Genomic DNA, 57671 nt, shown 5'->3' on the forward strand with positions numbered 1-57671 from the left:
GCCATTGGTCCACGGATGATAGTGTCTGGTCAGGCGATGTTCGATGCCACGCTCGGCGCAGCTCCTGCTGAAGGCGTGGCTTACGAGGCCCTCTGCAGCTCTCCTGTCGTACTGGAAGAACTGCACGCCGTTATCAGTCAACATCATGTGGACCCGATAGGGGGCGGGGCGTCGACGAGGGCCTTGAGGAAGCCCGCAGCCACGAGCTTGGGCGCTTAGCGATAAATCCTGGCGAAGACAAGCTTCGAGGTCTGTTCTACCGCGACGAAGGGGGAGGTCTTCCCGCCCTCATAATGCAGCTCGACGATGTCGATATGGAAGTAGCCGATCTCATCCCCCTTGAACCGCTTTGGCTTTTCGCGATCCACTTTCGACAGGCGGGAGATGCCGATCAGCGCCTCGCGGTCCGCCCCCGGGGCCGCCCGCCCTTCGGGTGCGGCGCAGCGGCAGGAAGCAACGGAGCAATCTCGGCCCAAAGGGCGTCAGACAACAACTTCTTACCCATGCCCAACGCTCGTTCAAATTTGGTTAACAATATGGTTTTGGTAGGTGCTCTAAACACACCATGTTCGATCAAATCAGAGCCGTAGCACTACCACCTCCGCCAGCGCCAAGGCGGCGGTGAGGCTAGGAGATTCGATGCCATACAGATTCCATAGCCCAGCCACACCATGCTCAGTCGGTCCTTGGATCATGAAGTCCGCCGCGGCTTCCCCCTGACCCGTTAGCTTCGGCCGTATGCCCGAATAGGTGGGCAGGAGGGCTCCGTCGGGCAAACCCGGCCAATAGGTGCGGATGGGGTCGTAATCCTCGGCGAAGGCGTCGCGGGTCACGTACTGGCAGGCGGATAGCGCGAAGCAGCGCCCCTCCAGCGCGATGAGGCGTATGAAGATCTGCCAAGTGTCGCTGTCGTCGGCGGTGGGCGTGCAGTCCAATTCAATGTTCTTCGAATACATGACCATGCGCAGCAACGGCATGTAGTCTTCCCAGCAGATCACCGAGCCGAGCCGGCCGATGGGGGGGTCGTAGACCGGCAGGGTGGAGCCGTCGCCATAGCCCCACACCAGGCGCTCCATGGCGGTGGGCTTGAGCTTCCTCTACTTGCCGAGATAGCCCCTGGGGGAGAAGAACAGTACGGTGCAATAGAGCGTTCCGCCGTCGCGCTCGATAATGCCGAGTACTACGTGGACGCCGGCCTCCTTCACCGCTGCCCCGATGAGGTCGAGCTCGGGGCCACGCACGTCCATGGCGCTCGCGTGGTGAGGCTGAGGGCCGAGGCCGGCACCAGGATGTTTTCCAGCACGGAGAACTTGCCCACCAGCCGCCGGTCTTCCGGCGCGTAGCCGATGCCGCGGCCCACGCGCAGATGGGCCGGCAGCGCGGAGAGCGTCTCCCCGGCGAAGGCCACCTCGCCGGAATCGAGGGCGAGCAGCCCCATCACCGCACGCAGCAGCGAGGCCTTGCCAGCGCCGTTGCGGCCGATGAGGGCCACCGTCTCGCCAGCGTCGAGCCCCATGCTGACGGAGCGCAGCACGGTCACGCCGTCGATGGAGGCGCAGCTGTTCTTCACGTCGAGCAGCATCACAAGCCCCCGTGAGCTTCTCGAGCGCCTCTTGGCTCTTCAGCCCCACGGTCGGCGGCCCGTCGGCGGCGACCCGGCCAGAATTCCAGACGATGATGCGGTCGATGTAGCTCTCTACCAGCTCCATGTCGTGCTCCACCAGCAGGGCGCAGATGCCCTGTTGGCGCTGGATCGGCGCAACGTGTCCATGATGGCGAACTTCTCCTGTGAGGAGACGCCGGAGGCGGGCTCGTCGAGCAGGAGCAGGAGGACAGCAGGCTCGCCCTAGCTTCGCGCATGTGGCGGCTCTCGCGCACGCAGCTCCTCAGCCGCCACGTTCTGGAGATCGACGGGCGGGCGGTGGGTTCCGTCACGCTCTTCTCCTGCTTCGTGCTGCGGGATGGGCATTCCAACCGGCGCGTGTCCCGGGTGAACGTGCCGGGGCTGGATGGTCTCGAAGCCTGGTCCGGGACCCGGCCCGAGCCCTTCACCCCCATCATCGACCGCGGAGAAGCCGCTCGGTTCATATTCACGCCCTGTGTAGGGGAGGACTTCAACGGAGCCGGGTTCCGTTATTTTTCGAGCTATGTGTCCATCGCCGAGCGGGCCGCCTTCGCCCTCGATCCAGCGCGCACCGCGGCGACCCACACTTTAGAGCGGACCGTGACCTATCATGGCAATATGGACGTGGGAGACACGGCCGAGGTCGTGACACAGGTCCGCCCCAATGCTCCGGGCGTCTGGCGGCTCGACGCGCAATTGCGCAGGGCCATGGACGGTGCGGTCCTGGCCGAGATCACCACGGTGAAGCTACTCGCCACGCATTGAGCCACGCGGCACGCGTAACACACCGTCTTTACTCCGCCGTATTGTATGGGTAAATACCATACTTATATGGATGTGCATGGCCCATGCGGCAGGCGGGGCGCAGGACAATGGCTCCAAGCCCGCCGGTACAGCCGCTCGATCGAGGACCCCATCATGACCGACGCCAGATCCTGGCCAACCTTATCCCCCATGCAGGTGGGCATTCGTGGCCGTTGCCCCCGCTGTGGCCAGGGGCATCTGTTCAGCGGCTTTCTCACGCTGCGCGAGGAGTGCGAGATATGTGGCCTCGATTATTCTTTCGCCGATCCGGCGGACGGCCCGGCCTTCTTCGTGATCTGCTTCGCATGCGTTCCCTCGGTGGTATTCGGTATCTGGCTGGAAATGGCCTATCAGGCACCTTACTGGGTGCACCTCGTCACGACGCTGCCCTTCATGTTGCTCACCTGCATTCCGCCCCTGCGGCCGCTGAAGGGATGGCTGGTCGCCAGTCAATATTACTACAAGGCTGAGGAAGGCCGCCGCGTGTTGAAGGGCGAAGCATAGGCCCGATCTCGCCACCGAAGTTAGCATCCGCGCAACAATGCCGGAAAATGCAAGTGCCGCCGCTTCCTGAGGAGTGGAAAAGCCGGATCGACCAATTGAGACCGGAAAATCAGAGCGAGTGGTGTCCGCGCGAGGGTTTCCGCCAGGAAGTTGAAGGCGTTGATGCGCAGAAAAATGTCCGTCATCTCAAAATGTGCGGGCGGGTCATACCCATCACATTCCATTTCGCGACCAGAGCAGCTTCACAAGGATTCTGAAAGCTCTGCGAGGCCTCATGCTATACGAAGCCATCCGCAACTCGTGGGCCGCCGAACTAGAACGTTTCGGACGCGATGCCGTCCCCATGATCCTGGGACTAAACCAAATCGCCAGATGCGTTCTCTACGTTTCTTCTTGAGCCATACATGATGCAGACATGCATGCCATATAGCCATACATAAGGCCGAGTGCATGGAAGCACCGCTCCGCCGTGGCGCTGGGAAGACTCGTCGTTGATGTCGCTCTGTGTTTCACGTTCGTGTCGGAACGTTAGGCAAGGATCGTCGGGTGATAGGCAAGCACCTCGCGAACCCGGCTGTGGTGCCCGCCTCATGTTCTGGTCCTCTCAGTGGGCCAGAACGAATTTCAAACTAGATAAGCGATGAGGGGCAACGTCAGTTGGCTTGCTGCGGAGATGCCTGAAATTGGCCGAGTCATCACGGTGGATGGCTTGATTGGCCAAGATGCCGGGCACAAGACGGCGCGAAGTGGGAAGCCGTCATTTCGCGCTCCGAGACGATCTCGGAGACAGATGCCGACACCTTGAAATGGCAGGAAGCAAAGGAGGGAACGCCGTCCGGCGGCCTTCTGCCTGCGCGCAAGGAACATACGCTGGGACGGTCCATTGATTCCAATCTGGAAGCAATAAGCTCCGGATCACCCGCTTAATCATGGGTCCGTCCCGGGAGCATATGAGGGCCATCGGACCCCTGCCAAGCGAGCCCCGTCATGATCGACACCCGTACTGCTCCCTACGCCACCTTCATCCTGCGCATCGCGCTGGGCATCCTTTTCCTCGCCCATGCCGGCCTGAAGATCTTCGTCTTCACCCCCGCCGGCACCGCTGCCTTCTTCACGAAGCTCGGGCTGCCGGGCGCGCTTGCCTACGTGACCATCGCCTGGGAGGTGATCGGCGCCATTGCCCTCATCGTCGGCTTCTGGCCGCGGGCCGTCGCCGTCGCGCTGATCCCGATCCTGCTCGGCGCCATCTTCACCGTGCACGGCGCCGCCGGCTTCTTCTTCACCAGCCCGAACGGCGGCTGGGAATTCCCCGCGCTGTGGATCGTCGGCCTTCTCGTGATCGCCCTGAGCGGCGACGGCGCCTTTGCCATCAAGCGCACCCCCATCGGCGCCACCCGCGTCTGAGCCTGAGCGGCTCGGCATGGCCGAGGAAGGCAGAACACCATGTCAGACACCTTCTCCCTCGCCCCCTCCCATGCCGCTCCGACCGGGAGCGCCACGCCGACCCTCGCCACGGGCAGGGTGGCGCTGACGGTCCACGATATCGACCGCGTCGCCGCCTTCTACGAGCAGGCCATCGGCCTCCGCCTGCTGCGGCGGGACGGAGAGACGGCCGAGCTCGGTGCCGCTGGCGACGTGCTGCTGGAACTGCGCCATGATCCTGCGGCGCGACGCCGCTCGCCCCGGGAGGCGGGACTGTTCCACACCGCCTTCCTGCTGCCGGACCGGACGGACCTCGCCCGCTTCGTGCAGCATCTGGCGGAAACCCGCACGCCCGTGGTCGGCGCCTCCGACCACGAGGTGAGCGAGGCGATCTACCTCTCCGATCCGGAGGGCAACGGGGTGGAGGTCTATGCCGACCGCCCCGCCTCCGCATGGGAATGGAGCAACGGCCTGGTGCGTATGTCGACTGATGCGCTCGACATCCCCGGCCTCGTGGCCAGCGCCGGCGACATCCTCTGGGGCGGCTTTCCCGCGGGTTCCAAGGTTGGCCACGTGCACCTGCAGGTGGGCGCCATCACCCCGGCGGAAGCCTTCTATGCCGGTACCCTCGGGCTCGCCGTCACCTGCCGCTATCCCGGCGCCACCTTCTTCGCCGCGGATGGCTATCACCACCACATCGCGACCAACATCTGGAACAGCCGCGGCGCGGAACCGCGCAGCTACCCTTCGACCGGACTGACCGAGGTCGAGATCCGGATTTCGCCCGAACGCCTCGCCGCCGTGCGCGAGCGGGCGGCGGCGTCAGGCGCCCGCGGGGAAGGGGAGCTCGTCCTTCAGGACCCCTGGAACACCGCGATCTCTCTTGTCCCCGTTCCCGCGATCTGACCTTTGAAGGAGTCGTCGCAATGACCGACATCCGTCCGGCCGACATCGTCAGCCCCATCACCGACAGCGCGCTCCCCAACCGCGCTACGGCGGCCGAAGCCCGCGCCGCCGGCCGCTATGGCCATGACAAGCCCACCGCGAAGAACAGCATCGTGCTGCTGGTCGATCACCAGATCGGCCTCTTGGCCGGCATGCGCGACACCACCTCGCTCGCCGAGCTCAAGAGCAATGTCGTGGGCCTCGCCCGCGTCGCCAAGGCGCTGGGCCTGCCGGTGCTCATCACCTCGTCCAACGCGCAATGGCAGAACGGCGACAACCTGCCGGAGATCAAGGAGATCTTCGCCGATCAGCCGATCTACCGCCGCACCGGCATCATCAACTGCTATGAGGATCCCAGCTTCCGCAAGGCGCTGGAGGATCTGGTCAAGAAAACCGGCCGCCGCCACATCATCATCGCCGGCGTCACCATCGGCACATGCTGCGCCCTGCCAACGCTGGCGATGCTGAACGACGGTTATCAGGTCTATCCGGTGGTTGACGCCTGCGGCGCCTGGAACCGCTACGAGGTGGACGCGGCCATGTCGCGCATGGCGAGCGCCGGTGCCGAGCTGGTGACGACCTTCGCGCTCGCCTGCGAGCTGCAGGCCGACTGGAAACGGCCCAGAGCGAGCGCGATGCTTGAGCCGTTCAGCCAGAACCTTTCCGAGTACGGCTTCGTGCTCCAGAGTTTCTGGAACAACGCCAACGGCCATGTGGTGCCCGACCCCTTCGGGATGGTGAAGTAACGAACGAGATGCGCGCGCCCTGCCTTCCTCCGGGAAAGCGGGGGCGGCGGAAAGGGACTGGACGATGCTCGTCGATGGACAGTGGACGCAGGATTGGCACCCCGTCCAGGCAACCGACGCCAAGGGCGGCTTCGTGCGCCAGATCTCCGGCTTCCGCAGCTGGGTGACGGCCGACGGCTCGGCCGGCCCGAGCGGCGAAGGCGGCTTCAAGGCGGAGAAGGGGCGTTATCACCTCTACGTCGCGTACATCTGCCCCTGGGCCTCGCGCACGCTGATGGCGCGCAAGCTGAAGGGGCTGGAGGAGGTGGTCTCGCTGTCGGTCGTTGAGCCGGCGCTCACCGACGAGGGCTGGCGCTTCGGCGACTATCCGGGCGCGGACCGCGACACGCTGAACGGCGCCACCTACCTGCACGAGATCTACACCCGCGCCGACCCCCATTATACCGGCCGCGCCACGGTTCCCGTCCTGTGGGACAAGGAACACGGGACGATCGTGAACAATGAATCGGCCGAGATCGTGCGGATGTTCAATTCCGGCTTCGGGGACCTCGCCCGCAACGACATCGACCTTTATCCGCCGGACCTGCGGGCCGACATTGATGCCCTCAACGAGCGCATCTATCCGCGGCTCAACAATGGCGTCTACCGCGCCGGCTTCGCCACCACCCAGATCGCCTACGAGGAGGCCTTCCGGGAGGTCTTCGGCATGCTCGGCGAGCTGGAGGCGCGGCTGGCGCAGGGCGGCCCGTTCCTGCTCGGCGACCGCTTCACCGAGGCGGATATCCGTCTGTTCGTCACGCTGGTGCGGTTCGATGCCGCCTATCATGGCCTGTTCAAGTGCAACCTGCGCCGGATTGCCGACTATCCGGCGCTGCAGGCCTACGTGCTGCGCATCCATGCCCTTCCGGGCATCCGCGACACGGTGAATTTCGACCACATCAAGCGCGGCTACTATTCCATCAAGGCGCTCAACCCCACCGGCATCGTGCCGGTGGGGCCGGACCTGCCGGGGCTCTATCCGGTCGCGGTCTGAGGGCTCACATCGGGAAGGCGTTGGGGCTACGCTTCCGGAAGCAACACGGACCCGGAACGTCCCCATGGATCGCCTCGACTGCAACCGCATGTTCGTCGCCGTGCTCGATGCCGGCAGCTTTTCCGGCGCGGCGGAGCGGCTCGGCACCAGCAGCGGGCAGGCCTCCAAGCTGGTCTCGAAGCTGGAGGCGGACCTCGGCGTGCAGCTGCTGAAGCGCACCACGCGGGCGCTCTCCCCCACCGAGGTCGGCCAGGCCTATTACGAGCGCATGAAGCCGCTGCTCGATGAGTTCGACGCGCTCGACGCCTCGGTGCGCAACGCCTCCGGCGCCCCGGCCGGACGCCTGCGGCTCACCGCGCCGATGTCGTTCGGGACGCTGCAACTGGTGCCGGTGCTCCTCGATTTCGCCCGAGCCTTTCCGGAGATACAGCTCGACGTCAGCTTCTCCGATCGCGTGGTGAACCTCGTTGACGAGGGCTTCGACCTGACGGTGCGCATCGGCAAGCCCGCCGACAGCAGCCTTATCGCCCGCAAGCTGTGCGAAGGACGGATCGTGGTCGTCGCCGCGCCGGCCTATCTCGCGCGCCACGGCACGCCGGAGCGGCCGGAGGATCTGGCGGCGCACGACTGCATCATCGACAGCAATTTCCGCGATCCGCTGAACTGGTCGTTCGCCAGTGAACAGGGCGGTGAGCCCACCACGGTGGCGGTTTCCGGAAGGCTGCGCTTTTCCAACGGCGAGGCCTGCCTCCTCGCGGCGGAGGCGGGCCTCGGCATCGCGCGGCTCCCGACCTTCATCGTCGGCTCCGGCATTCGCGCGGGCCGCGTCGTGCGCTTGCTCGCAGAGCATGAGGACGCGCCCCACGTGGTCCATGCCCTCTATCCACCCGCGCGCCACCTCGCGCTGCGGGTACGCGTCCTCGTCGATTTCCTCGCCACCTGCTTCCAGGGACAGCCGGAATGGGACCGAGGCTGGTGAGCGTGCCCCGACGCGGATTACGTCCACGCTAGGTGATCAGTCCCGTCATTTGGTGGATTGAGGCGGTGAGGAATCTTTCAGGCTCGATTGGAGCCCACGCCACGAGGGGGGCGGCACGGGCGTAAATGGGCAGCCTGATGCGCGCCGTTCGAAGTCAGTCGCCTTCGAACGCGATCGTGTCCTTGAGGTCGAAGCTGCACAGCTCGTAGCCGCGGCGGAAATCGACCATATGGCGACGCATCCAGAGCTCGGCCTCGCCGGCGTCATGGACCTTGAGCGCGTCGATGATGTGCCGGTGCGCCTGCGCGAGGCGGCGTGGCCCGATCTCGCAATTGAGCGGGTGGGCGAACAGCTTGGCGAGCGCCGGATAGAACAGCTGGGAGATGGGCTCGCGGGCGAGCAGGAGCGCCTTGTTGGCGGCGATCTCGGCAACGAGGGTGTGGAACTCCACGTCGAGGGCGATGATGGAGCGGCCGGCCGCCCGCTCCTCTTCCATGCGGCGATAGTTTTCTTCGAGCTGCTCGATCTGCGCGTCGTCGATCCGTGTGGCTGCCCGCGCTGCGGCGCTGGGCTCCAGCGACATGGAGACCTCCCACAGCTCCTCGAAGGTCACGCGTTGCATGACCAGGGCGCGCGAGGCTCTCGGCGCGAGATCGGAATAGTGCGGAGCCTTCACGAACAGCCGTCGGCCAGCCTCGCGACCGACGAGGCCGCTTTCCTCCAGGATCCGCAGGCCCTCGCGCACGGTGTGGCGGGCGAGGCCGAACTGCTCGGCGAGTTCCGTTTCCGTCGGGAGAGGATCTCCGGCCTCCAGGCGGCCGGACATGATCCGCTTCTCGATGGCATCACACACGGTGCGATAGGCCGGAACAGGCTCAATACGTTGAAACATGGCGGAATCTCATTTGGAGCCTACGGGACCTAGCACTCTCGGCATTATTGTGCAAATGTTCCATTGTCCAACAAACTAACATGACGTAAGACGGTTCCAAAATGAGGTGCGCCGGACCGTGAGGACGAACCTCGCGCCACAGGGTGGAGCGGCGACCGGCGGGATCAGGGAGGACGGAAATGACACGTGACATCGTGATCGTCGGCGCGGCGCGCACGGCCATCGGCACCTTCGGCGGGACCCTCAAGGACGTGCCCCTGTCGCAGCTCGCGACCACCGCCGTGAAGGCTGCGCTGGAGCGCAGCGGGGTCGCCCCCGACGCGGTTGGCCATGTCGCCCTCGGCAACGTCATCCCAACCGAGCCCAAGGACGCCTATCTGAGCCGCGTCGCGGCGCTGAACGCGGGCCTGCCCCAGGAGGTGCCGGCCTTCAATGTGAACCGCCTGTGCGGCTCCGGCCTGCAGGCCATCGTTTCTGCGGCTCAGTCGATCGCGCTGGGCGATGCCGACGTCGCCATCGGCGGCGGCGCCGAATCCATGAGCCGGGGGCCGTACATCTCAACCGGGATGCGCTGGGGGACCCGCATGGGCGACGGGCGGATGGTGGACTACACGCTCGCCGTCCTGCATGACCCCTTCCAGGACATCCACATGGGCGTCACCGCGGAGAACGTGGCCGCTCGCCGTCAGGTGAGCCGGGAGGACCAGGACGCGCTTGCGGCCGAAAGCCACCGCCGCGCCGCCGTCGCCATCGCCGAGGGGCGCTTCCGCGAGCAGATCGTGCCGGTGGAGATCGTCTCCCGAAAAGGCACGAAGATCTTCGACACGGACGAGCACGTGCGCGCCGAAACCACGGTCGATGTCCTTTCCAAGATGAAACCGGTGTTCAAGGCGGACGGCACCGTGACCGCCGGCAATGCATCGGGCATCAACGACGCCGCCGCCGCGGTGGTGCTGGCCGAGGCCGGGCTTGCCGAGAGGAAGGGGCTGAAGCCCCTCGCGCGCCTCGTGGGCTACGCCCATGCCGGTGTCGCGCCCGACGAGATGGGCATCGGCCCCATCCCGGCGACGCGCAAGGTGCTGGAACGCACGGGGCTTTCCGTCGCGGACCTCGACGTGATCGAATCCAACGAGGCCTTCGCGGCCCAGGCCTGCGCCGTGGCGCGGGAGCTTGGGTTCGATCCCGCGAAGGTCAATCCCAACGGCTCGGGCATCTCCCTCGGCCATCCCGTGGGGGCGACGGGGGCCATCATCACCGTGAAGGCCATCTACGAGCTGCACCGCACCGGCGGGCGCTACGCGCTTGTGACCATGTGCATCGGTGGCGGCCAGGGCATCGCCGCCATCTTCGAGCGGGTGTGAGGATGGCCGGGCTGTAGCCCGGCCTGACAGGGAGCCGCTCCGCAAGAGGGCGGCCTGTTCGACGAAGAACAATAAGGGTGCGAGGGAGGAACAATCATGAAAGGCCTGATGCAGAGCCGTGACCTGAACGTGTCGGACATCATCCGCTTCGCGTCCAGGTACCATACCCATGCCACCGTCACGACGCGCCGAGCGGACGGCAGCCGGGTCGTCCACTCCTACCCCGAGATCGAGAGCCGGGCGGCGCAGCTCGCCCATGCGTTGAAGCGGCGCGGCATCGGCCCGGGGACGCGCATCGGGACGCTGGCCTGGAACGACCACCGGCACCTCGAGCTCTATTACGGAGTCGCCGGAATCGGCGCCATCTGCCACACCATCAATCCGCGCCTGTTCAGGGAGCAGATCGCCTATATCATTGCCGACGCCGCCGATGCGATGCTCTTCGTCGACCCGCTCGAATTGTCTGTCCTGGAAGGGCTGGGGCCGCAGCTGAAGATCGCGGGGGTGGCCACGCTCGTGGTGCTGGGCGGCGATGGGGACGTGCCCGAAAGCGCCTTGAAGGCGCATCTCGAAGTGATCTCCTACGAAACGCTCATCGCCGGCGAGCCCGCGACGATCGACTGGCCGCGCTTCGATGAAAACGAGGCGGTCAGCCTCTGCTACACGTCGGGGACCACAGGCAGCCCCAAGGGTGTGCTCTACTCGCACCGCGCCGTAGTGCTGCATGGCTATTCCACCAACCTTCCGGACTTCTTCGGCCTGCGCTCGGTGGATGTGGCCATGCCGGTGGTGCCCATGTTCCACGTCAACGGCTGGGGGGTGCCCTACAGCGCACCCATGGTGGGGGCGAGCCTTGTCCTGCCCGGCCCGCGGCCGCAGGCGGCCGACCTCTGTGCCCTGATCTCGACGGCGGGGGTGACATGGTCGGCTGCGGTGCCCACCGTCTGGCTCGGTGTGCTGGAACGTCTGCGCGCGACACGCCCGGCGATCCCCCAGCCGCTCAGGATCACGGTGGGCGGCGCGGCCTGCCCGCCGCACATCGCTTCCGCTTTCCATGAGGAGTTCGGAATCACCGTCAACCACGCCTGGGGCATGACGGAGACGACCCCGTGCGGCCTGTTCAACCAGCGCAAGGTCGAGAACAAGGACATGCCGCTGCCGGAGTGGCTCGCCTCCCAGCGCCGCCAGGGGCGCCCCACTTTCGGCGTCGAGATGAAGGTGGTGGACGATGCCGGTGCGGAGGTGTCCGCCGATGGGGCTGCGACGGGCGAAATGCTGATCCGCGGCCCCTGGATCGCGGCGTCCTACTTCAAGCGCCAGAGCCAGGACGCCGCATTCACGTCGGACGGCTGGTTCCGGACCGGCGACGTGGTCACGCAAGATGCCTCAGGCTATTTCGAGATCGTCGACCGCACCAAGGACCTGATCAAGTCGGGCGGCGAGTGGATCAGTTCCATCGCGCTCGAGAACATCGCCGTGGCGCATCCGGCGGTCGAGGAAGCTGTCGTCATCGCCGCGCGCCACGAGAAATGGGATGAGCGGCCCCTCCTGCTGGTGGTGCTGAAGCCGGGACGGACAGTGGAGAAGCAAGAGCTGCTCGACTGGTACGGTGGCAAGGTTGCCAAGTGGTGGGTCCCGGATGACGTAGTATTTGTGGCGGAGCTGCCGCACACTGCCACCGGGAAGCTCCTAAAATCGGAAGTACGTAACAGGTTTTCTGGTTACATGATCGGCAGAAAGTCAGCGCATTCTGCATAGATTGATCCAAATTCAAGCATTCAGCCGAAGTCATTCTCGGGCGAGGTCCGCGCATGTTGTGGGACACGCCGGAGGGGCCAGCGGAGGGGAGCATCGTGCCTGTAGAAACGCATATCGAGGACGGGATCGGGGTCGTCGTCTTCTCCAACCCGCCTCTCAACCCCATCTCGGCGAGCGCGGGTATTCCTCAGGCGATCGAGGCGGCATTGCGCGCGCTTGATGCCGATCCGCAGGTCAAGGCCATTGTGCTCGCGGCCGAAGGGCGAATGTTCAGCGCAGGCGCCGACATCGCGGAGTTCGACAAGGACCCGGCTGCCATCGCGGCCCCGGCGCGGCGCCTCGACGACGTGCTCGATGGGCTGGCGAAGCCGGTCGTCGCCGCCATCCAGGGCGGCGCCCTCGGCGGTGGGCTGGAGCTGGCGCTGGCCACCGACTATCGCATCGCTACCGCTGATGCGAAGGTGGGCTTGCCGGAGGTCACGCTCGGTATCATTCCCGGCGCAGGCGGCACCCAGCGGCTGCCGCGCCTGGCGGGCGCCGCGCAGGCGGCGCGGATGATCTCGAGCGGCAAGGTGATCGGCGCCCACGAGGCCCTTCGCATCGGGCTTCTGGACGCCCTCGCCGGAGATGACGTGCGAGCCGAAGCTATCGCCTTCGCCCGTTCTGTGGCGGGGGAAGGCCGACGCCGGAGCCGTGACCGGGAGATTTCGAACGAGGGCGGGCCGGAGGCCATCGCCGAAGCGCGGGGTAAGGCACCTCGGGGCGCGCCGGGGGATGCGGTCCGTGGTGCCCTTGATGCCATCGAGGCGGGCATCTCCCAAGGCTTCGACGGTGGCCTGAAGAGCGAATACGACATTTTCGACCGCCTGCTGGTGAGCGAGCCGGCGCGGGGTCTGCGGCACGTCTTCCTTGCCGAGCGCGCGGTGGCGCGGCTGCCGGGGCTCGATCCGGCGCTGAAGTCGGCGTCGACCCAAGCGGTGGCCATCATCGGCTCGGGGACCATGGGCACGGGCATCGCGCTGGCGGTGGCCCAGGCCGGACTTCCCGTCACCGTCATCGACGCCAATTCGGCAGCGCTGGAGCGCTCCCGCTCTTCGGTGGAAAACACCATCGCACGCAGCGTCGAGCGTGGACGGCTGATGGAGGCGACCGGACAGGCGCAGCGCGCGCTCATCGGCTTCTCCCTCGACATGGAGGCCGTGCGCGGCGCCGACTTCGTTATCGAGGCGGTGTTCGAGGACATTTCCGTCAAGCAGCAAGTGTTCGAGGCGCTCGACCGGCTCGCCGACACCGGCGCGGTGCTCGCCTCCAACACCTCGACGCTGGACGTAGACCGGATCGCTGCTTTCACGAAGCGGCCGCAGTCCGTGGTCGGCACGCATTTCTTCAGCCCTGCCAACATCATGCGCCTGCTGGAGGTGGTGCGCGGCGAAAAGACGGCGCCAGAGACGCTCGCCCGCGCGATGACTTTCGCCAAGCAGATCCGCAAGGTGGGCGTCGTCTCCGGCGTGTGCGACGGCTTCATCGGCAACCGCATGTTCGAGGAGTATCTGCGCCAGGCCTATTTCCTGCTGGAGGAAGGCGCCCTGCCGCAGCAGGTGGACGCCGCCATGGAGGCCTTCGGCATGGCCATGGGGCCGCTGCGCACCATGGACCTCGCGGGCCAGGACATCGGCTGGAGCATCCGCAAGCGGCGCGCGGTGGAGCAGCCGGACCGGCCCTATTCACGCATCCCCGATCTCATCTGCGAGATGGGCCGCTTCGGCCAGAAGACCGGGGCTGGCTACTATCTCTACGGCAAGGGCGGCAAGCCGGAAGTGGATCCGGCCATCGACGCGCTGGTGGTGGAGGAGTCGAGGCGCCTCGGCATCACCCGCCGGCCGATCAGCGATGAAGAGATCGTCGAGCGCTGCGTCTATGCGCTGGTGAACGAGGGCGCGCGCATCCTCGGGGACGGGATCGCCGCACGCCCGCTCGACATCGATACGGTGTGGGTGGACGGCTACGGCTTCCCGCGCTTCCGGGGCGGGCCGATGTTCTACGCCGACCGGGTGGGATTGCCACAGGTCCTCTCCCGCATCGAGAACTTCACCGGCGCCTATCAGGGCTGGGCCTGGCGGCCCGCCGATCTGCTGCGCCGTACGGCAGAGGCCGGCACGGGCTTCGCCGCCCTCAACGGAGAAAGCGCATGACCCGCGACCTGCATCGCCTCTTCGACCTTTCAGGGCGTGTCGCCATCGTCACCGGCGGCTCCCGCGGCATCGGCCTGCAGATGGCCGAGGCGCTCGGCGAATTCGGCGCGCACGTCGTCATCACCGCGCGCAAGGCCGACGAACTGGCCGAAGCCAAGCGTCATCTCGAACCGTTCGGCATCGCCGCGACCACCCTTGCGTCGGACCTTTCCGACGTGGCCTCCATCCCGCGCATCGTGACCGAGGCCCTCAAGGTGACGGGGCGTATCGACATTCTTGTCAACAACGCGGGCGCGACCTGGGGCGCCCCGGCCGAAGCCTATCCGCCGCAGGGCTGGGCCAAGGTGATGGACCTCAACCTCAACCGCCTTTTCGACCTCACCCGCGAAGTGGCGGCGCGGGCGATGCTGCCGCAGGGCTACGGGCGCATCGTCAACATCGCCTCCATCGCCGGCCTGACGGGCAACCTGCCGGGCATGGAGGGCACTGCCGCCTACAATGCCTCGAAGGGCGGCGTGATCAGCCTGACACGCGCGCTCGCGTCCGAATGGGGCGCGCGAGGCATCACGGTGAACGCCCTCGCGCCGGGCTATTTCCCCTCGAAGATGACGGCCGGCACCCTCGACAGACACGGCGAGAAGCTCCTTTCCGTGACCCCGCGCGGCGTGCTCGGCGGCGAGAGCGACCTGAAGGGGCCAGTGCTGCTCCTCGCTTCCGACGCCGGCGCTCACATCACCGGCCAGACCCTCGCCGTGGACGGCGGCATGACCGCGCTCTGAGCGCGCAACTTCCGCCGTCCTGCTTCGAACCACAGGGATGCCCCGAGGACGCTCGATGACTTCCGCTTCGCTGATCCGCCGTGCCGACATGGATTTTCTTCTACTTGACTGGCTGGGGGCGGACCGGCTGGCGGAGATCCCGCGCTTTTCCGACCTCAGCCGCGAAACGCTCGCGGCGCTTCTCGACCTGAGCGAGACGGTGGCGTCGCGCCACTTTCTCCCCCACTACAAGACGGCGGACGTACAGGAGCCGAGCCTCGACGAAAGCGGGGTCCACATCCTGCCCGAGATCGGCGTGGCGCTCTCCGCTTATGCCGAGGCTGGCCTGTTCGGCCAGAGCTTCTCCTACGAGCACGGCGGCATGCAGCTGCCGCTGACGGTGGCGGCCGCCTCCTTTGCCCATTTCCTCACCGCCAACATCGCCACCGCCGCCTATCCCATGCTGACGGTGGCCAATGCGCGGCTCTTGACCACCTTCGGTGGCGAAGCGCTAGTCGATGCGCTGGCGCGCCCCGAGATCGAGGGACGCTATTTCGGCACGATGTGCCTCTCCGAGCCCCAGGCGGGCTCCTCCCTCGCCGACATCACCACCCGCGCAGTCGCGGACGGGGAGGACGGCCTCGGCCGGCGCTACCGGCTTTCCGGCAACAAGATGTGGATCTCCGGCGGCGATCAGGACGCCTCGGAGAACATCTGCCATCTGGTGCTGGCGAAGATCCCGGGCCCCGACGGCAAGCTCATCCCCGGCACCGCGGGCATTTCGCTCTTTGCCGTGCCGAAGACCCTTGTCGCGCCCGGGGTGTTCGCCGGCGAGCGCAACGATGTCGTGGTGGCGGGCCTCAACCACAAGATGGGTTATCGCGGCACGGCCAACTGCCTGCTCAATTTCGGCGAGGGCCAGCGCCACCGTCCGGGCGGTGCCGCGGGGGCCGTGGGCTATCTGGTCGGGGAGCCGGGGCAAGGGCTCGCTATCATGTTCATGATGATGAACGAGGCGCGCCTGCAGGTGGGCCTCGGCGCGGCTATGCTGGCCTATCGCAGCCACCGCCTCAGCGTCGCCTATGCCGGCGAGCGCGCCCAGGGCCGCCCGCGCGGCGTGATGCCCGACACGCGGCCGATCCCCATCGCTCGCCACCCTGACGTGAAGCGCATGCTGCTCGCCCAGAAATCCTATGCCGAAGGCGCTGTGGCCCTGGTGCTCTACTGCTTCCATCTCGCGGACCTCGCGGAGGCGGCGGAAGACGCCGAGGCCCGGCAACTGCTCGATCTGCTCACGCCGGTGGCGAAGACCTGGAGCTCGGAATGGGGCCTCGTCGCCAGCGACATCGCCATCCAGATCCACGGCGGCTACGGCTACACCCGTGACTTTGACGTGGAGCAGCTCTATCGCGACAACCGGCTGAACCCGATCCACGAGGGAACGACTGGCATCCAGGCCATCGACTTCATTGGCCGCAAGCTCATCCGCGACAAGGGAGAAGCCTTCACGCTGCTGCTGTCGCGGATCGACGCGACGATCGCGCGGGGTGCGGCTTCCGCCGCCCTCGCGGAGACGGGGCGGGTGTTGAACATGGCGCGTGCCGCCATGGCAGACATGGTGCGCGAGCTGATCGCGGACCCGGCTGGTACCGGCGCCATGGACAACGCCACTGCGGTGCTCACCGCTTTCGGCCATTTGGTGGCGGGCTGGCTCTGGCTGGACCAGGCGCTCGCCGCGGAGGCGGCGCGGGACCGACTGCCGACCGAATTCGTGGACGGCAAGGTGGCAACCGCCCGGTATTTCGCCGCCTACGAGCTGCCCAAGATCCCCGGCTGGCTTTCGCCGCTGCGGGCCGCTCCGCTTCTGTTGTCGGAGGTGAACGCCGAGCTGTTCTGAACAGCCGCCCCCTCATTCCATCGCAACCACAAGAAAATCCGAACCACAACGACTTCGGAAAGCAAGGGAGGAATTCATGTTCGCAAGCGGACTTGCAAGGACTGGCGGATTGTTCGGGAAAGGGCTGGGCGCTGCGCTCCTGTCCATGGTGCTCGGCGCCGGAGCGCTTGAACAAGCCGCCGCGGCGGAGCCGTCAAACGGCGTTGTCCGCATCGGCGTGCTGAACGATCAGGCGGGCCCCTATTCCGATCCCCAGGGGCCGGGCTCGGTGGCCTCGGCGCAGCTCGCCATCAAGGATTTCGGCGGCAAGGTGCTGGGCAAGCCCATCGAGCTCGTGGTCGGCGACCACCAGAACAAGGCCGACCTCGGCGCCAGCATCGCCCGCAAGTGGATCGACGTGGATGGGGTCGACGCCCTCGTCGACTTCGGCAATTCCGCCGTCTCGCTTGCGGTGCAGGAACTGGCGAAGAACAAGGCGGTGATCCTGAACGTCAGCTCCGTCACCGACAAATTGTTTGGCGAGAACTGCTCGCCCACCGGCTTCGTGTGGAACTACGATTCCTCTACCATCGCCAACGCCATGGGCCGCGCGACGGTGAAGTCGGGGGGCGACACCTGGTTCCTCATCGTCGCCGACTATTCGTTCGGTCATTCCCTGCAACAGCAGATCGAGCGCGTGGTGGTGCCGGCGGGCGGCAAGATCGTGGGGGTGGCGCGCCACCCGGTGACGACCACCGACTTCAGCGCCTACCTCGTCCAGGCGCAGGCGTCGAAGGCCAAGGTCATTGCCCTGCTCAATGCCGCCGACAACACCATCAACTCCATCAAGCAGGCGGGCGAATTCGGCATCGTGGAGGGTGGCCAGAAGCTCGCGGCCACCGCCTTCTACCTCACCAACGTGCACAGCCTGGGGCTGAAGACGGCGCAGGGGCTCCAGTTCGTGGCTCCCTTCTACTGGGACCAGGACGACGCATCACGTGAGTTCACCCGTCGCTGGCGGGCCGAGCGAGGCACGACCAACGCGCCCACCCACCTCCAGGCCGGGGTTTACAGCGCTGTTCTCGCTTATCTGAGGGCCGTCGAAGCGGCGGGTACCGACGACCCGGTGAAGGTGTCGGAAAAGATCCGCGAGCTGCCCGTCAACGACTTCTACGCCAAGGGCGCGAAGGTTCGTGCCGACGGTCGCCTCATGAAGGGCATGACCCTCTATGAGGTCAAGTCGCCGGCCGAATCCAAGGGACCGTGGGACTATCTCAAGGCGGTGCGCGAGATGCCCGCTGAGGAGATCATCCGCCCCTTGAGCGAAAGCAATTGCCCGTACGCACCCGCCAAATAAATCGGGACGGAGGTGGATGCGCCAGCATCCACCTCTTTGGCCATCGTTTCGATATCGGGCTCGGCCTGAGCCCGATTTCTCCTCCGGTTCAGGAGAGAGCCAGCCTCCGTGATCGACGGACTCTCCCCCAAATCTGGAGGAGGACCAGCGGCTCAGGTCACCGGCCCTTGCCCGTCATCGAAGGAGCGGTTGCGGTGCGATAGATGGGGCGTCACGCAGGACGTCGTCGCATCGGCTTCTCACCGGCCCCCTCGATGGCTGCCGATGTGTGCGACGTCTCAGGCGCTGCTGGTGGCCAGTGCGTCGAGCCTCTGCTTAAGGGCATGGGGGATATGTACACCTTCCTGCTCGGTCCGCAGCCGCGCCTCGGCGCGGCGCATGCCGGGCAGGCGAGCGCCCTCCTGATTGACGATGGCGGCGAAGAGGTGGGCAAGCCGATCGCCGGCGCGCGGGCCCGCCAGCGGGCCGGGATCTACGGCCATGAAGAACTGGCCCGTGCGCGGCGAGCCGCCCGCATTGTCGGCGAAGGACGAGGCGTCGATGGAGAGGTTCGCGCCGGTCAGCCAAGCCGCGAACATCTCCACGATCAGCGCCAGGCCCGCCCCCTTGTGGCCGCCGGAGGGCACCATGGTGCCCCCGTCGAGGGCGGCTTTGGGGTCCTCGGTGGGCTGGCCATTCCGGTCGAGGGCCCAGCCGAGGGGGATCTTCTCGCGCCTCTGGTCGTGCACCACGATCTCGCTCTTGGCGATGACGCTGGAGGACTGGTCCAGCACCAGCGGATCGGCGTCCGCGCGCGGCACGGCGAAGGCGATGGGGTTGGTACCGAACACCGGCTTCGTTCCGCCCATGGGGGCGATGGAGGCCGGTGCGTTCACGAAGCCCAGCGCCATCAGCCCAGCCTTCGCGATGCGCTCCACATGGTAGCCCACGACACCGCAATTGTAGGAGTTGGTCACCGCGAGCGCCGCGATGCCCTGCGTCTTCGCCGCCTCGACAAGGGCTGGCAGTCCGAGATCGATGGCGGGATGGGCGAAGCCGTCCATGGCATCGACCCGCACCAGCCCCGGCCGGGGGCGGCTGAGGGTGGGGATGGCGCGGCCGTCGATCTTGCCCACCCTGGCATGGGCGCAATAGGTCGGCAGCCGCGCGAGGCCATGACTGTGCACGCCCTCCGCCTCCGCCGCCACCACGGACTGGGTGACGGACAAGGCGTTGACGGTGGAGACGCCGGACCCGACCAGCGCCCGGAAGGTCAGGTCCTCCACCTCCTTGAGGGAGAGGGCCGCGAGCGGAACGGACGCATGCGCGCTCATGCCGCCTCTCCCTTGGTGCCGAGGCTCACGGCGCCATAGAGGGTGCGGGCGGCTTCCGGCGTCACGAGGCCCTCGGCGAGGTCCTCGGCAAGGCGTGCCGGATCACGGTTCGCCGGGTTGCCGAAGCCGCCGCCGCCGGAGGTCTTGATGGTCACCGTGTCGCCGGCTGAGAGCGGGATACCCGAGACCTTGGAGTTGAGGCTGACCGCGGAACCGTCCGCCCGCGTCACCGTGGTCGAGGACAGGGAGCCGGGGGCGCCGCCCTTGATGCCGTAGGGCGGGAAGCGGAAGCGCTCGAAATTGGTGGAGAGGGAGCCTTCCGGCGCCTCCAGCCGGAACTCGCGCACGAGGCCGAGGCCGCCGCGGTTCTCACCCGCGCCGCCGCTGTCCGGCAGGAGGCCGTAGCGGGTGAACACCACCGGATACTTAGCCTCCACCATCTCGATGGGGGCGTTGGTGTTGTTGTGGAGGCCGCAGGAAAGAGCGCTTGCGCCGTCGCCGCCTGCATGGCCGCCCCAGCCCCCCACCTCGATGTCGAAATAGACCTGCCGCCGGGCGTCCGGCCGCACGAGCGAGACGGCATAGACGTAGGAGATGGCGTAGTAGGCGGCGGGGATCCGCTCCGGCGCGATCTGGGCGAGCGCCCCGAACACGGAGGTGGCGATGCGGTGGTTCACCACCATGCGCCCGGCGACCGGGGCCGGGAACTGCGCGTTCACCACGCTGCCTTCCGGCAGGGAGACGGTGACCGGCCGGTAGCAGCCGGAGTTCGCCGGAATGTCGGAGCCAAGCGCTGCGAGCAAAGCGTAGTAGACGGCCGAGCAGGTCATGGCCGGCGTGTTGTTCACGGGGCCGCGGACCTGCGGGCTGGAGCCGGCGAAGTCGAGGGCGATGGTGTCGCCGCTCTTGGTGATCGTCACCTCAAGGCGGATGGGGGCTTCAGACTGGCCGTCGTCATCCACCATCTCGACGAAGGACGAGGTGCCGTCCGGCAGCGCCGAGATGGCCGCACGCATCATGCGCTCGGAGCCGTCGAGGATCGCGGACATGGCGGCCGACAGGTTGGCGCTGCCGTACTTCCCGGCGATGCGCGACACGGCCTTGGCACCGATGCCGAGGGCCGCGATCTGGGCGTTGAGGTCGCCGCGCGTCTCCTCCGCCTGGCGCACGTTGTAGAGCAGCATCTCGAACACGGCGCTGTTGAGGACGCCCTTTTCCACGAGGCGGAGCGGGGGAATGCGGATGCCTTCGTGGAAGATCTCGGTGGCCGCCGCGTAATAAGAGCCCGCCGCGCCGCCGCCCACGTCCACGTGGTGGCACAGCGTGCCGACGATGGCGACGCGTTCCCCGTCCACGAACACCGGCCGGAAGGTCTGGATGTCTGGCAGGTGCTGGCCGCCGGCATAGGGATCGTTGGTGACGATGACGTCGCCCTCGGCCCACGCTTCCAGCGGGATGTGTGCCTCCAGGATCCGCTTCAGGCAGTCGGACATGGAATTGAGGTGCACGGGGATGCGCGCCGACTGGGCGATGTTGCGCCCCTGGGCATCGAACACGGCAGTGGAGAAATCGAGGATCTCGCGCACGACGGTGGAGCGGCTGGTGCGCCAGATGGTGATGCTCATCTCCTCGGCGGCGGCAACAAGCGCGTTGCGGATCACCTCGAGGCGGACGGGATCGATGGTGGTCATGACTTCAGGTCCTTGGGATCTCAGTGGCGCTGGGCGCGCACGGCGACGAGCGCGCCGGTGGCGTGGGAGCGGATGGTCCAGCCGGCGGGCAGGTAGGTGGCCGTATAGGTCTCCTCCACCACGGCGGGGCCGGCGACGCCTTCGGCGCTGACCGCCTCGCGGGTGACCACGCGTGTTTCGACGAAACCGCCGCGGCCATAGACCGAGCGGGCCTTCTCGACGCCGGCAGCGCCTTCCACCGCGGGGGCGGGGGTGGGCTTGGCGAGGCGGCCGACGGCCGAGAGGCGCAGCGACACCACCTCCACCGGCACGGCCGGCTCGTCATAGGAGAAGCGCTGGCGGTGCAGGGCATGGAACGCTGCTGTGGCGCGGGCGATGCCTTCCGCGGAGAAGTCGGCCGCGTCGAGCGGCACGCGCAGGTCGAAGGCCTGGCCCTGGTAGCGCAGGTCCAGCGCCCAGGCGAAGCCGCGGTTTTCCGCCGCCACGCCGTCCTCCGCCAGCAGCCGGTCCCCGTCCTGCGCCAGCGCCTCGGCGCGCTCGGCAAGGCTGGCACCGAGGTCGGCGAGGCGCCCGATCTGGGTGGAGGACAGGTCGTGGGTGATGTCCGACCACAGGATGCCCCAGGCGGAGAGGGTGGAGGCGTGGGCAGGGAAGATCACCTTGTTCATGCCGAGCTCTTCGGCAACCTCGCAGGCGTGCACGCCGCCGGCGCCGCCGAAGGAGAGGAGGGCGAAGTCCTCCGGGTCCATGCCCTTCTCGAACAGGGACAGGCGGATGGCGGTGGCGAGGCTGGAATTGGTGACGGCGATGACGCCCGCCGCCGTTTCCTCGGCCGAGAGCCTGAGCCGGCCGGCCACGTCCCCGGCGGCGCGCGCGGCGGCGTCGCGGTCGAGGCCCATGCGTCCGCCCATGAAGCTCGATCCGTCGAGGCGGCCGAGCAGCAGGTTGGCGTCGGTGACGGTGAGGCGCTCGCCGCCGCGGCCGTAGCAGGCCGGCCCCGGCTCGGCGCCGGCGCTGTGGGGGCCGATGCGCAGGCGCCCGCCGTCATCCACCCAGGCGATGGAGCCGCCGCCGGCGCCGATGGTGCGCATCTCGATCATGGGCAGACGCACGGGCAGGCCGTCCACCTCGCCCTCGTTCACCATGGAGACGGTGCCCTCATGCACCACCGAGACGTCGAAGCTGGTGCCGCCCATGTCCACCGCGACGAGGTTCGGCTCGTCGAGCGCAGCGGACAGCCGTTTCGCCGCCGCGGCCCCGCCGGATGGCCCGGAGAGCAGCAGGCGTGCCGGCTCGCGGCCGGCCTTGGCGAGGCCCGCCACGCCGCCGTTGGACTGCACCAGATAGACCTGGGTCTGCGGCACCACTTCCTTCAGCTTGCCGGCCAGGCGGTCGGTGTAGGTCTTCACCACCGGCACCAGCAGGGCGTTGAGGGTGGTGGTGGACATGCGCTCGTATTCACGCAGTTCCGGGGAGATGTCGCAGGAGAGCGAGATCTCGATGCCGGGCAGGAGGTTGCGCAGGATCTCGCCGGTCCGGCGCTCGTGGGCTCCGTTGACGTAGGCGTTGAGGAAGCACACGGCCACCGACTTCACGCCGGTCTGCTTCAGCTTCACCGCCAGCGCCTTCACCTCGGCCTCGTCGAGGGGGGTGATGACACGGCCGTCCGCGCCGACGCGTTCGGTGACGCCGAAGGAGAAGCGCCGCTTCACCAGGGCCGGCTGGGGCGAGGCGGTGATGGCGTAGACGTCCGTGCGGCCATGGCGGCCGATCTGCATCACGTCCTCGAAGCCGGCGGTGGTCACCACGGCGCCCAGCGGCAGCTTGCGCTCAAGCACCGCGTTGGTGGCGATGGTGGTGCCGTGCAGAAGGTACTGAACCTCGTCGAGGGAGAAGCCGAAGCGCTCGCTCGCGTGCCGGATGCCGGTCAGGAGCCCGATGGAGGGGTCGGACGGCGTGCTCGGCGTCTTCATCTGGTGGATCTCGCCGGTCCTGCCGTCGAGGATCTCGATGTCGGTGAAGGTGCCGCCGATGTCCACGGCGATGCGGATGGAGGGGGTGGTCATGCTGTCACTCGATGGCAAGGTTCACAGGAGGCCTTCGGCGGAAAGGCCGTCGACCAGGGAGGCGAAGGCGGCGCGCACCATGTAGAACTGGGCGCCCACCACGGTGGTGGAGACGCCGTGCTCCTTCGCGAAGGCGCGTTCCGGCTGGGTCCAGCAGGGCATTACCCAGGACTTGCCGGCGGTTTTGGCCGCGGCGGCGATGCGGGCGATGTCGGCCTTGTCGGCGTCGGAGAAGGTGTAGCGTTCGTTGCCGGCCGCCATGGACAGGTCGGTGGGGCCGGCGAAGAGGCCATCCACCGTCGGCAGGGCCGCGATGGCCTCGACGTCCGCGAGGGACTCGCGGCTCTCGATCATCGGCCAGCACTTGACCCGGGCATTCTCGTCCGAGGCGTAGGTGGGCGAGGCCGGGCCGTAAAGAACGGTGCGCCCGCCCGCATAGGAGCGCACGCCGAGCGGCGGATACTTGGCGGCGGCGGTCACGTGCCTCGCGTGGGCCACGTCGCCGATGTGGGGGATGATCACCGCGTCGGCGCCGAAGTCGAGCGCCTGCTGGATCGGCTCGGTGAGCGGACCCAGCACCTTGGCGTAGACCTTGATGCCGAGAGCCCGGCAAAAGGGGATCACGCGGTCGAGGTCATCGAGGTTGAAGGTGCCGTGCTCGATGTCGAGCACCACGGAGGTGAAGCCGGCCTCCCGCGCGATCTCGATGTGCGGGAAGACGGGGGCGGTGAGCCAGAAGGCGAAATTGTCGAGAGGGAAGGTCACGATCAGGGCTCCGGGCGAAGGGCAAGGCTCTCCCGTTCCCGCCGGAGGCGGGTCGGTCGAAGGTCGGGCTTGAGGGTGGGGGCCGGTGTCAGCCGCCGGGAATGACGCCGGCCGGTTTCATTTCACGAAGGTCCTGGTGAGGCCGGCGGTGCGGTCCACCACCAGCACCACGACGAGAGTGAGCACCACGAGCAGCACCGAGATGGCGGCGGCCAGCGGGTCGGCCTGCTGGTCGACGTGGTTGTACATGGCAACCGGCAGCGTCTGCAGCCGCGGGCCGGTCATGAAGAGGGAGAGCACCACCTCGTCGAAGGAGACGAGGAAGCAGAGCGCCGCGGTGGAGACCATGCCCGAGCGCATCATGGGCAAGGTCACACGGAAGAAGACGGTGAGCGGCCGCGCGCCGAGGGTACCGGCCGCCTCCTCCACCGTCAGCGGCAGGTTCGCGAGCGCGGTGGAGAGCACCCGTACCGCATACGGCAGCGTCACCACGAGGTGCGCGGCGACCAGCCCCTGGAAGGAGCCGATGAGGCCCATGGGAGCGAACACCAGCAGCATCGCGAGGCCGAGCACGATGGTGGGCAGCAGCAGCGGCGCCGAGAACAGGTTGCCGAGCGCTTCCGCGCCGGGCGGCTTCAAGCGCACCAGCGCATAGGCGGCCGGCAGGCCGATGGCCAGGGAGATGACGGTCACCACCAAGGCGAGCGCGAGGCTGACCCAGAAGGCGGTCATCATCGCGGTGTTGGCGAAGATGGCGCCGTACCACTTGGCGCTCCAGGTTGATGGCGGGAAGGCCATGAAGTCATCGCCGCTGAAGGAGATCGGGATCACCACCAGCAGTGGCGCCAGCAGGAACACGAACATGAGCGCGGCAGCGATCTTCAGGGCGGGGGAGACGGGGCGTTCGTCCATGTCTCTCCTCCTCAGGCGATGCGCCGCAGGGCGCGGCCGTAGAGCACGAGGGAGGCGCCGAACACCACGAGCACGATCATGGAGAGGGCGGAGGCGAGGGGCCAGTTGAGGGTCACGATGGCCTGGTCGTAGATCTCGGTGGCGAGCAGGAAGACGCGCCCGCCGCCGAGCAGCTTCGGCGTGACGAAGGACGAGATGGCGAGCACGAAGCAAAGCAGGGAGCCGAGCGCCATGCCCGGCGCGGTGAGCGGCAGGACCACGCGCAGGAAAGTCTTCAGCGGGGTCGCGCCGAGGGTGAGCGCCGCCTCCTCCAGCCGCGGGTCCAGCCGCCCGAAGCCGGACAGCAGCGCCAGGATCATGTAGGGCATCAGGATCTCGGTGAGGCCGATGATGACGCCGGTGAGGTTGAACATGAGCCGCGGCGGCTCCGTCATGCCGAGGAACATCAGGGCATTGGCGACCAGCCCGCGGTCGGAGAGAATGGCGATCCAGCCATAGGTGCGCACCACCGCGGAGGTGAGCAGCGGCGCCACCACCAGCACCATCAGCACCGTGCGCCACGTGCCTTTCGAGCGGTGGAGATAGAGCGCGATGGGATAGGAGGCGATGAGCGTGAGCACCGTGATGAAGAGGCTCACGCCCACGCTGTTCGCGATCAGCTCCAGGGTGAAGCTGTCGGTGAGCGCCGATGTCCAGGTGTCGAGGCTGTAGCCGGCCCCGAGCGCGCCGGAGGACTGCGCCTCGCGGAACGACATCTTCAGCAGGTTCACCACCGGCCACAGGAAGCCGATGGCATTCACCAGCGCGATGGGCACGAGCAGGAGGGTCGCCGTGCCGAGAGGGCCGAGCCGCCTGGGCTCCGCCGGGGTGAGGGTGAGGCTGCTCATGGCCGGGCGTACACGAAGGTGTCCTCGGGCCGCCAGGTGAGGATCACCGGCGTCCCGGGCGCGAGCTCGGCTTCCCCGCCGCGGGTGGAGGCCTCGATCTTCAGGAGCATCCCGCTGGCCTCGACCTCGTATTCCACGATGTCGCCGGCGAAGGTGGCGCGGGCGATCGTGCCGGACAGACGATAACGGCTCTCGTCGGCGGGCGGCGCGGCGGAGATGGCGATGCGATGGGGGCGCACCATCACGTCTACCGGGCCGGAAAAGCCGGCCGCCGGCACGCGGATGCCCGCCACCGTGGCGGTGCCGCCGGAGGCGGTGCCGGCGAGGCGGTTGATGCGCCCCACGAAGCCTGCCACGAACGCGGTCTTCGGGTGTTCGTAGATCTCGTGTGGGGTGCCGACCTGCTCCAGGCGACCCTCGTTCATCACCACGACCTTGTCGCAGATGGTGAGGGCTTCCATCTGGTCGTGGGTCACGAAGATGGCGGTGATGCCGAGCCGCTTCTGGATGTCGCGGATCTCGGTGCGCATCTCGTCGCGCAGCTTGGCGTCGAGGTTGGAGAGGGGCTCGTCGAGCAGCAGGATGGAGGGGCGCACCACGAGGGCGCGGGCCAGCGCCACGCGCTGCTGCTGGCCGCCGGAGAGCTGCGCCGGGCGATGGTGCTCGCGGCCGGCGAGGCGCACCATGGCGATGGCCTCCTTGACCCGCGCGGCGGCTTCCGCCTTCGGCACCTTGCGCATCTCCAGGCCGAACGCGACGTTCCTCGCGATGTCCATGTGCGGGAACAAAGCGTAGGATTGAAATACCAGCCCCATGTCCCGCCTGTAGGGCGGGACGCCGGTGAGGTCCCGCCCGTCCACCACGATGTGGCCGGAGGTGGCGGGCACAAGCCCCGCGATCATGCGAAGCGACGTGGTCTTGCCGCACCCCGAGGGGCCGAGGAAGGCGACGAGCTCTCCCTTCGGCACGTCGAGATTGAGGTCGTCCACCGCGGTGAAGTGATCGTAGCGGCGGGTGAGGCCGCGCAAGGACAGGAAGCCCTGCCCCTGCGCCAGGCGCGTCATCTCGCTGGGTTCGGCGCGGATCATGGAGCGATCCTCAGCGGCTCGCGGGGAGGACGCGGCGGCGCCACTGCTCGCCGATCTGGTCGCGCACCTTGGCGAGAGCGATCCAGTCCACCGGCATCACCTTGTCGAGCTGCTTCACCGCCGTGCGCTCGAGAGCCGCGGCGGAGATGTCGGCCTTGGCGTTGGTGGGCGCGTAGAACATGGTCTCCGTGAAGCTCTTCTGCGCCTCGGCGGACAACGCGTAATTCACGAAGGTCTTGGCCGCGTCGGCCCCCGGGCTGCCGGCAACGAGGTTGATGGTGTTGATCTGGAAGACGGTGCCTTCCTGCGGAATGGTCGCCTTCAACTTGCCGCCGGAGGTGTCGCTGTTCACCTGGGCTCGGGCGTTCCAGCCGACGCCAAGCGCCGCCTGTCCGGTGACGATCGGGGCGTAGACCTCCGGCTTCGGCTCCCAGGTCTGCACGTTGGGCGCGATCTCCGCCGCGGCGGCGATGCCCTTGTCCACGCTCTTCAGATAATCCGCGCCGCCGTTCGCCTTGTTGAGGATCAGCACCAGCGACAGGCCCTGGATATCCGGCACGCCGGGGATCACCACCTTGCCCTTGAAGGGAGCCTTGGCCATCTCCATCCAGGACTTGGGTGCCTCCTTCACCTGGTCCGTGTTGTAGAGCAGGACCAGGTTGTCGAACGTCGCCGCCACTCCGGCCACGTCCGGGATGCGGGCGTTGGGGTAGAGGTCCTTCACGTTCGGAACGTTCGTCTCATCGATCTTGGTGAAGAGGCCTTCATCCGTGCCGGCCTTGGAGACCGACACGTCCATGATCACCACGTCCGTCTGCGGGGCGGCCTTCTGGGCGCGCAGGTTGCCCAGCATGGCGGCGGAGGAGGGCAGGGGGAAGAAGGTGACCTTGATATCTGGATGCGCTTTCATGAAGGGCTCGATGATGGCCTTCGTGTAGCGCTCCTGGAACAGCCCCGAATAGGACATCACGGTGATGTTGGTCTCGGCCGCTGCGGCGCTGCCGAAGAGCCCGGCGGCGAGCGTGCACAGGGTTCCGATCTTCAAAGCTGCGTTCATCTCGACAAATCCCTCTGGAATGGTGGAACGGGCCGATTTGCCGGCCTCTGTTGGCTTGGATCGTCTGGTCGCGGCTCACGCCGCCGGCTGGAGCTTCGCCTCCACCATGGCGCGGGCGCCGGAGATGTCCGGCAGCTTCTCGCCGGCGGCGAGCCGCGCGAGGAGCTTGATTTCCGCTTCCTGCATGCCGATGGCGCGGGCGGCGACGGCAGGCGCCTCGGCGGGCTTCAGCACCACCACGCCGCTCTCGTCGCACAACACCGCGTCGCCGGGGGAGACGGTCTGGCCGCCCACGTTCACCGGCACGTTGAGCGCGCCTTCGAGGCCGAGCAGCTTGGTGGTTATGGGCGAGGGGCCGCGGCACCACATGGGCATGTCCACCCGCACGATCTCGGAGAAGTCGGTGGCCGGACCGTCGATGACGCCGGCTTTGACGCCTGCCATCTTCATGGCGTTGGTGATGACGCCCCCCCAGCAGGCGTGCCGGTTGTCGCCGCAACGCTCGATCACCACGACATCGCCGGGGCGCACGTAGGCGGTCAGGTAGTGCAGGAGGGTGGAGTCGGCGTGCGGGATGCGCAGCGTCACGGCGGTGCCGGCAACGCGCTTGCCCGGGAGGACCGCGCGAATGGCGGGGTCCACGAAGCCGGAATGCAGCACATGCCCGACGGTCGCGACCTCGCACTTTTCCAGCTCGGCGACGAGCCCGGGCGCGATCTGCTCCGGCATAGGATTGACGATGAACATGGGAACAGGCGCTCCGGTCAGGCGAGAACGTGATGGTTGGCGACAGGCACGTTGGCGCGCACCTTGCCGGTCAGCGCGAAGTCGAGCCGGCCGACGGTGAAGCCGACCCCGTCCGAGCATTGGGCGGTGATGTGGCCCCACGGGTCGATGACCATGGAGTGGCCCCAGCACCACTTCCTGCCGCCGGCATGGGGGCCGGTCTGGCCAACCGTGAGGAACCACGTCTGGGTCTCGACGGCGCGGGCGCGGGCCAGCACTTCCCAGTGGTCCTTGCCGGTCATGAGGGTAAAGGCGGCGGGCAGCACGATCACGTCGGCGCCCTTGTCGCGGAGCTTGCGGAACAGCTCGGGGAAACGGATGTCGTAGCAGATGGCGCAGCCCACGGTGACGTCGCCGAGCTTGTAGGTCACGACGTCCTCACCCCGGCTCACCGTGTCGGACTCGCGGTAGACGGTGCCACCGGTAATCTCCACGTCGAATAGGTGGATCTTGCGATAGCGAGCGATCTCGCCGCCGTCCGGCCCGAACACCACGGTGGTATTGTAGAAGGAGTTGCCTTCTTTTTCGGCGACGCTGCCGGCGTGGATCGCCACCTTCAGGGACTTCGCGAGGCCGGACATCAGCTGGTAGGCAGTCCCCTCCGGGAAGGTCTCGGCGGCCGCCTGGGCCTCCTGCGGGGTGTCGCCCAGGAAGGCGTAATATTCGGGCAGCACCACCAGGTCCGGTTGCTCCAGGGCCACCGCTTCCTCGATCAGGGCCTTTGCGGCGGCGAGGTTCGCCGCCTTGTCGCCCTGGCTGTTCATCTGGATGAGCGAAACCTTCACGCCACGGTCTCCTTGCCTGCTCCCGCAAGCAGACCAGAGGCGCCAACGCTCGACAAACGCGAAATAATTGTCCGTCCTGACAAGCAATGCTTATGAGAGCGGCATGGGCGGGTGCTGCTCAATCCGTGTGCATTGCAGCATCGGTCGGGTCGCGCTCGCCCGCGGCGATTTCGGCGGCCATATGGGCGATGAGGCCGGGCAGAGAGCTTCCTGGATCCTCACGGAAAACGGCGTGCAGGTTGAGCGGTGGGATGAGGGCGCCAACGTCCAGCAGCACCAGCTCCTTGCGGCCCAGCATCTCCTCAACCACCACGTCCGGCAGCACTGCGACGCCCATGCCGTCGCGCACGAGGCGCGTGATCGTGGCGAGCGAATTGGAGTTCAGGATGCGGACCATGTGGTGGTCAAGGCCCGAGGATTCCATCAGCTTCAGCACGTTCTGGTGAGGCTGAGACCCGCGGGAGAAGGCAAAAATGGGCTGGCCGGTAAGATCCTCCAACATCAGCTTGCGGCCGTGGAGGCCCAGGCGGGGCGAAGCGACCCATACGCAAGCGTAGCTGCACAGCTCGATGTTGCGGCATCCGGGCGCCAGCACAGGGCCGGCGATAAGAGCAAGGTCCACCTGCCCTTCGAGCAGCATGCGCGCCACTGTCAGGCTGTTGTCAACCGTAAGGTCGAGGTCCACTTCCGGATATGTGGACTTCACGTTCTCCACAAGGCGCGGCAGCCACGCATAGACGATGGTGTCGATGGTGCCGATCGCAATGCGGCCGCGCAGTCGATGGGGATCCCCGACGCCGAGCCTGAGGTCCGCTGCGAGGCGCACGATGGCTTCCGCCTGGGCGAGCGCCCGCTCGCCAGACGGGGTGAGGCTGACGTTGCGCAGGTCACGGTCGAACAGGCGCACGCCGAGATCCTTCTCCAGCGTGGCGATGCGGTTGGAAACGGCGGCCTGGGTCGTACACAACTTGTCCGCGGCGCTGGAGAAGCTCCGCAGGCGCGCGACCCAGATGAAGGTCTCGAGGAACCTTATGTTCATGCGTCCTTGAGGCTCCACGGGGCACAACGGGAGAGGGATCATGCTCCGCTGGACGAGAACTGCAAACCGCCAGCAGGTTGCGCTGCTCGGGGGGGGCGAGGTCCCGTCTGCTCCTGTGGAACGGCGGCGCACCCGGCCCGCCGCCGCGGGCAAGGCCGGAAACTCCAACTTCCGGAGGTTCAATGAAATGGTCTCGGATCAGAAGGGATGTGAGCCCGGCAAACTGGACCGTCTGGAATTGGAGTTTTCCGCTCTGTCACCCCTTGGCCGGGGGAGTGGAAGACGACGAAGGCATCGAAGTCTTCGGAGGCGCAGAAAGCGTTCATCCTGAAGCAGGGTGCCGACCAGATGCCGGCGGCCGGCGCTTTGCGGGACGAGGCGGCCCCCGGGGCTGGATCCGACCAGTTTGGGATGCAAGCTGGTCGGATCGCGCTCGGTGGCTGGCCGGAGGTGGGCGGCGGCCGGGTCAGTCCCTGTACTTCCGGCCGCTCTGGATGCGCTTGAGGGCGATCTCCAGCGCATCCACGTCATCCTTCGTATTGTAGAAGGCGAGCGAGGGGCGCACCGTGCTCTCGAGTCCGAAGCGCCGGAGAATGGGCTGGGCGCAGTGATGCCCGGCTCGCACCGCGATCCCTTCGCGATCGAGCGCCGCGCCGACGTCCTGGGTGCGGCAACCGTCGAGGACGAAGGACAGCACGCTCGCCTTGTCCGCCGCCGTGCCGATGAGCCGAAGCCCGGGTACGGTCCGCAGGCGCTCGGTGGCGTAGACGAGCAAATCGTGCTCGTAGCGGGCGATCACCTCCATGCCGATGGCCTCGACATAATCGATGGCGGCGCCGAGGCCGACCGCGTCCGCAATGTTGCCGGTCCCGGCCTCGAACCGCTCGGGCGGGCCGTTGTAGATGGTCTTCTCGAAGGTGACGTCGGCAATCATGTTGCCGCCGCCCTGCCACGGCGGCAGGTGGGCGAGCACGTCCTTCTTGCCGTAGACCACGCCGATGCCGGTGGGGCCGAACACCTTGTGGCCGGAGAAGACGAAGAAGTCGGCGTCGAGGGCCTGCACGTCCACCGCCATATGGGACACCGACTGCGCCCCGTCCACCAACGCGCAGACGCCGTGCCGGTGGGCGATGGCGACCATCTCCTTCACCGGGACCACCGTGCCCAGGGCATTGGAGACCTGCGCCAAGGCGACGATGCGCGTCCTCGGGTTGATGAGCTTCTCATACTCCTCGAGGATCACCTGGCCCGTGTCGTCCACCGGCGCGACGCGCAGGCGGGCACCCGTCTCGGCGGCGAGCTGCTGCCAGGGCACGATGTTGGCGTGGTGCTCCAGATGGGTGACGACGATCTCGTCGCCCTCCTGCACATGGCGCCGGCCGAAGGTCTGGGCCACCAGGTTGATCCCTTCGGTGGCCCCGCGCACGAAGATGATATCCTTCACCGAGCCGGCATTGAGGAAGCGCCGCACCTTCTCGCGGGCCGCCTCATAGGCGTCGGTCGCCCGCGCGGCGAGGGCGTGGGCGGCGCGGTGGATGTTGGAGTTCTCGTGCTCGTAGAAGTGCGACAGCCGGTCGATGACCACGCGCGGCTTCTGGGTGGTCGCCGCATTATCAAGCCAGATCAGAGGTTTGCCATGCACCGTCTGCTGCAGGATGGGGAAGTCCCGCTTGACGGAATAAGGGTCGAACGGCCGCACTGCCGGGCCGAGATCCGGGACCAGCTCCGGCCTGAGGCCTGATGAGAGGGGGCTGAAGTCGAGCGGTGGCGCCGCGGCGGTCGCGGAACCAGGCGGGGGAGCGGGCGGCGCCACTTCGGCAGGGGCGGCCGTTCTGGCGCTGGTGGGCGCTCCGGTTTGCGCCTCGCGCAGGAAGTAGAGACCCTCCCCCTCTTCGCCAGCGCTGGGAAGGGCGAGGGGTGGGGCGACGGGGGGCCGCCGCGAATCGAGGGAGACGACGCTGCCGAGCCCGGCCGGCAGCTGCGCGAAGTCGAACGGCGCGGCGGTGCCGGGCAAAGAGAAGGCGGGCGATCCGCCAGGCTGGGGAACGCTCGGCACGCCGGGAACGGCGATGGCCGTCGGCGTGTTCGGAGCCGGAATGTTCGGTGTCGGCACCACCGACGGAATGGTGATGGGCGGCACGTCCGGAGCACTGATGGGTGGACGTCCCGGCAGATGCGGGGCGAGCAGCGCCGTGGTGGAGAGGCCGGGTGCATCGCCCGGGTTCGGGGGCGACGACGGCAGGGTCACCACGTGGGGTGCCTCCACGGTCTGGTCCGGTGCCGACTGGAACAGCGCGTTGGCGATCTGCTGCAGCACCTGAGGGTCGGGCCATGCCGGGGGTGGGCCGGCAGGAGGCGAGCTTGTGGAGGCCGAGCCAGCAGACACCGGAGCTGCGGGGAGCGGCGGCGCGCCGGACGGGAGGTCCGTCGCGCCGTCGAGGGCAGGGGCCGCCTCAGGCGTAGGTGTCAGGATAGGCATGATACTTGCCGACATCGACGTCCTGGAGCACGGCCAGCGCGTCGTGCGTGAGCACCGCCGCCGAGCAGTAGAGCGAGACGAGATAGGAGGCGATGGCCTTGCGGTTGATGCCCATGAAGCGCACCGAGAGGCTCGGCGCCACCTCGCCGGGCACGCCGGGCTGGAACAGGCCGATGACGCCCTGCTTCTTCTCGCCGGTGCGCAGCAGCAGGATATTGGTCTTGCCGTTCTCGTCGACGAACAGCTTGTCGGAAGGCACCAGCGGCAGGCCGCGCCAGGTGAGGAAGGGCGTGCCGAACAGCGTCACTGTGGGCGGCGGCACGCCGCGGCGGGTGCATTCGCGGCCGAACGCGGCGATGGCGCGGGGATGGGCAAGGAAGAAGGCCGGCTCCTTCCACACCTTGGTGATCAGTTCGTCGAGATCGTCCGGGGTCGGCGCGCCGGTTCGGGAGCGGATCTTCTGCGATGGCGCGGCATTGGCAAGCAGGCCGTATTCGGCATTGTTGATGAGCTCGCTCTCCTGCTTTTCCTTCACCTTCTCGATGAGCAGGCGCAGTTGCTCCTGGATCTGGTCATAGGGATGCGAATAAAGATCGGAGACGCGGGTCTGCACGTCGAGGATGGTGGTGACCGCATTGAGCGAATATTCGCGCGGTGCCTCCTCGTAATCGACGAAGGTCTCCGGCAGGTCGGGATCCTGGTCGCGGCGGGGAGAGCATTCGACGTCCGCGGCGATCTCGCCATTGGCTTCCTTCACCCGGTTGAGGCGATAGATGCCGGCCTCGACGGGCGTCCACGGCAGGAAGGAGACCAGCCAGCGCGGGGTGATTCCGGACCATTGCGCGCGGGTCTTCGTGGCATTGGCGAGCTGCCGGGCGGCAGCCTCGTTCAATGTCCTTCGAATGGCAGGCTCTTCGGTCATTCAGTTCCCCCGTTGAGGTGAAGATCCCGGGCGCCTTCGCCCGGCAAGGAGTGGGTCGTGCCGCTGCTCGAGCGGGTCTGCGCCTGGGTGACGTGGCTGCCGGGGGGCACGGAGTGGGTCAGCCACACATTGCCGCCGATGGTCGATCCACGCCCGATGGTGATGCGGCCGAGCACGGTGGCGCCCGAGTAGATCACCACGTCGTCCTCGAGGATGGGGTGGCGCGGAGCCCCCTTGATGATCGCTCCGCGCGCATCGGTCGGGAAGTTGCGGGCGCCGAGGGTGACCGCCTGGTAAAGCCGCACGCGCTCGCCGATGATCGCCGTCTCGCCGATGACGACGCCCGTCCCGTGATCGATGAAGAAGCTGCCGGCGATGCGGGCGCCCGGATGGATGTCGATGCCGGTGCGCGAATGGGCGATGTCGGAAATGAGCCGTGCGAGGAAGATCGCGCCGAGCCCGTACAGTGCGTGCGCGATCCGGTAGTGAACCACCGCGGTCAGTCCGGGATAGACCAGCAGGATTTCCGAATATCCGGTGGCGGCGGGGTCGTTGTCGAAGGCCGCGTGGATGTCGCTGACAAGAAGTCCGCGGATCGCCGGGAGCTGCTGGGCGAAGTCGCGGGTGATCTCGAGGGCCCTGGCGGCAAACGCGTCGTCGCCCTGTTCCTCCTCGGTGGAGAAGGGCAGGCTGCGCTTCACCTGCTCGCACAACACGGTCAGGGCGTCGTTGAGGGTGGCGCCGACAAAATAGTCGATGGTCTCGGCGGTGAGCCCGGAGGGGCCGTAATGCGCCGGAAACAGTGCGGCGGACAAGGCCTGGAGGGCGCCGACGATGGCCTCGCGCGATGGCGGTGGGCGCAGGAGGCCACGGTGGCGGATATTGTGCTGGATGTCGCGTGATAGCTTGAGCCCGGCGACCACGGCATCCAGGCTCCATGAAGGCCGGGTGGACGTGCCGGCCGCCTCGTCCGCTCGGCCTGACGGACGTATTCTTTCCAGACCGTTTGCCGTCATCCAGGCCCCCGCGGCTTCCGGCTGAGGCGGAAGCCGCCTCGACCATCCATGGATCGCATGGGTCGCCGTTAAAGTCTAGTTATTCCATAGATTAAATTTTAATTATCGGAGGGGTGCTGGCGTCTCTATCCTTCTGCAGCGCCGCTGCACTCTCATTCCGGAGCTCACGTCCCCGGCTTGCGGCCCGCGGCGACCAGAGCCTTACGGAGCCTTTCCTGCTCCTCGCATCCGGTGGGGTGGCAGAGCAGTTGAAGCAGTTCCAGGTTCTTCTCGGCGCGACGGAAGTCGCCGACCGCGATGAAGAGCTCACCCTGGTATTCAAGGGCCGGACGATGGGCTGGATCGTAGTACAGGGCTTCCTTGTACCAGCGGGCCGCCTCATCGTAGCGCTTCAGATTGCGGTTGGCGAAGCCGAGGAGATTGTAGAGGTCGGCGTGCCTGACGGTCGCTGTGAGGGGCGAAAGCAGGGCGAGCGCCCGATCGTAGTCCCCCGCATAGAGCGCCGCCCGGCTCTCGGAAAGATCCGGAAGGTCGGTGGATGGCGCGGTGTCCATGGCGGCCGTCGGACCCGCCATCCAGAGCGCCTGGGCGAGCGCCGCCATGAGGAGCAGGCCGGTAGGGCGGGAGGGACGGGAGCTGCGGCCCACGGCGCGGCTCACGCAGCCCGCGCCGGCGCGCGGCCACCGTCCTCGCCCATGGCCGCGAGGATGCGGCGCTTCAGCGCCACGAAGTCACCGTCCGCCCGGTCGCGGGGAAAGTCGAGGTCGATGGCCACCTCCTCGACAATCCGGCCTGGATGGGCGGCCATCACCACCACCTTGTTGCTCAGGAAGATGGCCTCGTCCACGTCATGGGTCACGAGGATCATGGTGGTGCCCTCGGTCTCCCAGATCTTCTGCAGCTCCGCCTGGAGATGGACCCGCGTGAGGGCGTCGAGGGCGCCGAGGGGTTCGTCGAGCAGGAGGATTTCCGGCCGGCTCGCGAGGCCGCGGGCAATGGCCGCGCGCTGGGCCATGCCACCGGACAGCTCGTGCGGATAGGCCTTCTCAAAGCCGCGCAGCCCGACGAGGGCGATGTGCTCGCGCACGGTGTCGACCTTCTCCTTCTGGCTCCAGCCGGAATTCTCAAGGCTGAGGCCGATGTTCTGCTCCAGCGTCAGCCAGGGCAGGAGGCGGTGGTCCTGGAAGACGATGCCCCGCGACAGCGCAGTGCCGACGATGCGCCTGCCGTTCAGCAGGATGTCACCGCGATAATCGTCGTCGAGGCCGATGATCAGGCGAAGCAGCGTGGACTTGCCGCAACCGGACGGCCCCACGATGGTGACGAAAGCACCGGGTGGAACGTCGAACCCCACGTGCGAGAGCACGTTGACGAGCGGTCGGCCGGGGATGGCGTAGGTCTTTGAGACGTTGTGGATTTCGAGATGTCCGGGCGTGGCCATGGTCGGCTCCCTGTTGCTGTTCCTGCGGCTCAGCCGTCGTAGCCCTGCTTCCATTTCAGCACGCGCTTCTGCACGAGGAACATGGAGCGGTCGATCGCGAAGCCCACGAGGCCGATGATCACCATGCACACCAGCAACTGGTCGGTGAGCAGAAGGCCCTGGGCGCGGAAAATGAGGAAGCCGAGGCCCTCGAGCCCCGACAGGCCCTCGGCCACCACCACCAGCGCCCAGGCGAGGCCGGCCGCATAGCGCAGCGACACCATGATGGAGGGCATGGCCGCCGGCAAGATCACCTTGCGGATGAGCTGCCAGCGGGTAAGCGTGAGCACTTGTGCCAGCTCGATGTAATTCTTCTCCACGTTGCGGATGCCTTGCAGCGTGTTGAGAAAGACAGGGAAGAAGACTGACTTGGCGATGACGAGGACCTTGGCCGGCGCGCCGATTCCGAGCCACAGCACGATGAGCGGAAGCCAGGCGATGCCGGGGATGTGGCGGATGGTGTCGAAGGTGGGGCCGAAGAACTCCTCCACCTTGCGCGACAATCCGGCCGCGATGCCCAGTGCTACCGCCGCCAGAGATCCATAAAGGAAGGCCTGTCCGACGATTTTGATCGAGGCAGCGAAGTCGAGGGCGAGATGCTGCTTGGTCAGCATCTTCCAGAAGGCGGTCACCACTGTGAGCGGCGCTGGGAGGAAGACCGGATCGATCCATTTGTTCGTTGCGGCGGACTGCCACAAGGCGAAGATGAGGAAAGGCAGGATGAACCCCGTGAGGTTCGGCAGCCTGAAGCCCCGCCCGAGGCGCGCATCTTCCGGTTGAGGAAGGTCCACCGTGGCGGCTTCGACCGCCGCGGCCTCAATGGTATCGGAAGTGTGGGCCATGGTCTCGTGTCCGGCTGTGTCTTGCGGAAGGCAAGGTTAAGCTGCCGGGACTTGCGGTCCCGGCAGCGTGGATCAGTTGTAGATGGAGTATTCGCCGCCGGCGAAGAAGCGTCCGTCAATGAAGGCGTCGATCTGTGCCTCGGTCAGCCCGCGCTCGGCGAGGATGTCGTCGCCATTGGCCACGTACCAGGCCTGGAAGGCCTTGATGGCGGTGCGGGCGCGGTCGGCGTTGGGCTCGCCGGCCATGAATTCCCACTCACCGGCGTGGGTAATCTGGAACTTCGCCACCTCGAGCGGCACGCGGGTCTTGTCGGCGACAATCTCGGCGGCCTCGTCCACATGGTCGTAGGCCCACTCGCGCGTGCGCTCGCGGGCGGCGAGGAAGGCCTTGACCACCTGGGGATACTTGTTCACGAAATCGCGCCGCGCGAAGTAGGTCACCCGGCCGGCATTGTTCACATAGACGCCGTCGTCGGGCGAGCGTCCCACCACCTTCAGCTTGCCGGAAAGCCAAGCGCCGGTGAAGGCGCCGGCGGCGAGGTGCGCCGTGGTCGCATCGGTGGCGCCCGACAGCACCGAGGAGATGGCCACCGCCGAATTGTCGATGGAGGTGTAGCGGATGCGGCCCTGCTTTTCCCGGGAATCGAAAGGCAGTCCTGCCTTTGTCGTGATCTCGAACGGCGAGGACCAGTAGCAGGAGATCCGGCTTGATCCGAACTTCTTGCCGTCGAGGTCGGCCACCGAATTGATCTTGTCGTTGTCGGCGCGGGCCAGAATCGGTGCGCGATAGCGGTTGGAGGCCTCCGAAGCCCAGATCACCACCCCGTCGAGCCCATTCGCGCGGTGCACCGTGGCGGGGTAGATCATGCGCTGGGCGATGGCGATCGCGCCGCCGCTGACTGCGGCGGTCTCTGCACCCACCAGATCGGCGGCGCCGGAGGCGATGAGGTTCACCTTGGTGGTGCCAATCCTGCCGAACTCTTCCTTGAAGAACCCTTTCTCCTGCGCGACCACGGTCCAAGGTGTCAGCTGAAGGTTGACGGATGGCAGGACATCCTCCGCCGCGCGGGCCGCGCCGATGGTCATGGACGAGGACACGGCGAGCGCCAGTGCAATAAGGCCCGGCTTGATGCGGCGGGGGGGCAGGGGTGTGTGCGGCATGGCAATCTCTCCGGGGCTTCGGGGTAGCCGGCAAATGCGCGGGCTTGATATTTTGATATATTCGACCGATTTTATTGATAATATCAAGCGGTGTTTCGTTCCTCGTCCCTTATCCTCGCTCGCGTGTCGCGTCGGCGGCAGCGGCGCACGTCTTTTCCGATGCTCTTGGGTGCTCCGGCATGTGTGTGTGTCATCGCCGCTTTCTGCTGACGGCCGTGTGCCTGGCGGTGGTCGCAGCCGCCGGATTCTTCGTCGCCTTCGGATCGAAGAACGCCGATGCGCACAATCCCGGCTTTGCCGGGCGTACCCTGCGCGTGGGTGTGGGCTGGCTCCCTCCGCCGGATACGCCCGACATGCGGCTCTATCAGGAAGAGGGCTTTGAACTCGACCTCGCGGCCGAGATCGCCGGGGGGCTGGGCGCGTCGTTGCGCCTGGCTGAGGTCCGGCCGGGCGATGCGGCGCGGGCGCTTGCGGCGGGCGAGCTGGATCTGGTGCTGGCGCGGGCCGGGACGGACGATGCCCTGCGCACCAGCGCGCGTGTCCTTGACACGGGGTTTCAGTCGGGTCTCAGCCTTGCCATGCGCTCGGATCGGCCCCTGGGCTCGTGGGCGGAGCTGAAGGGGCGGGTCGTTTGCGTCTCCGAGGCGAACGGTCACGCGCGTGCGATGGCCGAGCGGCTGGGGGCGGAAGTCAGGGTGGTGCGTGCGCCCGCGCCGGCGCTGATGCAGATGCGCACCGGAGAGTGCGCCGCGGCGATCCATGACCGGGCGCTCCTCGATCCCCTGTTCGCGAAGATGTCCTGGCAAAAGTTCTCGGCGACGCTGCCGCCGGTGGAGCCGACGGGTCTCGTCGTGGCCGTCGCGCCGGGCGAAGAGATCCTCGCTGCGGCGGTGAAGGCCACGCTTGCGCCCCTCGATACGCGCGAACGCTGGCAGCAGCGCCGGGAAAAGTGGGCCGCCACGGTTTCGTTTGAAGTCTACCGTGATCAGGTCGCGGCAGATTGCCATTGAGCATGCAGGTCCTGCTCGTCTCGGCGGCGGTCCTTTCGCTCGCGCTGCCGGGCTTCGCCCTCGGGGGAAGTCTGGACGACGCTCCGCCGACGGTGGCGGCGCTGCGCGTGGCCTACGGGGGCCCTCCGGCCACATGGCCCGAGCCGTGGCTTGATCCCGGCGTCACCTTCCAGGAGATGGGCGCGCCGCTGCGCGCGCCGGCGTCACCTCGCGCGGCGGCGCTTGGCGCGCTCCTGTTTCGCGAGCCTCGGCTTTCCGCCGACGGGCGGGTGGCCTGCGGCAGCTGCCATGATCCGGAGCACGGCTTCAGCGTGCCAGAGAGGGTGGGGCACGGCGTCGACGGGGCGCCGGGCCGGCGCAATCCACCCGGGCTCGCTTCCGTCACCGGCCGGACGCGCCTCGACTGGGATGGCGGGGGCGGCGACCTTGCCAGGCGCGTGCTCGCGCCGTTGACCGAACCGCGCGAGATGGGCCGGCCCGATCTGGAGGCAGTCCTCGCCACTCTTTCCGACATGGGATATGGCGGTGCCTTCACGGATGTGTTCGGCCGGGAGGGCATCTCCGCGCGCACGCTCTCGGCGGCGCTCATGGCCTATCTGGCGACGATCGACGATGAGACGCGCTTCGATCGCTTCGCGCAAGGCGACCGGGAGGCCCTCACCGACTTGGAGCTGTCGGGCCTCCACCTCTTCCGGACCAAGGCGCGTTGCGCCAACTGTCATTCAGGTCCGTTGCTCACGGACGAGCGCTTCCACAATCTGCGGCTTTCCTTCTTTGGCGAGCCGGCGCAGGACCTCGGGCGTCATGCGGTGACGCACGTGCCGGACGATGCCGGACGCTTCCGCACGCCCAGCCTGAGGCACGTGGCGGCTAGCCCGCCCTACATGCACAATGGCCTGTTCCCCACCCTCGACGGCGTGGTCAATCTCTATGATCGGGGTGGCGGCGAGGTGTGGGCGCGCAATGCGGCCGAGGCGGGCCGGCCACTGTTTCGGGATGCCGCGCGCCTGTCCGCGCACATCCGCCCGCTCGGCTTGACGCCGCAGGAAAAGGCGGCGTTGGTCGCCTTCCTGAAGACGCTCTGATGCCAACGGGCGATGAGCATGCCTCATCGCCCGTTGGTCCAAGCCCGCGTGGCGCCCGAGCGCCCCTCTTCAGCGCCGGTCAACGACCGGGACCGGTGGCATGAGGAGCCGTTCTCACGCGGCGGATTGCGCCGCGAGGTTCCGGAATTGCGCACCCGCATGGTTGGGCTTCAGCCGGTCGGAGCCGGAAAGCTTGGCGCGCAGGGTGCCCGGCGCGTAGTCCGTCTTGTAGATGCCGCGCCGCTGCAGTTCCGGCACCACAAGGTCCACGAAATCGGCGAAGGTCTCGGGCACGAAGGCGTGGGAGAGATTGAAGCCGTCCACGTCCGCTCCGCTCACCCAGGCCTCCAACTCGTCGGCGATGTCGGACGGCGTGCCGACGAAGAGCGGGCCGCGTCCTCCGATGCCGTTGTGGGTGACGATCTCGCGCAGGGTCCACACCCGGTCGGGGTCGGCGCCGGTGAAGCTGTCGATGACCGATTGCACGGCATTGTCGCGTGTCTCGCCAGGGGTCAGCGGCGCGTCGAGGTCGAATTTCGAGAAGTCGATGCCGGTCCAGCCGGAGAACAGGGCGAGCACGCCTTCTGGATCGGTGTAGCGGCGGTAGTCGGCGAGCTTCGCCTGCGCCTCCGCCCGCGTGGGCGCCGCGATGGCGGTGGCCAGAGTGAAGACGGCGATGTCGCGAGGATCGCGCCCCAGCGCCGCCGCGCGGGCGCGGATATCCGCCACCCCGGGTGCGACGCTTGCGATGGTCGGGCCACCCACGAACACCGCTTCCGCATGGCGCGCCGCGAACGCCCGCCCGCGCGAGGAGGCACCGGCCTGGAACAGGAAGGGCGTGCGCTGGGGCGAGGGCTCGGTGAGGTGGACGGTGTCGATGTCGAAATGCGGCCCCTGGTGCCGGACACGGTGCACCCTGGACGGATCGGCGAAAATGCCGGTGTCCCGGTCGCGGACCACGGCGCCGTCTTCCCAGGAGCCTTCCCAGAGCTGGTAGGCCACCTCCAGGAATTCGTCCGCCCGGTCGTAGCGCGCATCATGGCCGATCACGGCATCCCGGCCCACCGCCTTCGCGCCGCTGTCCGAATAGCCGGTGACGATGTTCCAGCCGATGCGGCCTTGCGTGAAATGATCGAGGGTCGAGAAGCGCCGGGCCAGCACGGCCGGCAGCTCGTGCGACGTGGAGGCGGTGATGCCGAAACCCAGCTCGCGGGTCTCGTGCGCCAGCGCCGAGACCAGCATCAGCGGGTCGTGCTTGGGGAACTGGGCGCCGGACCGGATCGCCGCGTCCGCTGAGCCGCCATAGACGTCGTGCACGCCGATCCCGTCGGCGATGAACAGGGCATCGAACTTGCCGCGCTCCAGGATCTTCGCCAGCTCCACCCAATAGTCGAGGTCCTTGTAGTTCGCGCCCCAGCTGCGCGGGTGCGCCCACAGGCCGGGCGAGAGGTGGACGGGGCTGAAGCCGATGAAGCCGTTGAGGCGGATCTGGCGGGACATGGTGCAGTCTCCCGGGCGGGCGCGCTCAGCGCTGGAGGGTGGAATCGAAGGTTTCGCCGAGGCTCGCCTGTCCCAGGATCTGGGCGGTGCGGTCGTGGCCGGCATGGATGACGTGGGTCTGGAGGTCGCGCACGAAGCGGCCCAGCGGGTGCTCGTCGAACTGGGCAGTCGCGCCGGCCCCGTGGACCGTCTTCTGGATGACCTCGAAGGCGGCGTGGGCGGCGGCCGACTTGGCGCTCATGGAGGCGAGCTCCGCCGCCACCACGTCGCCCGCGCCCCAGGTGGAGATGGCGTGGGCGAATAGCGCGCGGGCGGCATCCAGCGCGATGCGCATCTCGCCCACGCGCAGCTGGGTGAGGGGGTTCGCGCCCTTTTTGCGGTCGCGCGCGTAGGCGACATACCAGTCGAACAGCCCCTCGCTGGTGCCGAGATAATTGGCGGCAAAGCCAAGATGCATCCGTCCCTGCCAGCGCCCGCGCGGATAATCGCCGGGCTTTCCCAGGATGTTGAGGTCCGGCACGAACACGTCGTCGAAGCGGAGGACGGAGGAGCGCGCCGCGCGCATGCCGCTCGGCCGGTACCAATCGTCCTCGATGGCGACGCCCGCCATGCCCGGCTCGATGAGCAGCATCAGGTGGTTCTGGAAATAGTCGTCGATGCCCTCGATGGCTGCGAAGGCGATGATGAGGTCCGCCGCGGGCGCGTTGGTGGCGAAATTCTTGACGCCGGTGACGCGCCAGCCGCCCTCCACCCGCCGAGCCTTGGTGGAGAACTTGTACATGTCCACCCGGCCGGGCTCGCTGCCCACGGTGGCAAGGAGGCTGAAGCGGGATGCGAGCGGCCGCACGAAGCGCTCCACCTGCTGCGGCGTGGCGAGGCTCTCCAGCAGCCAGAAGGCGTGATTGTGCACCTGGAAGCAGTGGCCGGTGGACGAATCGCCATGACAGATGGTGCGCAGCAACTGCAGGAACAAAGCCGGGTCCGTGCCCAGGAGACTGCCATCGAGCCCGCCATTCTTGCGCGAGACCGTGGCATGCAGCAGGCCGCGGGCGAAGATCTCCTTCAGGTTCTCCAGCGGCAGCGCCTCCGCCGCCTCGTTCACGGCGGCGCGGGCGCGGAAGACGTCGACAGCGTGGCGGTCGAGATCTCTCAGGGTGTCGGCGGCGAGCACCACCTCGGGGTCCAGCATGTCAGGCTCCGCACTCAGGTTTCGGCGAAATGGCAGGCAGCCCAGTGGTCCGGGCCGACTGGGCGCAGCAGGGGCTTCTCGACGCGGCAGCGCGCCTGCGCCTTGTGGCACCGGGGGTGGAAGGAACAGCCCAGCGGCGGGTCGAGGGGCGAGGGGATCTCGCCGCTCACCGGTACCGCTTGGTCCAGGGCCGGCTCGGCCGCGGCGATGAGCGCCTGCGTATAGGGATGGGCGGGACGCTCCAGCACGGACCGTCTGCCGCCCAGTTCCATGAACTGGCCGAGATAGAGCACGCCGATGCGGGTCGCCATGAAGGCCACCACCGCAAGGTCGTGGGAAATGAGCAGATAGGTGAGGCCGTGGCGGTCCTGGAGGTCCTTCAGGAGGTTCAGCACCTGGGCCTGGATCGAAACGTCGAGGGCCGAGACCGGCTCGTCCAGCACCAGCAGCTTCGGATCAAGCGCCAGCGCACGGGCGATGGCGACCCGCTGGCGCTGGCCGCCGGAAAGCGCGCCCGGCAGACGGTCGGCGAATGCGGGGGGAAGCCCCACCTGCCCCAGCAGGTCGGCGACGCGGGCGCGATAGGCCTTCTCGTCCGGCAGCGGACGCTGGACGCGCAGGGGCTCGTCGATGATACGGCCGATGCGCATGGCCGGATCCAGCGCCCCGTGGGGGTCCTGCAGCACCGGCTGAAGGAAGCGGTGGCGCCAGGCATCGCCGGCGTCGTCGTGCCGCGCGCCGAAATGGTGGTCGGCGATGCGCAGGCTGCCGGTGGTCGCGGTCTCCGCGCCCATGATGATGCGGGCGATGGTGGTCTTGCCGGAGCCGGATTCCCCCACGAGACCAAAGGTGCCGCCTGGCTCGATGGCGAAGGAGACGTCATTCACCGCGGTCAGCGGCCGCGGCTTCGACAGAAGGCGCGGGCGGACCTTGTAGATCTTGGTGAGCCGAGACACTTCCACCAGCGTGCCGCCCGGCGCGGAACCACCTGCAGCTTCGGGCGGATGGGCGGGAGCAAGCCGGGTGCTCATTCGGCCGCCTCCGCCAGAAGGTGGGGGGCGATGCAGGCGACGGAGCGCCCCGGCGCGATGGAGCGGGGCGCCGGCGAGGCCGGGAGGCAACCCGCCGACGCGCGCGCGCAGCGCGGGGCGAAGGCGCAGCCTTGCACGCTCTCTCCGGGACGCGGCGGCTGGCCGGGAATGGTCGCGAGGCGCTCCGGAATGACGGCGATGCGCGGCACCGCGGCCACGAGGCCAACCGTGTAGGGATGGGCCGGCCGGGCGAACACCTCGGCCACCGGCCCCTGCTCGACGATGCGGCCGGCATACATCACCGCCACGTCGTCACAGAAGCGGGCGACCGCATGGAGGTCGTGGGTGACGAGCAGGATGGCGGTGCCCCGCTCCCGCTGGATGTCGCGCAGGAGCTGGAGGATCTGCAGGCGGATGGTCACGTCGAGAGCCGTGGTTGGCTCGTCGGCGATGATGAGGCCGGGATCGGCGGCGATGCTCATGGCGATGGCGATGCGCTGGCGCATGCCGCCGGAGAACTGGTGCGGATAGGCGTTGAGGCGTTCGGCCGCCGCCGGTATCCGCACCTGCTCCATCACTGCCACCGCGCGCCGCCGGCGCTCGGCGGCGGAACTGATGCCGTGGTGATACCGGAACACCTCGCCGATCTGGTCGCCGATGGTGAGCAGCGGGTTCAGCGAGGTCATGGGGTCCTGCAGGATGGTGCCGATGCCCGTGCCGCGATAGCGCGACAAGTTCCGCTGCGACATGCCTGCAAGGTCCTCCCCGCGGAACAGGATGCGGCCTGACGCGACGCGCCCGCCGGCCGGCAGCAGCCCGAGGATCGAGAGGCAGGTGAGGCTCTTGCCGGAGCCGGATTCGCCCACGAGGCCCAGCGTGCGTCCGCGTCGGACCGAGACGCTGACGCCGTCGACGACGCGGACTGTCGCTTGGTCCGAGGCGATCTCCGTGACGAGGTTCTCGAGGCGCAGGACGTCGTCCGCCATCACCTGCCCCCCGCCCCGGCACCGCGCCTGCCGAGGCTGTCGCCGATGACGTTGGCCGCGAGCACGGTGAGGAGGAGTGCTGCGCCGGGCAGGAGTGATGTCCACCACGCGCGCTCCAGATAGGCGCGACCTTCCGCGATCATCGTGCCCCAGGAGGGGTCGGGAGGCTGGATGCCGAGGCCGAGGAAGGAAAGGGTCGCTTCCAGGATGATGATGAGGCCGATGTCGAGCGTCAGCAGCACCAGCAGCGTCGCCTGCACGTTGGGCAGGATGTGGGTGAGCACGATCCGCCAGGACGAGGCGCCGGAGAGCCGTGCGAGGAGCACGAAGTCGCGGTGCCTGAGGCTGATGGCCTCCGCCCGGATCACGCGGGCGAAGCGCGCCCAGTTGGCGAGGGTGATGACGATGATGATGTTGGTGGTGCTTGGCCCCAGCGCGCCCACCAGCACCAGCGCGAGGATGACCGGCGGCAGGGCATACTGGATCTCCGCGAACCGCATGACCACGTCGTCCACGAGGCCGCCGCGATAGCCGGCCAGGATGCCCGCGAGCGTTCCGCCGATGCCGGCCAGGATCACCACGCACAGGGCGATGAAGAGCGACATGCGCCCGCCGAAGATCACCCGGCTCAGCACGTCGCGGCCGAGCTGGTCGGTGCCGAACCAGTGGGCGGGCGAGGGCGCCTTGAGCGCCTGCCCAAGGTCGATGGCATTGGGGTCGAAGGGGGCGATCAGGGGTGCAAGCAGCGCCGCGCCGATGATGGCCGCCAGCGTCAGGGCTGAGGCCACGGTGGCCGCGTTGCGCACGCGGCGCCGGAGGTTCCGGCGCGGGCGTATGCCTGCCGCGGGGATGGCTGCGGGGAGGAGGGCATCAGTGGCCATAGCGGATCCGCGGATCGAGCACGGCGTAGAGGAGGTCCACCGCGAGGTTGATGGCCATGAAGAGGGCGACGGACACCACCACCGCCGCCTGCACCACCGGATAGTCCAGCTGGGAGATGGCCTCCACGATGAGGCTGCCGAAGCCCGGCCAGGCGAACACCGCCTCCACCGACACCGCGCCGCCCAGCAAGATGCCGAACTGCGAGGCGGCGAAGGTGACGAGCGGCAGGGCCACGTTGCGCAGGGCGTGCTTCACCAGCACCACGCGCTCGGGAAGGCCCTTCGCCCGCGCCATCTTCACGTATTCCGACGACAGCACCTCGGTGAGGTTGGCGCGGGTGAGGCGCAGGAGGCCGGCGGCGGAATACCAGCCGAGCGCCAGCGTCGGCAGGATGAGGTGTGGGAGCGTGCCGTAGCCGGACGTGGGCACGAGCCGCCATTCCACCGCGAACAGGCGGATGAACAGCAGCGAGAAGAAGAAAGGCGGGGCGGCCTGCCCGATGGCGGAGAACAGCCGGGCCAGGCTATCGGCGAGGCCCCCCGGCTGCACCGCGCCGAGGATGCCGAGGGACACGCCGGTGACAACCGCGAAGGCCATGGCGGCGCCGGTGAGGAGGAGGCTGGGCCCGAGGCGGTGGACCACCACCTCGAGCGCCGGAGCGGAGAAGCGGAACGACTGGCCGAGGTCGCCGCGAGCAAGGGCGACGAGATAGTCGAGATACTGGAGCGGCAGCGGACCGGAAAGACCCAGCTGCTGCCGGAACAGCTCGCGATCCGCATCCGTGGCCTCGGGCGGGAGCATGAGGTGGGCTGGATCGCCCACGAGGCGGACCAGGGTGAAGATGAGGAGCGTCATCAGGAGGAGGGTGACGAGCCCCGCGCCGAGGCGCCGCAGCACGTAGCTAACCACGGGAACGCCCCCGGCGCGGGCGGGCGGGGGCGCGCGGAGATTCCGTCATTTCCACCCCACCTGCCGGAAGTTGAGGAAGCCGGAGCCGGTCTGCACGTCCCAGGCGAGGCTCTTCTTCTTGGCAAAGACGTAGTAGAGCTCGGAGATGAAGATGCCGGCCGCGTCGTCGTGCAGGATCTGGCCCACCTGCTTGAAGATGGCGTCGCGCTCGGCCCGGTCCGGCGTGTGGTTCACCTTTTCGATGAGCGCCTCGATCTCGGGATTGTAATAGTCCGACCAGGTGCCGGCCTTGGTGAAGGATCCGCCCACCGGATGGATGGGGTCGTAGATGGCATTGGTGAACTGGGTGATGGAGAGCGGCCCGGAGGTGTGGGTGTTGTTCAGCCGTGTCCAGGCGGCGTAGGCGATGCGGTCCACGTCCGTCTTCACGCCGATCTGCGACCAGTAGGCGGCGATGGCCTCGGCGATTTCCTTGGGCTGGTCGGTGGCGCTGTAGAGCTTGATGGAAAAGCCGTTCGGGTAGCCGGCCTTGGCGAGCAGCTCCTTGGCCTTCTTCGGGTCGTAGGCGTAGGGCTGGATGTCGGGGCTTGCCCCGTAGGGATAGTATTTGGAGATGAAGGCGGGGATGGGCTCGCCGATGCCGAAGAAGACGCCCTTGATGATGGCCTTCACGTCAAGCGCATGGCTCAGCGCCTGGCGCACCTCTCGCTTCGACACGGGGCTCTCCGGCACATTGGAATAGACGCGCACGAACAGCGGCGAGGCCACCGGGTTGGCGATCACGTCGAGGCCCGGTTCCTTCTTCAGCCGGTCGTGGTCGGACAGGGGCACGACCACCGCCAGGTCGACCTCGCCGGTGAGGATGGCGTTGACCCGGCTGGAGGGCTCGGGAATCACGCGGAAGACCAGGGCCTTGATCGCGGGCTTCTCGCCCCAATAGTCGTCGAAGCGCTCGAGCACGAGGTCGCCGCCTACGGTGTACTGCTTGATCCGGTAGGGGCCGGCCGAGACCGGGGCCTTGGCGAAGTCGTCGGGTGTGGCGAGCTTGGCGAGATAATCGGCGGGCACGATGTAGAGATAGCCGGCCACTTTGTTCGCGAAGGCGCCGTCCGGCTGCTTCAGGCGGAAGCGCACGGTGAGCGGGTCAGGGGTCTCCACCGTCTCCACCACCGGGGCGAAGAAGGGACGGCGGGTGCTCTTCGCCTCCGGCTTCAGGATGTGGTCGAGGGAGGCCTTGACGTCCCTTGAGGTCAGTTCCGTGCCGTCGTGGAATTTCACGCCGGGCCGCAGCTTGTAGGTGAAGGTCCGGGCATCCTCGGAGATCTGCACGTCCGTGGCGATGCGCGGCACGAGGTTGCCCTTGGTGTCGAAGCCATAGAGCGTGTCGTAGATCTGCCAGCCGTAGCGCAGGCTGTCGCCGCTCACCGCCACCAGGGCGTCGAGGTTGTTGAACTCCTTTTCGAGCGCGACCACCACCGTGTCGCGATCGACGGCAGGCTTGTCGGGGGCCGCCGCCGCGGGGCTGGCGAGAAAGGCCAGCGCGATGGCGGCGGACAACAGGCGACGCATGATGTTCTCCGAATGACGGGGGCAGGTGTGGAGTGGATTCTGGCCGGGATCAGACCGCTTCGCGCCGGGCGCCGGCGGGGCCGGCGCCCGGGCGGAAGCCGGCGGCGGGGTGGGAGGCAGGCAGGCGGGCGCGTCCCGCGCCATAGAGCTTCTCGCGCAGCGTTCCGGGCGCGTAGCCGGCCTTGAACCGGCCACGCCGCTGCAGCTCGGGCACCACGTGGGTGCCGAAATCCGCATAGCCGCCGGGAGTCACCGCATAGCTGAGGTTGAGGCCGTCCACATCGGTGGCGTCCACCCACGCCTCGATCTGGTCCGCGACCTGGGCCGCCGAGCCCACGAACACCGGGCCACGCCCGCCTATGGCGTTGTGCTCGGCCAGCTCGCGTACAGTCCACACCCGAGTGGGATCGGCGATGGAGAAGGCTTCGAGCGCCGAGACGAGCCCCTGCGAGCGCTCGTCGAAGCGGATGGGGGCATCGAGATCCCAGGAGGAGAAATCGATGCCGGTCCATCCGGAAAACAGGATGAGGGCCGCCTCCGGATTGATGTAGCGGCGATAGTCCGCGAGCTTCTCGCGGGCTTCCTCCTCGGTCGCTCCGACGATGGTGGTGGCCATGGAGAAGAACAGGATCTCCCTGGGGTCCCGGCCGAGCGCGGCGGCGCGCTGCCGCGTGTCGGACACCACGGGCGCGATCACGTTGGGCGTGGGGCCGCTGACGAAGATGCATTCGGCATGACGTGCGGCGAAGGCGCGGCCTCGCGTCGAGGCTCCCGCCTGGAACAGCACCGGCGTGCGCTGGGGAGAAGGCTCGGCGAGATGGATGGCATCCACCTGGAAGTGCTGCCCGCGATGGGTGACGCGGCGCACCTTCGCAGGGTCGGCGAAGACCCGCTTCTCCGTGTCCCGGACCGCCGCATCATCGTCCCAGCTGCCTTCCCAGAGGGCATAGACCGCGTCGAGATATTCGTCGGCGATGTCGTAGCGCGTGTCGTGGGGCGTGAGGGTCTTCTCGCCCACGGCGCGGGCGCCGGAGGTGGTGTGGCCGGTGACGATGTTCCAGCCGATGCGGCCCTTCGTCAGGTGGTCGAGGGTGCTCATCCGCCGGGCGAAGGGGTAGGGCGGCTCATAGAGGGCGTTGCTGGTGATGCCGAAGCCCAGATGCTCGGTCACCCGCGCCATGGCCGAGACGGCGACGATGGGATCGAGCTTGGGGATCTGCGCGCCCACCCTCAGCGCCGCATGGTAGGACCCGCCGTAAATGTCGTTGGAGGCCATGCTGTCGGCGATGAACAGCGCGTCGAAGCCGCCCTGCTCCAGGGTCCGGGCGAGGTCGGTCCAGTAGCCGAGCTTAGTGTAGTCGAGGGAGCGGTCCTCCGGGTGGCGCCACAGGCCGGGCGAGTGATGCACCGGCGAGGCCATGGCGAAGGCGTTGACGCGGATGTCCTTCTTCTGCGCCGGCGCGGGGGTGTGCTGTGTCATGGCTGGGCTCCGGGGATCAGGCGGCGCTGGCGCGCGACGAGGCGGCAGGCGGCACGGCGGGGGGCCTGCGGGAGAGGCGGGTGGTGGCCAGGTGCTCGGCAAAGGCCGTGGCATGGCCGACGATCTCGGCGATGGTGGTCGCCTCCCAGCGCGTGCCGCGCAGGATCGGGCCGATGCCGAAGATGGCATTCGACACGTGGCCGGACGCCGCGATGACAGCGGCAGCGGCGTCGATGTCGATGCCGTAGCCGAGGCCTCCGGGGCGGACGGTGCCGCGCGCCAGGAGGTTGGTGGCGAGGGGGCGCCCGGACTGGCGCGGCCATGCGTATTCGGCCCCGGTGCAGTTCACCACCAGGTCCGCGCGGATTTCCTCGTGCGCGGTCCCGCCACGCGGCTTGAGGCGCACGATGGCCCCCTGCGCGTCGGCGGTGATGTCCTCGATGCGCCCGGCACGGGTCGCGATGCGGCCGGCGGCCCTGACGCGGGCAAAGGTCTCGTGCGAGGGGCCCGGGGCGCGGTGGAGCGCGAGTTCCCAGTAGCGACGCAGGTGACGATTGAAGCGCGCCCGTTCCGCGGGGCTCGCGCCGTTCCAGAGACTGGCGAGCCGGGCGCGGATGACCGGCACGACGGACTGCCAGTCGCCGCCCGCGGCGGCGATGGCGCGCAGCTCCGCCCGCGCGAGGCGTAGCAGGGCACGGGCGGAGCCGGGATGCGTCTCGCCGAGGAAGTCGCGGGCAGGCGTCGGCTCGCGCCGCTCATGGACGAGGAGACCGTGGCGGGAAACACTCACGTAGCGGCCGGAGAAGCCCTTGCGCTCCAGCGTCACGAGGGCGTCAAGCATGGTGAGCCCGCCGCCCACGAATACCACGGTGCCATCACGGGGCAGGTCGGCGGCCACGCTGGCTGGGCCGGCTTCGGGGGGCGCGCCGGCCAGATCGCGTCCGGTGAGGCTCCAGGGGTCGGCGAGATAGCGGCTGCCCGGCGTCGCAGCGACTTCGAACGTAGGGCGGTTGCCGGCAAAGCCGGTGGCGAGGAGCGCCACGTCGCCGCCGATGATGCGCCCGTCCGACAGGGTGACGCGGACGCCCTGCTCCAGCTCCACGAGGTCGATCGCCTCGGCCCTCAGGTGCTCGACGGAGCCGTTGAGGCCGGCCTCGGCTTCGGCGCGGGCCAACTCCGCGCGTACATAGGCTCCGTAGAGCTGGCGCGGCACGAAGGCATCCGCGAGCTGGCCCGAGGCGGGCAGGGGGATGTCGGCCGCCTCTTCCTGCACCGACAGCCAGTGCGCGAGGTGGTCCGGCCGGTCGGCATGGATGCTGAAGAGGCGGGCGGGCGCGTTCAGGTAATGCGCCGGATCCGGTGTGGAGAAAGCAAGGCCCCGTCCCAGCTCGGGCCGGGGCTCCACGATGCGGATGCGCAACGGCCGGGCGGCGGCGATGTCGAGAAGCTTGATGGCGGCCACAGCACCGGAAAACCCGCCGCCGATGATCACGACCGTGAAGGGTCTTGCGCCCATGACCCGCTCTCCCGCTGTTGTTCCGCCAGCGAACAGAGCAGCGCTTTGCATTTTAGTCAATAAAATCTATTGAAATTATAAATAATGATGTTGAAGATGGCCGTCCCTGCATTCCGGGAGGTTTCCCATGTCCGCCAGCGCTGCCCTCCAAGCCGGACCCGCACCCGTGTCCGACAGCTACCGTCCTGTGTCTGTCAGCGAGCTGCGGCGGCGCCTCGCAGAAGGCGGTGAGCTCGCGCTGGTCGATGTGCGCGAGGAGGGAGAGCGCTCGCGCGATGGCCACATCCTCCAGTCCGTCCCGCTGCCGCTCAGCCAGATCGAGCTGCGCGCCGCTGCGCTTCTGCCGCGCTTCGGCGCGCCGGTCGTCGTGACCGACGAGGGCTCCGGCGAACGGGCGGTCCGGGCCGCGCGCCGCCTCGCCGCGCTCGGCTATGAAAACGTGGCGGTGCTGGAGGGGGGAGTTGCGGCCTGGGCGGCTGCCGGCGGCATCGTCTATACGGGCTCCAATGTGCTCTCGAAGGCATTTGGCGAGTTCGTCGAACACGCCTACGGCACGCCCCGGCTGCCGGCGCGCGAAATCAAGGCGCGGCTGGAGCGCGGCGAGGATCTGGTGATCCTCGACGGCCGAACCTTCCAGGAGTTCGAGACCTTCCACATCCCCGGCGCGCACGCGGTTCCGAACGCCGAGCTGCCCTACCGTGTCCACGACCTGGTGCGATCGGACGAGACGCTGGTGGTGGTGAACTGCGCCGGGCGCACGCGGTCCATCATCGGGGCGCAGGCGCTCATCAATGCGGGCATCCCCAATCCCGTGGTGGCGCTGGAGAACGGCACCATGGCCTGGCTGTTCGAGGGATATGACCTCGCCGAGGGCGACCGGCAGCCGGTTCCGGCGCCAGACGGAGAAGGGCTGGAGAAGGCGCGCGCCGCGGTGGCCCACCTTACCCGGCGCTTCGGCGTCCGCACCCTCGATGGCGAGGGCCTCGCCCGGTTCGAGACGGAGCGGGGCGAGCACACGCTCTATCTGCTGGATGTGCGCACCCGTGAGGAATATGAGGCGGGCCACCTGCCCGGCGCGCTCTGGGCGGAGGGCGGCCAGCTGGTGCAGGCCACCGATCGCTGGGTGGGCACCCGCAATGCCCGCGTCGTGCTGCTCGACGACGAGAACGCGGTGCGCGCCGCCATCACCGCCTCGTGGCTGATCCAGCTCGGCGTGGGCGATGTCTATGTGCACAGCATCGATCCGGCCTCCGACCGCCTGGAGCGGGGCGCCGAGCACCAGCGGGTGCTCGGGCCGGTGCCGACGGTGGCGGTCATCACCCCGGCGGGGCTGGAGCGCCTGATCGCCACTGACGCCGCGGTCGTCCTCGACCTCGACACCAGCCTTGCCTATGCGAAGGGCCATGTGCCGGGCGCCCGGTTCGCCGTGCGCGCGCGGCTCCCCGAGGGGCTCGACGTTCTGCCGCCGCGTCCCCTGGTGCTGACCTCCGCCGACGGGCGCCTGGCCGCCTTCGCGGCCGCCGAGCTCGGCGGGTCGGGCCGGCAGGTGTCGGTGCTGGAGGGCGGCACGGCCGCATGGCGCGCCGCCGGCCTGCCGCTGGAGACGGGGGAAACCGCCCTCCTGCACGCGGCCGACGATGTGTGGCGCTCGCCCTACCAGGAGGCCGGCGACCGCCATGCCGCGTTCCGTCGCTATCTCGACTGGGAGATCGATCTGATCCACCAGATCGAGCGCGACGACACGGTGTCGTTCAAGGTCTATCCCTGAAGCAGAAAGGCCGCCGGTCCCCCCGGCGGCCGTCATTCGGGGTGTCGCGATCAGCTGAGCACGCGGCCGCCGCCGTCCACCAGCAGATTGGTGCCGGTGATGAAGCGGGCCTCGTCCGAGAGCAGGAAGGCGACCGCGTCCGCGACGTCACCCGGAAGCCCCGGCCCTTCGAGGGGCGTCCGCGGCGGGGCGCCGGTGCCGGCAGCGTTGAGGGCATCGAGGCGCGGCGACTTGATGGGGCCGGGCGAGACCGCATTGATGCGGATGCCCTGCGGGCCGTGGATGGCGCCGAGGCCCCGCACCAGCAGGAGCAGCGCCGCGTTCACGCTGGAGCCGGGAAGATGCTGCGGCGAGGGCTCGATGCCGCCGCGCCCGCTCAGCACCACGATGGCGCCCCGCCCCGCGGCGACGAGGTGCGGCAGGACCGCCCGCGCGAGGCGCACGGTGCCCAGCAGCTTGGTGTCGATCACCTTCTGCCAGGCCTCGTCGTCGAGGCTGAGGAAGTCGCCGAAGATGGGCAAGGTGGTCGAGGTGACGAGCCCATCCAGCCGGCCGAACCGCGCCACGATGTCACCCGCCGCGGCCTCCACCGCCGGCGTGGAGGTCACGTCGAGGGGCAGGGGCACGATGCGCTCGCCGGCCGGCAGGGCCTCGAGGCGACGGCCGGAGGCGATCACGGTGGCGCCCTGCCCCGCCAGCAGCTCGGCGCTGGCGCGGCCGAGCGCCCCGCCCGCGCCGGTGATCCAGATGACGCGTCCGTGGAAATCATGGGGCATGGCTTGCCTTTCTCTCGGGACTTTCGCGGGGGAGGGGCTTCACCGCGCCTGGTCGAACAGGGTGGCGATGTCGTCCACGCCTTCCAGCCGCTCGATGCGCTGGATCAGCGCTTCGGCCCGTGCCTCGGTGAGGGCGCTCGGACCATGGGTGAAGCTGCCGACCAGCTTGGCGTAGATTTCCTCTTCGGGCAGCGGAGCCTGCGGACTTCCGGGCAGGTTCTCGACGCGGTGGTGCAGGCGCCGCCCGTCGCGGGTCTCGATGATGACGTCCGCCGGCGCGAAGGTGCCGGTGCGGGTCTCGTCCACGCGCACCGATAGACGGTTGACGATGGGCCGGATCGCCGGATCGAGCACCGCCTCGGGCGTGATGTCCGGCAGGCCGAACGACCCCCGCAGCAGGATCGCGGCCACCCCGTAGCGCACATTGAACTGCCCCGCGACCTGCGGGTTCGCTCCGGGAGCGAACGCGCCGCCGACGAGGCGGTCCATGTACGGGGTGATGACGATCTCGCCCCGCTCCAGATCGTCCGCGCCGATGCCGTGGCGCGCGACAAGCTCGCCGGCCGCCTGGAGCGCCGCATGGCTGCAGCCGCAGGCGGGGAAGCGCTTCAGCGTCGTGTCCTCCAGCAGGTAGCGTGTGCCGAAGCCTTCGAGCACCTGTTCGGGATCGCCGGTCTCGAACAGCGCGAACAGCCCGAAGGGCCCTTCCAGGGCGGCGCGCGGGCCGGTGATGCCGAGGGCCGCGAGGTCGGCGGCGATGACGCCGTCGCGGGCGGCGAAGGCCGATTGCAGGCGCTTGGTAAGCCGCTGCTCCACATGGCTCTGCTGGGTGCCGCCCGCCTGGCACAGGGCGATGCCGAGGGCGTCGTGGGTGCGGCTCGCATCAAGGCCGCGCAGGCGGGACGCGGCCAGCGTGGCGCCGAAGATGCCGGTGATGGAGGTGTGGAAGAAGCCCCTGTTGGTGCGCATGGCGGCGGCGAGCCGGATGGCGAGCTCATTGCCTGTCGCGAGGGCGGCGATCAGCTCGCGCCCGCTCCTGCGCTGCTGCTCTGCTACCGCCAGCGCCGCCGGCGCGACCACGATGTCGGCATGGACCTGCCCGGCCAGGCTGTCGAAATCGAGCGCGGCGGCGAGCGTGCCGTTGAAGAAGGCGGCGGCGGATGGCTCCCGCCGCGTGCCCGAATGGCCCCAGAGGCTCGCATGGCCCGCTGCGCCGCGCAGCGCCAGCGCCCGCGCCGCGTTGACCCCCGCCGCATCCCCGGCGGCCCAGGCCACGGCCAGGGTGTCGAGCAGGACGCGCTTGGTGGCGGCGACCACCGGCGCCGGGAGCTGGTCGTAGCCGATGCGGCCCGCCCCCTCCACCAAGGCCGCGGTGACATCCGTGCGCGGGGAGGCCGAGCGGATCGGCTTGACGGGGGCGTTCATGGCATGGCCTCGGTGAGGTGCGCCGCTCAGTCCGCGGGGGCGCTGAACGTGGTGTTGAACTCGGGGGTGACATCCACCTTGCGGGGGATGGCGCCGGCCTCCAGCAGGGCATCGGCGATCTTCTGCTCGCGGCGGATGAGGTCGGCGTCGATGGGGCGCAGGCGGCCCTTGCCGAACTCCACGTAATAGCGGGCACGGGCGGGGCTCTGCTTCACCTTGTCGACGTAGACGCGCTCCACCTGATCGAGATTGGCCGCGTACCAGGCGAAGTAGCGGTGGAGGCGGCCGACGAAGTCCTGCAGCACGGCGCGGCGGGCCGGATCGGCGATGGCCTCCCCGCGCGCGGCGAACACGCCGAGGCCGGGGATGTCGAGGTCGTCGCTGGTCAGGACGACGCGCGCCTGTCCCTTCTCCACCGCCTCGCCCACCAGCGCGCCAACGCCGGAATAGACGTCCACGTGATCGGCGTTGAAGGCGGCGGCCGCGGCATTGCCGTCGCCGAACTGCACCGGCTCGATGTCGGAGGTGGACAGGCCGGCGCTGCGGCGGGCCAGCAGGTACTGCACATAGTTGAGCCCGCCGAAGTTGAACCCCCACACGAGGCCTTTCAGGTCGGCGGGTGTCCGCGCGCCGGTGCGCGTGCGGGCGGCGGTGACGATGCGCGGATACCGGGCGTCGGTGTTGCGCCAGCCGGTGATGATCTGGAGCGGAGCGCCCTGCGCCCAGCCGTCGGGTGACTTCGCCTGCTCGATGATGAGCGAGGTATCGCCGAGGTGGGCGAGGTCGATGGCCCTGGAATAGGCGGCCGACAGCTGCGCCGCCGGGCCCGGCAGCACCACCCATTCGACCCCGTAGGGCGCGTCGTCGAACACGCCGGAGGCGCGGGCGAGCTCGGGCAGGGTTGAATCCTGGTAGCCCACCTTCAGCTTCCCGTCCGTCGCCTGCGCGGGCGCGCCCGCCAGGCAGGCCAGGGCGCCGGCGAGAAGGGCCGCCGGGCGCCCGAGGCGGGCGATGCAGGCCGCGAAGGCCGATCGAAGGTGTCTCATGGAATGTTTCCTGCCGGATCGGAGGCGCATGCCCAAGGCCGGCGAGCGTTCCTCACTGGCCTTGGCTCAAGTCTGCGCGGCGCTTGAGCGACCCCGCTCGGCGCCGGTCAAGGACCGGGCCGACGGTCTCAGTTGCCGCCCACGGTGGCCGCGTTGAAGCCGCGGAAGAACTCGACGTTCACGTCGATCTTCCGCTGGATCGCGCCGGCCTCCAGCAGCACGTCGGCAATGTGCTGCTCCCGCTTCACCAGCTGGTCGTCGAGGGGCTGGAAGGTGGCCTTCTGGTAGACGGTGGTGAGCTTCGCCCGTGCCGGCGTCTGCTTCACCTTCTCCTCGTAGAGCTTCTGCACTTCGTCGAGATTGTTGGCGTACCAGGTCCAATGGGCGCGGACGCGGGCGAGGAAGTCGGCCAGCGCCTCGCGCTTGGCGGGATCCTTCAGCACGTCGCCGCGCGCGGTGAAGACGTTGAGGGCCGGGATATCCAGCTGGTCGCTGTTGACGATGACCCTGGCGACGCCCTTCTCGATGCTCTCGCCCACGGGGGCGATGGAGCCCGAATAGGCATCGACGCGCCCGGAATTGAAGGCGGCGGCGGTGGCGTTCTGGTCGCCGAGCTGCACCGGCTCGTAGTCCTTCGGGGCGAGTCCCGCCTTGAGGCCGGTGAGCACGTATTGCAGGTAGTTGAAGCCGCCGAAATTATAGGCCCACTTCTTGCCGCGCAGGTCGGCGAGGCTGTCGATCTTCGCGTCGGTGCGCACCACGGTGACGATGGGGGGATATTTCGCGTCGCTGGCGCGCCAGCCGGCGATGATCTGCAGCGGAGGGGTCTGCGCGGACCATTCCTCCTTGGCCTTGCCCTGCTCGATGATGAGCGAGGTGTCGCCCATGTGGCCCACGTCGATGTTCTTGGAATAGAGGGCCGAGAGCTGGGCCGCGGGACCGGGCAGGATCACCCACTC

At 68.1% G+C, this 57671-nt stretch carries 49 protein-coding genes and 2 pseudogenes (2 of these 51 only partly in view); 16 read left to right on the forward strand and 35 right to left on the reverse strand.

Annotated elements, in window-relative coordinates:
• The 3 genes and pseudogenes from V5F59_RS03335 to V5F59_RS03345 all read right to left on the reverse strand — a co-directional run.
• Window positions 1–505 (reverse strand): annotated as a pseudogene (locus tag V5F59_RS03335) (integrase core domain-containing protein) (it extends 236 nt beyond the left edge of the window).
• A gap of 73 nt (window positions 506–578) precedes the next feature.
• Window positions 579–1247: pseudogene (locus V5F59_RS03340) on the reverse strand (nitrilase-related carbon-nitrogen hydrolase).
• Window positions 1202–1582, reverse strand: coding sequence for an ATP-binding cassette domain-containing protein (locus tag V5F59_RS03345; RefSeq protein ID WP_393983089.1), 381 nt, complete (start codon window positions 1580–1582; stop codon window positions 1202–1204). Before V5F59_RS03345 ends, V5F59_RS03340 begins: the two are co-directional and overlap by 46 nt.
• A 276-nt stretch (window positions 1583–1858) precedes the next feature.
• On the opposite strand from V5F59_RS03345, the gene V5F59_RS03350 reads away from it, so the two are divergent.
• From V5F59_RS03350 to V5F59_RS03380, 7 genes are all read left to right on the forward strand, one after another.
• The gene (locus V5F59_RS03350; RefSeq protein ID WP_509211184.1) at window positions 1859–2389 is read left to right on the forward strand and encodes a hotdog family protein; all 531 of its coding nucleotides are present in this window, start codon (window positions 1859–1861) and stop codon (window positions 2387–2389) included.
• 153 nt (window positions 2390–2542) lie between these two features.
• Complete coding sequence (locus V5F59_RS03355; RefSeq protein ID WP_393983088.1) at window positions 2543–2932, forward strand: DUF983 domain-containing protein; 390 nt, start codon at window positions 2543–2545, stop codon at window positions 2930–2932.
• 987 nt (window positions 2933–3919) lie between these two features.
• Window positions 3920–4336: a DoxX family protein gene (locus tag V5F59_RS03360; RefSeq protein ID WP_393983087.1), complete on the forward strand. Its 417-nt coding sequence runs from the start codon at window positions 3920–3922 to the stop codon at window positions 4334–4336.
• A 39-nt stretch (window positions 4337–4375) separates the two neighbouring features.
• Window positions 4376–5260, forward strand: coding sequence for a VOC family protein (locus V5F59_RS03365; protein ID WP_393983086.1), 885 nt, complete (start codon window positions 4376–4378; stop codon window positions 5258–5260).
• A 20-nt stretch (window positions 5261–5280) separates the two neighbouring features.
• Complete coding sequence (locus V5F59_RS03370) at window positions 5281–6045, forward strand: isochorismatase family protein (protein WP_393983085.1); 765 nt, start codon at window positions 5281–5283, stop codon at window positions 6043–6045.
• Window positions 6046–6109: 64 nt separating this feature from the next.
• Window positions 6110–7078, forward strand: a complete 969-nt coding sequence (locus tag V5F59_RS03375; protein ID WP_393983084.1) for a glutathione S-transferase family protein — start codon at window positions 6110–6112, stop codon at window positions 7076–7078.
• Window positions 7079–7142: 64 nt separating this feature from the next.
• Window positions 7143–8057, forward strand: coding sequence for a LysR family transcriptional regulator (locus V5F59_RS03380; protein WP_393983083.1), 915 nt, complete (start codon window positions 7143–7145; stop codon window positions 8055–8057).
• A gap of 154 nt (window positions 8058–8211) precedes the next feature.
• Here the strand turns inward: V5F59_RS03380 and V5F59_RS03385 are convergent, their stop codons facing one another.
• Window positions 8212–8949 (reverse strand): FadR/GntR family transcriptional regulator, encoded by a 738-nt coding sequence (locus tag V5F59_RS03385; protein WP_393983082.1) that lies wholly within the window; start codon window positions 8947–8949, stop codon window positions 8212–8214.
• Window positions 8950–9128: 179 nt separating this feature from the next.
• Here V5F59_RS03385 and V5F59_RS03390 point away from each other — a divergent pair, with 179 nt between their 5' ends.
• The 6 genes from V5F59_RS03390 (at window position 9129) to V5F59_RS03415 (ending at window position 18251) form a co-directional block, all read left to right on the forward strand.
• Window positions 9129–10310, forward strand: a complete 1182-nt coding sequence (locus tag V5F59_RS03390; RefSeq protein ID WP_393983081.1) for an acetyl-CoA C-acyltransferase family protein — start codon at window positions 9129–9131, stop codon at window positions 10308–10310.
• 96 nt (window positions 10311–10406) lie between these two features.
• Entirely contained in the window at window positions 10407–12068 is a 1662-nt protein-coding gene (locus V5F59_RS03395) for a long-chain fatty acid--CoA ligase (RefSeq protein ID WP_393983080.1), read from the forward strand.
• A gap of 95 nt (window positions 12069–12163) precedes the next feature.
• Window positions 12164–14260 (forward strand): 3-hydroxyacyl-CoA dehydrogenase NAD-binding domain-containing protein, encoded by a 2097-nt coding sequence (locus V5F59_RS03400; protein WP_393983079.1) that lies wholly within the window; start codon window positions 12164–12166, stop codon window positions 14258–14260.
• A complete protein-coding gene (locus V5F59_RS03405) occupies window positions 14257–15039 on the forward strand; it encodes an SDR family oxidoreductase (RefSeq protein ID WP_393983078.1) in 783 nt (260 codons plus the stop codon). The genes V5F59_RS03400 and V5F59_RS03405 overlap by 4 nt, the downstream gene beginning before the upstream one ends.
• Window positions 15040–15094: 55 nt before the next feature.
• Window positions 15095–16915, forward strand: a complete 1821-nt coding sequence (locus V5F59_RS03410; protein WP_393983077.1) for an acyl-CoA dehydrogenase — start codon at window positions 15095–15097, stop codon at window positions 16913–16915.
• Between the two features lie 109 nt (window positions 16916–17024).
• A complete protein-coding gene (locus V5F59_RS03415; protein ID WP_393983076.1) occupies window positions 17025–18251 on the forward strand; it encodes an ABC transporter substrate-binding protein in 1227 nt (408 codons plus the stop codon).
• Between the two features lie 278 nt (window positions 18252–18529).
• Here V5F59_RS03415 and V5F59_RS03420 read toward each other — a convergent pair whose 3' ends face one another.
• From V5F59_RS03420 to V5F59_RS03505, 18 genes are all read right to left on the reverse strand, one after another.
• Window positions 18530–19564 carry an Ldh family oxidoreductase gene (locus V5F59_RS03420; protein WP_393983075.1) on the reverse strand — a complete coding sequence of 345 codons (1035 nt, stop codon included), beginning with the start codon at window positions 19562–19564 and terminating at the stop codon, window positions 18530–18532.
• Complete coding sequence (locus V5F59_RS03425) at window positions 19561–21255, reverse strand: hydantoinase B/oxoprolinase family protein (RefSeq protein ID WP_393983074.1); 1695 nt, start codon at window positions 21253–21255, stop codon at window positions 19561–19563. Before V5F59_RS03425 ends, V5F59_RS03420 begins: the two co-directional genes overlap by 4 nt.
• 20 nt (window positions 21256–21275) lie before the next feature.
• A complete protein-coding gene (locus V5F59_RS03430; protein ID WP_393983073.1) occupies window positions 21276–23321 on the reverse strand; it encodes a hydantoinase/oxoprolinase family protein in 2046 nt (681 codons plus the stop codon).
• A 21-nt stretch (window positions 23322–23342) separates the two neighbouring features.
• A complete protein-coding gene (locus tag V5F59_RS03435) occupies window positions 23343–24086 on the reverse strand; it encodes an aldolase/citrate lyase family protein (RefSeq protein WP_393983072.1) in 744 nt (247 codons plus the stop codon).
• A gap of 117 nt (window positions 24087–24203) precedes the next feature.
• The gene (locus V5F59_RS03440) at window positions 24204–24998 is read right to left on the reverse strand and encodes an ABC transporter permease (protein WP_393983071.1); all 795 of its coding nucleotides are present in this window, start codon (window positions 24996–24998) and stop codon (window positions 24204–24206) included.
• An 11-nt stretch (window positions 24999–25009) separates the two neighbouring features.
• Window positions 25010–25885, reverse strand: coding sequence for an ABC transporter permease (locus V5F59_RS03445; protein ID WP_393983070.1), 876 nt, complete (start codon window positions 25883–25885; stop codon window positions 25010–25012).
• The gene (locus tag V5F59_RS03450; protein ID WP_393983069.1) at window positions 25882–26973 is read right to left on the reverse strand and encodes an ABC transporter ATP-binding protein; all 1092 of its coding nucleotides are present in this window, start codon (window positions 26971–26973) and stop codon (window positions 25882–25884) included. Before V5F59_RS03450 ends, V5F59_RS03445 begins: the two co-directional genes overlap by 4 nt.
• Before the next feature lie 10 nt (window positions 26974–26983).
• Entirely contained in the window at window positions 26984–28030 is a 1047-nt protein-coding gene (locus V5F59_RS03455) for an ABC transporter substrate-binding protein (RefSeq protein WP_393983068.1), read from the reverse strand.
• A gap of 75 nt (window positions 28031–28105) precedes the next feature.
• Complete coding sequence (locus V5F59_RS03460; RefSeq protein ID WP_393983067.1) at window positions 28106–28777, reverse strand: RraA family protein; 672 nt, start codon at window positions 28775–28777, stop codon at window positions 28106–28108.
• A gap of 17 nt (window positions 28778–28794) precedes the next feature.
• A complete protein-coding gene (locus V5F59_RS03465) occupies window positions 28795–29601 on the reverse strand; it encodes a carbon-nitrogen hydrolase family protein (RefSeq protein ID WP_393983066.1) in 807 nt (268 codons plus the stop codon).
• Window positions 29602–29719: 118 nt separating this feature from the next.
• Window positions 29720–30640 (reverse strand): LysR family transcriptional regulator, encoded by a 921-nt coding sequence (locus tag V5F59_RS03470; protein ID WP_393983065.1) that lies wholly within the window; start codon window positions 30638–30640, stop codon window positions 29720–29722.
• Window positions 30641–31106: 466 nt separating this feature from the next.
• A complete protein-coding gene (locus V5F59_RS03475) occupies window positions 31107–33119 on the reverse strand; it encodes a family 2A encapsulin nanocompartment cargo protein cysteine desulfurase (RefSeq protein ID WP_393983064.1) in 2013 nt (670 codons plus the stop codon).
• Window positions 33094–34041 carry a family 2A encapsulin nanocompartment shell protein gene (locus V5F59_RS03480; protein ID WP_393983063.1) on the reverse strand — a complete coding sequence of 316 codons (948 nt, stop codon included), beginning with the start codon at window positions 34039–34041 and terminating at the stop codon, window positions 33094–33096. Before V5F59_RS03480 ends, V5F59_RS03475 begins: the two co-directional genes overlap by 26 nt.
• Window positions 34038–35057, reverse strand: coding sequence for a serine O-acetyltransferase EpsC (epsC, locus tag V5F59_RS03485; protein ID WP_393983062.1), 1020 nt, complete (start codon window positions 35055–35057; stop codon window positions 34038–34040). Before epsC ends, V5F59_RS03480 begins: the two co-directional genes overlap by 4 nt.
• A 164-nt stretch (window positions 35058–35221) precedes the next feature.
• Window positions 35222–35704 (reverse strand): tetratricopeptide repeat protein, encoded by a 483-nt coding sequence (locus tag V5F59_RS03490; protein WP_393983061.1) that lies wholly within the window; start codon window positions 35702–35704, stop codon window positions 35222–35224.
• An 8-nt stretch (window positions 35705–35712) separates the two neighbouring features.
• A complete protein-coding gene (locus tag V5F59_RS03495) occupies window positions 35713–36498 on the reverse strand; it encodes an ABC transporter ATP-binding protein (RefSeq protein WP_393983060.1) in 786 nt (261 codons plus the stop codon).
• Window positions 36499–36527: 29 nt separating this feature from the next.
• Window positions 36528–37379, reverse strand: coding sequence for an ABC transporter permease (locus tag V5F59_RS03500; protein WP_393983059.1), 852 nt, complete (start codon window positions 37377–37379; stop codon window positions 36528–36530).
• Window positions 37380–37451: 72 nt separating this feature from the next.
• Window positions 37452–38540, reverse strand: a complete 1089-nt coding sequence (locus V5F59_RS03505; protein ID WP_393983058.1) for an ABC transporter substrate-binding protein — start codon at window positions 38538–38540, stop codon at window positions 37452–37454.
• Between the two features lie 179 nt (window positions 38541–38719).
• Between V5F59_RS03505 and V5F59_RS03510 the strand changes: the two genes are divergently transcribed.
• Both V5F59_RS03510 and V5F59_RS03515 read left to right on the forward strand, forming a co-directional pair.
• Entirely contained in the window at window positions 38720–39550 is an 831-nt protein-coding gene (locus tag V5F59_RS03510; RefSeq protein WP_393983057.1) for a transporter substrate-binding domain-containing protein, read from the forward strand.
• Between the two features lie 2 nt (window positions 39551–39552).
• Window positions 39553–40635, forward strand: coding sequence for a cytochrome-c peroxidase (locus V5F59_RS03515; RefSeq protein WP_393983112.1), 1083 nt, complete (start codon window positions 39553–39555; stop codon window positions 40633–40635).
• Window positions 40636–40749: 114 nt separating this feature from the next.
• On the opposite strand, the gene V5F59_RS03520 is transcribed toward V5F59_RS03515, so the two are convergent.
• The 9 genes from V5F59_RS03520 to V5F59_RS03560 form a co-directional block, all read right to left on the reverse strand.
• Window positions 40750–42135, reverse strand: a complete 1386-nt coding sequence (locus tag V5F59_RS03520; protein ID WP_393983056.1) for an LLM class flavin-dependent oxidoreductase — start codon at window positions 42133–42135, stop codon at window positions 40750–40752.
• Between the two features lie 25 nt (window positions 42136–42160).
• Window positions 42161–43324 (reverse strand): acyl-CoA dehydrogenase family protein, encoded by a 1164-nt coding sequence (locus V5F59_RS03525; RefSeq protein ID WP_393983055.1) that lies wholly within the window; start codon window positions 43322–43324, stop codon window positions 42161–42163.
• 14 nt (window positions 43325–43338) lie between these two features.
• Window positions 43339–44355, reverse strand: coding sequence for an ABC transporter ATP-binding protein (locus V5F59_RS03530; RefSeq protein WP_393983054.1), 1017 nt, complete (start codon window positions 44353–44355; stop codon window positions 43339–43341).
• On the reverse strand, window positions 44352–45341 hold the full coding sequence (locus V5F59_RS03535; protein ID WP_393983053.1) for an ABC transporter ATP-binding protein: 990 nt from the start codon (window positions 45339–45341) through the stop codon (window positions 44352–44354). The genes V5F59_RS03530 and V5F59_RS03535 overlap by 4 nt, the downstream gene beginning before the upstream one ends.
• Window positions 45341–46129, reverse strand: coding sequence for an ABC transporter permease subunit (locus tag V5F59_RS03540; RefSeq protein WP_509211185.1), 789 nt, complete (start codon window positions 46127–46129; stop codon window positions 45341–45343). Before V5F59_RS03540 ends, V5F59_RS03535 begins: the two co-directional genes overlap by 1 nt.
• An 82-nt stretch (window positions 46130–46211) precedes the next feature.
• Window positions 46212–47132: an ABC transporter permease gene (locus V5F59_RS03545; RefSeq protein WP_393983051.1), complete on the reverse strand. Its 921-nt coding sequence runs from the start codon at window positions 47130–47132 to the stop codon at window positions 46212–46214.
• Window positions 47133–47177: 45 nt separating this feature from the next.
• Window positions 47178–48701, reverse strand: a complete 1524-nt coding sequence (locus tag V5F59_RS03550; RefSeq protein ID WP_393983050.1) for an ABC transporter substrate-binding protein — start codon at window positions 48699–48701, stop codon at window positions 47178–47180.
• A 49-nt stretch (window positions 48702–48750) separates the two neighbouring features.
• Complete coding sequence (locus V5F59_RS03555) at window positions 48751–50181, reverse strand: LLM class flavin-dependent oxidoreductase (protein WP_393983049.1); 1431 nt, start codon at window positions 50179–50181, stop codon at window positions 48751–48753.
• A gap of 16 nt (window positions 50182–50197) precedes the next feature.
• A complete protein-coding gene (locus V5F59_RS03560) occupies window positions 50198–51697 on the reverse strand; it encodes an FAD/NAD(P)-binding protein (RefSeq protein WP_393983048.1) in 1500 nt (499 codons plus the stop codon).
• A 127-nt stretch (window positions 51698–51824) separates the two neighbouring features.
• Between V5F59_RS03560 and V5F59_RS03565 the strand changes: the two genes are divergently transcribed.
• Window positions 51825–53465, forward strand: a complete 1641-nt coding sequence (locus tag V5F59_RS03565; RefSeq protein ID WP_393983047.1) for a rhodanese-like domain-containing protein — start codon at window positions 51825–51827, stop codon at window positions 53463–53465.
• 50 nt (window positions 53466–53515) lie between these two features.
• Here the strand turns inward: V5F59_RS03565 and V5F59_RS03570 are convergent, their stop codons facing one another.
• From V5F59_RS03570 to V5F59_RS03585, 4 genes are all read right to left on the reverse strand, one after another.
• The gene (locus V5F59_RS03570; RefSeq protein WP_393983046.1) at window positions 53516–54241 is read right to left on the reverse strand and encodes an SDR family NAD(P)-dependent oxidoreductase; all 726 of its coding nucleotides are present in this window, start codon (window positions 54239–54241) and stop codon (window positions 53516–53518) included.
• A gap of 39 nt (window positions 54242–54280) precedes the next feature.
• A complete protein-coding gene (locus V5F59_RS03575) occupies window positions 54281–55666 on the reverse strand; it encodes an MmgE/PrpD family protein (RefSeq protein WP_393983045.1) in 1386 nt (461 codons plus the stop codon).
• 26 nt (window positions 55667–55692) lie between these two features.
• A complete protein-coding gene (locus tag V5F59_RS03580) occupies window positions 55693–56712 on the reverse strand; it encodes a type 2 periplasmic-binding domain-containing protein (RefSeq protein ID WP_393983044.1) in 1020 nt (339 codons plus the stop codon).
• A 128-nt stretch (window positions 56713–56840) separates the two neighbouring features.
• Window positions 56841–57671 carry the 3' portion of a PhnD/SsuA/transferrin family substrate-binding protein gene (locus V5F59_RS03585; protein ID WP_393983043.1) on the reverse strand. Its footprint extends 189 nt past the window's final position, so the window shows 831 of its 1020 coding nt (coding positions 190–1020); its start codon lies off the right edge, out of view — the gene reads right to left on this strand; its stop codon occupies window positions 56841–56843.

The organism is Xanthobacter nonsaccharivorans (genome assembly GCF_043194755.2).
Lineage (GTDB): Bacteria > Pseudomonadota > Alphaproteobacteria > Rhizobiales > Xanthobacteraceae > Xanthobacter > Xanthobacter autotrophicus_G.

Bases quoted from the DNA above. Each gene is read 5' to 3' on its own strand.
- V5F59_RS03345 (WP_393983089.1), bottom strand. From the start codon at position 1,582: ATGCTGCTCGACGTGAAGAACAGCTGCGCCTCCATCGACGGCGTGACC.
- V5F59_RS03350 (WP_509211184.1), top strand. From the start codon at position 1,859: ATGTGGCGGCTCTCGCGCACGCAGCTCCTCAGCCGCCACGTTCTGGAG.
- V5F59_RS03355 (WP_393983088.1), top strand. From the start codon at position 2,543: ATGACCGACGCCAGATCCTGGCCAACCTTATCCCCCATGCAGGTGGGC.
- V5F59_RS03360 (WP_393983087.1), top strand. From the start codon at position 3,920: ATGATCGACACCCGTACTGCTCCCTACGCCACCTTCATCCTGCGCATC.
- V5F59_RS03365 (WP_393983086.1), top strand. From the start codon at position 4,376: ATGTCAGACACCTTCTCCCTCGCCCCCTCCCATGCCGCTCCGACCGGG.
- V5F59_RS03370 (WP_393983085.1), top strand. From the start codon at position 5,281: ATGACCGACATCCGTCCGGCCGACATCGTCAGCCCCATCACCGACAGC.
- V5F59_RS03375 (WP_393983084.1), top strand. From the start codon at position 6,110: ATGCTCGTCGATGGACAGTGGACGCAGGATTGGCACCCCGTCCAGGCA.
- V5F59_RS03380 (WP_393983083.1), top strand. From the start codon at position 7,143: ATGGATCGCCTCGACTGCAACCGCATGTTCGTCGCCGTGCTCGATGCC.
- V5F59_RS03385 (WP_393983082.1), bottom strand. From the start codon at position 8,949: ATGTTTCAACGTATTGAGCCTGTTCCGGCCTATCGCACCGTGTGTGAT.
- V5F59_RS03390 (WP_393983081.1), top strand. From the start codon at position 9,129: ATGACACGTGACATCGTGATCGTCGGCGCGGCGCGCACGGCCATCGGC.
- V5F59_RS03395 (WP_393983080.1), top strand. From the start codon at position 10,407: ATGAAAGGCCTGATGCAGAGCCGTGACCTGAACGTGTCGGACATCATC.
- V5F59_RS03405 (WP_393983078.1), top strand. From the start codon at position 14,257: ATGACCCGCGACCTGCATCGCCTCTTCGACCTTTCAGGGCGTGTCGCC.
- V5F59_RS03410 (WP_393983077.1), top strand. From the start codon at position 15,095: ATGACTTCCGCTTCGCTGATCCGCCGTGCCGACATGGATTTTCTTCTA.
- V5F59_RS03420 (WP_393983075.1), bottom strand. From the start codon at position 19,564: ATGAGCGCGCATGCGTCCGTTCCGCTCGCGGCCCTCTCCCTCAAGGAG.
- V5F59_RS03425 (WP_393983074.1), bottom strand. From the start codon at position 21,255: ATGACCACCATCGATCCCGTCCGCCTCGAGGTGATCCGCAACGCGCTT.
- V5F59_RS03430 (WP_393983073.1), bottom strand. From the start codon at position 23,321: ATGACCACCCCCTCCATCCGCATCGCCGTGGACATCGGCGGCACCTTC.
- V5F59_RS03440 (WP_393983071.1), bottom strand. From the start codon at position 24,998: ATGGACGAACGCCCCGTCTCCCCCGCCCTGAAGATCGCTGCCGCGCTC.
- V5F59_RS03445 (WP_393983070.1), bottom strand. From the start codon at position 25,885: ATGAGCAGCCTCACCCTCACCCCGGCGGAGCCCAGGCGGCTCGGCCCT.
- V5F59_RS03450 (WP_393983069.1), bottom strand. From the start codon at position 26,973: ATGATCCGCGCCGAACCCAGCGAGATGACGCGCCTGGCGCAGGGGCAG.
- V5F59_RS03455 (WP_393983068.1), bottom strand. From the start codon at position 28,030: ATGAACGCAGCTTTGAAGATCGGAACCCTGTGCACGCTCGCCGCCGGG.
- V5F59_RS03460 (WP_393983067.1), bottom strand. From the start codon at position 28,777: ATGTTCATCGTCAATCCTATGCCGGAGCAGATCGCGCCCGGGCTCGTC.
- V5F59_RS03470 (WP_393983065.1), bottom strand. From the start codon at position 30,640: ATGAACATAAGGTTCCTCGAGACCTTCATCTGGGTCGCGCGCCTGCGG.
- V5F59_RS03475 (WP_393983064.1), bottom strand. From the start codon at position 33,119: ATGCCTATCCTGACACCTACGCCTGAGGCGGCCCCTGCCCTCGACGGC.
- V5F59_RS03480 (WP_393983063.1), bottom strand. From the start codon at position 34,041: ATGACCGAAGAGCCTGCCATTCGAAGGACATTGAACGAGGCTGCCGCC.
- epsC (WP_393983062.1), bottom strand. From the start codon at position 35,057: ATGACGGCAAACGGTCTGGAAAGAATACGTCCGTCAGGCCGAGCGGAC.
- V5F59_RS03495 (WP_393983060.1), bottom strand. From the start codon at position 36,498: ATGGCCACGCCCGGACATCTCGAAATCCACAACGTCTCAAAGACCTAC.
- V5F59_RS03500 (WP_393983059.1), bottom strand. From the start codon at position 37,379: ATGGCCCACACTTCCGATACCATTGAGGCCGCGGCGGTCGAAGCCGCC.
- V5F59_RS03505 (WP_393983058.1), bottom strand. From the start codon at position 38,540: ATGCCGCACACACCCCTGCCCCCCCGCCGCATCAAGCCGGGCCTTATT.
- V5F59_RS03510 (WP_393983057.1), top strand. From the start codon at position 38,720: ATGTGTGTGTGTCATCGCCGCTTTCTGCTGACGGCCGTGTGCCTGGCG.
- V5F59_RS03515 (WP_393983112.1), top strand. From the start codon at position 39,553: ATGCAGGTCCTGCTCGTCTCGGCGGCGGTCCTTTCGCTCGCGCTGCCG.
- V5F59_RS03520 (WP_393983056.1), bottom strand. From the start codon at position 42,135: ATGTCCCGCCAGATCCGCCTCAACGGCTTCATCGGCTTCAGCCCCGTC.
- V5F59_RS03525 (WP_393983055.1), bottom strand. From the start codon at position 43,324: ATGCTGGACCCCGAGGTGGTGCTCGCCGCCGACACCCTGAGAGATCTC.
- V5F59_RS03530 (WP_393983054.1), bottom strand. From the start codon at position 44,355: ATGAGCACCCGGCTTGCTCCCGCCCATCCGCCCGAAGCTGCAGGTGGT.
- V5F59_RS03535 (WP_393983053.1), bottom strand. From the start codon at position 45,341: ATGGCGGACGACGTCCTGCGCCTCGAGAACCTCGTCACGGAGATCGCC.
- V5F59_RS03550 (WP_393983050.1), bottom strand. From the start codon at position 48,701: ATGCGTCGCCTGTTGTCCGCCGCCATCGCGCTGGCCTTTCTCGCCAGC.
- V5F59_RS03555 (WP_393983049.1), bottom strand. From the start codon at position 50,181: ATGACACAGCACACCCCCGCGCCGGCGCAGAAGAAGGACATCCGCGTC.
- V5F59_RS03560 (WP_393983048.1), bottom strand. From the start codon at position 51,697: ATGGGCGCAAGACCCTTCACGGTCGTGATCATCGGCGGCGGGTTTTCC.
- V5F59_RS03565 (WP_393983047.1), top strand. From the start codon at position 51,825: ATGTCCGCCAGCGCTGCCCTCCAAGCCGGACCCGCACCCGTGTCCGAC.
- V5F59_RS03570 (WP_393983046.1), bottom strand. From the start codon at position 54,241: ATGCCCCATGATTTCCACGGACGCGTCATCTGGATCACCGGCGCGGGC.
- V5F59_RS03575 (WP_393983045.1), bottom strand. From the start codon at position 55,666: ATGAACGCCCCCGTCAAGCCGATCCGCTCGGCCTCCCCGCGCACGGAT.
- V5F59_RS03580 (WP_393983044.1), bottom strand. From the start codon at position 56,712: ATGAGACACCTTCGATCGGCCTTCGCGGCCTGCATCGCCCGCCTCGGG.